This is a genomic window from Streptomyces sp. NPDC006134 (assembly GCF_040628835.1).
Lineage (GTDB): Bacteria > Actinomycetota > Actinomycetes > Streptomycetales > Streptomycetaceae > Streptomyces.
In genome coordinates this window covers 1-56620 of record NZ_JBEXTV010000044.1, presented here as the reverse complement: position 1 = coordinate 56620, position 56620 = coordinate 1, and the positions used below count along the sequence as shown (strand labels likewise).

General features: G+C 73.8%; 52 protein-coding genes and 1 riboswitch (1 of these 53 cut by a window edge). Of the genes, 39 read left to right on the top strand and 13 right to left on the bottom strand.

From position 1 onward, the window contains the following. From ABZ340_RS26015 to ABZ340_RS25990, 6 genes are all read left to right on the top strand, one after another. Positions 1 to 121 carry the end of an integration host factor gene (locus tag ABZ340_RS26015; RefSeq protein WP_190206445.1) on the top strand. It extends 203 nt beyond the left edge of the window, so the window shows 121 of its 324 coding nt (coding positions 204–324); the start codon falls outside the window, past its left edge; its stop codon occupies positions 119 to 121. Between the two features lie 37 nt (positions 122 to 158). Then, positions 159 to 716, top strand: a complete 558-nt coding sequence (gene gmk, locus ABZ340_RS26010; protein ID WP_358784240.1) for a guanylate kinase — start codon at positions 159 to 161, stop codon at positions 714 to 716. Between the two features lie 51 nt (positions 717 to 767). Beyond that, positions 768 to 1040, top strand: coding sequence for a DNA-directed RNA polymerase subunit omega (gene rpoZ, locus ABZ340_RS26005; protein ID WP_004933985.1), 273 nt, complete (start codon positions 768 to 770; stop codon positions 1038 to 1040). A gap of 129 nt (positions 1041 to 1169) precedes the next feature. Then, positions 1170 to 2372 (top strand): bifunctional phosphopantothenoylcysteine decarboxylase/phosphopantothenate--cysteine ligase CoaBC, encoded by a 1203-nt coding sequence (gene coaBC, locus ABZ340_RS26000; protein ID WP_358784239.1) that lies wholly within the window; start codon positions 1170 to 1172, stop codon positions 2370 to 2372. A gap of 236 nt (positions 2373 to 2608) precedes the next feature. Continuing rightward, a complete protein-coding gene (gene metK / locus ABZ340_RS25995) occupies positions 2609 to 3817 on the top strand; it encodes a methionine adenosyltransferase (protein ID WP_358784238.1) in 1209 nt (402 codons plus the stop codon). 115 nt (positions 3818 to 3932) lie between these two features. Continuing rightward, positions 3933 to 6092 carry a primosomal protein N' gene (locus tag ABZ340_RS25990; protein WP_358784237.1) on the top strand — a complete coding sequence of 720 codons (2160 nt, stop codon included), beginning with the start codon at positions 3933 to 3935 and terminating at the stop codon, positions 6090 to 6092. A gap of 231 nt (positions 6093 to 6323) precedes the next feature. On the opposite strand, the gene ABZ340_RS25985 is transcribed toward ABZ340_RS25990, so the two are convergent. Beyond that, positions 6324 to 6869, bottom strand: coding sequence for a hypothetical protein (locus tag ABZ340_RS25985; RefSeq protein ID WP_358784236.1), 546 nt, complete (start codon positions 6867 to 6869; stop codon positions 6324 to 6326). A 362-nt stretch (positions 6870 to 7231) separates the two neighbouring features. On the opposite strand from ABZ340_RS25985, the gene fmt reads away from it, so the two are divergent. From fmt to ABZ340_RS25920, 13 genes are all read left to right on the top strand, one after another. Then, on the top strand, positions 7232 to 8164 hold the full coding sequence (gene fmt, locus ABZ340_RS25980) for a methionyl-tRNA formyltransferase (RefSeq protein WP_358784235.1): 933 nt from the start codon (positions 7232 to 7234) through the stop codon (positions 8162 to 8164). A gap of 184 nt (positions 8165 to 8348) precedes the next feature. Continuing rightward, positions 8349 to 9767: a transcription antitermination factor NusB gene (locus tag ABZ340_RS25975; protein WP_358784234.1), complete on the top strand. Its 1419-nt coding sequence runs from the start codon at positions 8349 to 8351 to the stop codon at positions 9765 to 9767. Between the two features lie 147 nt (positions 9768 to 9914). Then, the gene (gene rpe, locus ABZ340_RS25970) at positions 9915 to 10601 is read left to right on the top strand and encodes a ribulose-phosphate 3-epimerase (protein WP_358784233.1); all 687 of its coding nucleotides are present in this window, start codon (positions 9915 to 9917) and stop codon (positions 10599 to 10601) included. A gap of 78 nt (positions 10602 to 10679) precedes the next feature. Beyond that, positions 10680 to 11723: a sugar-binding domain-containing protein gene (locus ABZ340_RS25965; protein ID WP_358784232.1), complete on the top strand. Its 1044-nt coding sequence runs from the start codon at positions 10680 to 10682 to the stop codon at positions 11721 to 11723. 219 nt (positions 11724 to 11942) lie between these two features. Further along, positions 11943 to 12263 carry a barstar family protein gene (locus tag ABZ340_RS25960; RefSeq protein WP_358784231.1) on the top strand — a complete coding sequence of 107 codons (321 nt, stop codon included), beginning with the start codon at positions 11943 to 11945 and terminating at the stop codon, positions 12261 to 12263. A gap of 158 nt (positions 12264 to 12421) precedes the next feature. Continuing rightward, positions 12422 to 13864 (top strand): GuaB1 family IMP dehydrogenase-related protein, encoded by a 1443-nt coding sequence (locus tag ABZ340_RS25955; protein WP_358784230.1) that lies wholly within the window; start codon positions 12422 to 12424, stop codon positions 13862 to 13864. A gap of 122 nt (positions 13865 to 13986) precedes the next feature. After that, on the top strand, positions 13987 to 14499 hold the full coding sequence (locus ABZ340_RS25950; RefSeq protein WP_358784250.1) for a GNAT family N-acetyltransferase: 513 nt from the start codon (positions 13987 to 13989) through the stop codon (positions 14497 to 14499). Then, positions 14496 to 14636, top strand: a complete 141-nt coding sequence (locus tag ABZ340_RS25945; protein WP_358784229.1) for a hypothetical protein — start codon at positions 14496 to 14498, stop codon at positions 14634 to 14636. Before ABZ340_RS25950 ends, ABZ340_RS25945 begins: the two co-directional genes overlap by 4 nt. A 266-nt stretch (positions 14637 to 14902) precedes the next feature. Further along, on the top strand, positions 14903 to 16372 hold the full coding sequence (locus tag ABZ340_RS25940) for an amino acid permease (protein ID WP_358784228.1): 1470 nt from the start codon (positions 14903 to 14905) through the stop codon (positions 16370 to 16372). Positions 16373 to 16382: 10 nt separating this feature from the next. Then, the gene (locus ABZ340_RS25935) at positions 16383 to 16835 is read left to right on the top strand and encodes an Lrp/AsnC family transcriptional regulator (RefSeq protein WP_358784227.1); all 453 of its coding nucleotides are present in this window, start codon (positions 16383 to 16385) and stop codon (positions 16833 to 16835) included. A 203-nt stretch (positions 16836 to 17038) separates the two neighbouring features. Next, complete coding sequence (locus ABZ340_RS25930; protein ID WP_358784226.1) at positions 17039 to 18271, top strand: MFS transporter; 1233 nt, start codon at positions 17039 to 17041, stop codon at positions 18269 to 18271. A 751-nt stretch (positions 18272 to 19022) separates the two neighbouring features. Next, positions 19023 to 19811: a carbon-nitrogen hydrolase family protein gene (locus ABZ340_RS25925; protein ID WP_358784225.1), complete on the top strand. Its 789-nt coding sequence runs from the start codon at positions 19023 to 19025 to the stop codon at positions 19809 to 19811. Between the two features lie 61 nt (positions 19812 to 19872). After that, complete coding sequence (locus tag ABZ340_RS25920) at positions 19873 to 21585, top strand: NAD(P)/FAD-dependent oxidoreductase (RefSeq protein ID WP_358784224.1); 1713 nt, start codon at positions 19873 to 19875, stop codon at positions 21583 to 21585. 44 nt (positions 21586 to 21629) lie between these two features. On the opposite strand, the gene ABZ340_RS25915 is transcribed toward ABZ340_RS25920, so the two are convergent. Together ABZ340_RS25915 and ABZ340_RS25910 are read right to left on the bottom strand one after the other, a co-directional pair. After that, complete coding sequence (locus ABZ340_RS25915) at positions 21630 to 22559, bottom strand: LLM class F420-dependent oxidoreductase (protein ID WP_358784223.1); 930 nt, start codon at positions 22557 to 22559, stop codon at positions 21630 to 21632. Between the two features lie 91 nt (positions 22560 to 22650). After that, positions 22651 to 23346, bottom strand: a complete 696-nt coding sequence (locus ABZ340_RS25910) for a DUF5995 family protein (RefSeq protein ID WP_358784222.1) — start codon at positions 23344 to 23346, stop codon at positions 22651 to 22653. Between the two features lie 176 nt (positions 23347 to 23522). On the opposite strand from ABZ340_RS25910, the gene ABZ340_RS25905 reads away from it, so the two are divergent. Next, complete coding sequence (locus ABZ340_RS25905) at positions 23523 to 24671, top strand: glycoside hydrolase family 6 protein (protein WP_358784249.1); 1149 nt, start codon at positions 23523 to 23525, stop codon at positions 24669 to 24671. On the opposite strand, the gene ABZ340_RS25900 is transcribed toward ABZ340_RS25905, so the two are convergent. Next, a complete protein-coding gene (locus ABZ340_RS25900; protein WP_358784221.1) occupies positions 24653 to 26128 on the bottom strand; it encodes a solute carrier family 23 protein in 1476 nt (491 codons plus the stop codon). The genes ABZ340_RS25905 and ABZ340_RS25900 overlap by 19 nt on opposite strands. Before the next feature lie 149 nt (positions 26129 to 26277). Between ABZ340_RS25900 and ABZ340_RS25895 the strand changes: the two genes are divergently transcribed. Further along, positions 26278 to 26739, top strand: a complete 462-nt coding sequence (locus ABZ340_RS25895; RefSeq protein ID WP_358784220.1) for a thioesterase family protein — start codon at positions 26278 to 26280, stop codon at positions 26737 to 26739. On the opposite strand, the gene ABZ340_RS25890 is transcribed toward ABZ340_RS25895, so the two are convergent. Next, positions 26699 to 27910 (bottom strand): MFS transporter, encoded by a 1212-nt coding sequence (locus ABZ340_RS25890; RefSeq protein WP_358784219.1) that lies wholly within the window; start codon positions 27908 to 27910, stop codon positions 26699 to 26701. The two genes, ABZ340_RS25895 and ABZ340_RS25890, sit on opposite strands and share 41 nt — an antisense overlap. A 122-nt stretch (positions 27911 to 28032) precedes the next feature. On the opposite strand from ABZ340_RS25890, the gene ABZ340_RS25885 reads away from it, so the two are divergent. Continuing rightward, on the top strand, positions 28033 to 29226 hold the full coding sequence (locus ABZ340_RS25885; RefSeq protein WP_358784218.1) for an ROK family transcriptional regulator: 1194 nt from the start codon (positions 28033 to 28035) through the stop codon (positions 29224 to 29226). A 234-nt stretch (positions 29227 to 29460) separates the two neighbouring features. On the opposite strand, the gene ABZ340_RS25880 is transcribed toward ABZ340_RS25885, so the two are convergent. Then, positions 29461 to 31794: a chitinase C-terminal domain-containing protein gene (locus ABZ340_RS25880; protein ID WP_358784217.1), complete on the bottom strand. Its 2334-nt coding sequence runs from the start codon at positions 31792 to 31794 to the stop codon at positions 29461 to 29463. A 214-nt stretch (positions 31795 to 32008) separates the two neighbouring features. Continuing rightward, positions 32009 to 32139, top strand: a riboswitch (FMN riboswitch). 151 nt (positions 32140 to 32290) lie between these two features. Here ABZ340_RS25880 and ABZ340_RS25875 point away from each other — a divergent pair. The 9 genes from ABZ340_RS25875 (at position 32291) to ABZ340_RS25835 (ending at position 39753) form a co-directional block, all read left to right on the top strand. Then, positions 32291 to 32893, top strand: coding sequence for a riboflavin synthase (locus ABZ340_RS25875; RefSeq protein ID WP_358784216.1), 603 nt, complete (start codon positions 32291 to 32293; stop codon positions 32891 to 32893). Next, positions 32890 to 33534 carry a nicotinamide mononucleotide transporter family protein gene (locus tag ABZ340_RS25870; RefSeq protein WP_358784215.1) on the top strand — a complete coding sequence of 215 codons (645 nt, stop codon included), beginning with the start codon at positions 32890 to 32892 and terminating at the stop codon, positions 33532 to 33534. The genes ABZ340_RS25875 and ABZ340_RS25870 overlap by 4 nt, the downstream gene beginning before the upstream one ends. Continuing rightward, positions 33531 to 34820, top strand: coding sequence for a bifunctional 3,4-dihydroxy-2-butanone-4-phosphate synthase/GTP cyclohydrolase II (locus tag ABZ340_RS25865; RefSeq protein WP_358784214.1), 1290 nt, complete (start codon positions 33531 to 33533; stop codon positions 34818 to 34820). Before ABZ340_RS25870 ends, ABZ340_RS25865 begins: the two co-directional genes overlap by 4 nt. A gap of 25 nt (positions 34821 to 34845) precedes the next feature. Continuing rightward, complete coding sequence (gene ribH, locus ABZ340_RS25860) at positions 34846 to 35331, top strand: 6,7-dimethyl-8-ribityllumazine synthase (protein WP_358784213.1); 486 nt, start codon at positions 34846 to 34848, stop codon at positions 35329 to 35331. Positions 35332 to 35366: 35 nt separating this feature from the next. Then, positions 35367 to 35639, top strand: a complete 273-nt coding sequence (locus ABZ340_RS25855; protein WP_029383007.1) for a phosphoribosyl-ATP diphosphatase — start codon at positions 35367 to 35369, stop codon at positions 35637 to 35639. 50 nt (positions 35640 to 35689) lie between these two features. Beyond that, positions 35690 to 36547 (top strand): ATP phosphoribosyltransferase, encoded by an 858-nt coding sequence (hisG, locus tag ABZ340_RS25850; RefSeq protein WP_358784212.1) that lies wholly within the window; start codon positions 35690 to 35692, stop codon positions 36545 to 36547. Between the two features lie 19 nt (positions 36548 to 36566). After that, complete coding sequence (locus ABZ340_RS25845) at positions 36567 to 37025, top strand: PH domain-containing protein (RefSeq protein ID WP_358784211.1); 459 nt, start codon at positions 36567 to 36569, stop codon at positions 37023 to 37025. Between the two features lie 278 nt (positions 37026 to 37303). Continuing rightward, the gene (locus ABZ340_RS25840) at positions 37304 to 38647 is read left to right on the top strand and encodes a hemolysin family protein (protein WP_358784210.1); all 1344 of its coding nucleotides are present in this window, start codon (positions 37304 to 37306) and stop codon (positions 38645 to 38647) included. Continuing rightward, positions 38644 to 39753: a hemolysin family protein gene (locus ABZ340_RS25835; RefSeq protein WP_358784209.1), complete on the top strand. Its 1110-nt coding sequence runs from the start codon at positions 38644 to 38646 to the stop codon at positions 39751 to 39753. The genes ABZ340_RS25840 and ABZ340_RS25835 overlap by 4 nt, the downstream gene beginning before the upstream one ends. 30 nt (positions 39754 to 39783) lie before the next feature. Here the strand turns inward: ABZ340_RS25835 and ABZ340_RS25830 are convergent, their stop codons facing one another. Together ABZ340_RS25830 and ABZ340_RS25825 are read right to left on the bottom strand one after the other, a co-directional pair. Further along, entirely contained in the window at positions 39784 to 41655 is a 1872-nt protein-coding gene (locus tag ABZ340_RS25830; RefSeq protein WP_358784208.1) for an AAA family ATPase, read from the bottom strand. A gap of 488 nt (positions 41656 to 42143) precedes the next feature. After that, on the bottom strand, positions 42144 to 42740 hold the full coding sequence (locus tag ABZ340_RS25825) for a hypothetical protein (RefSeq protein WP_358784207.1): 597 nt from the start codon (positions 42738 to 42740) through the stop codon (positions 42144 to 42146). A gap of 136 nt (positions 42741 to 42876) precedes the next feature. Between ABZ340_RS25825 and ABZ340_RS25820 the strand changes: the two genes are divergently transcribed. From ABZ340_RS25820 to ABZ340_RS25810, 3 genes are all read left to right on the top strand, one after another. Next, complete coding sequence (locus ABZ340_RS25820; RefSeq protein ID WP_358784206.1) at positions 42877 to 44238, top strand: peptidase C39 family protein; 1362 nt, start codon at positions 42877 to 42879, stop codon at positions 44236 to 44238. 152 nt (positions 44239 to 44390) lie between these two features. Then, complete coding sequence (locus ABZ340_RS25815) at positions 44391 to 44531, top strand: SCO1431 family membrane protein (protein ID WP_358784205.1); 141 nt, start codon at positions 44391 to 44393, stop codon at positions 44529 to 44531. Positions 44532 to 44809: 278 nt separating this feature from the next. Further along, positions 44810 to 45982 (top strand): acyl-CoA dehydrogenase family protein, encoded by a 1173-nt coding sequence (locus tag ABZ340_RS25810; protein ID WP_358784204.1) that lies wholly within the window; start codon positions 44810 to 44812, stop codon positions 45980 to 45982. Positions 45983 to 46386: 404 nt separating this feature from the next. Here ABZ340_RS25810 and ABZ340_RS25805 read toward each other — a convergent pair whose 3' ends face one another. Then, positions 46387 to 46824, bottom strand: a complete 438-nt coding sequence (locus tag ABZ340_RS25805) for a hypothetical protein (protein ID WP_358784203.1) — start codon at positions 46822 to 46824, stop codon at positions 46387 to 46389. Between the two features lie 271 nt (positions 46825 to 47095). On the opposite strand from ABZ340_RS25805, the gene ABZ340_RS25800 reads away from it, so the two are divergent. From ABZ340_RS25800 to fxsA, 4 genes are all read left to right on the top strand, one after another. Next, positions 47096 to 47536, top strand: a complete 441-nt coding sequence (locus ABZ340_RS25800) for an Lrp/AsnC family transcriptional regulator (protein ID WP_358784202.1) — start codon at positions 47096 to 47098, stop codon at positions 47534 to 47536. 139 nt (positions 47537 to 47675) lie between these two features. Next, the gene (locus ABZ340_RS25795) at positions 47676 to 49280 is read left to right on the top strand and encodes an amidohydrolase (RefSeq protein WP_358784201.1); all 1605 of its coding nucleotides are present in this window, start codon (positions 47676 to 47678) and stop codon (positions 49278 to 49280) included. A gap of 544 nt (positions 49281 to 49824) precedes the next feature. Next, positions 49825 to 50625, top strand: coding sequence for a polyprenol monophosphomannose synthase (locus tag ABZ340_RS25790; protein WP_358784200.1), 801 nt, complete (start codon positions 49825 to 49827; stop codon positions 50623 to 50625). A 77-nt stretch (positions 50626 to 50702) separates the two neighbouring features. Then, entirely contained in the window at positions 50703 to 51278 is a 576-nt protein-coding gene (gene fxsA / locus ABZ340_RS25785) for an FxsA family membrane protein (protein WP_358784199.1), read from the top strand. 150 nt (positions 51279 to 51428) lie between these two features. Here fxsA and ABZ340_RS25780 read toward each other — a convergent pair whose 3' ends face one another. The 4 genes from ABZ340_RS25780 to ABZ340_RS25765 form a co-directional block, all read right to left on the bottom strand. Continuing rightward, positions 51429 to 51803, bottom strand: coding sequence for an RNA polymerase-binding protein RbpA (locus tag ABZ340_RS25780; RefSeq protein WP_003977404.1), 375 nt, complete (start codon positions 51801 to 51803; stop codon positions 51429 to 51431). A 277-nt stretch (positions 51804 to 52080) separates the two neighbouring features. Then, the gene (locus ABZ340_RS25775) at positions 52081 to 53427 is read right to left on the bottom strand and encodes an MFS transporter (protein WP_358784198.1); all 1347 of its coding nucleotides are present in this window, start codon (positions 53425 to 53427) and stop codon (positions 52081 to 52083) included. Between the two features lie 53 nt (positions 53428 to 53480). Beyond that, positions 53481 to 54266 (bottom strand): glycerophosphodiester phosphodiesterase, encoded by a 786-nt coding sequence (locus ABZ340_RS25770; RefSeq protein WP_358784197.1) that lies wholly within the window; start codon positions 54264 to 54266, stop codon positions 53481 to 53483. Continuing rightward, a complete protein-coding gene (locus ABZ340_RS25765) occupies positions 54263 to 54952 on the bottom strand; it encodes a hypothetical protein (protein WP_358784196.1) in 690 nt (229 codons plus the stop codon). Before ABZ340_RS25765 ends, ABZ340_RS25770 begins: the two co-directional genes overlap by 4 nt. Positions 54953 to 55016: 64 nt before the next feature. On the opposite strand from ABZ340_RS25765, the gene ABZ340_RS25760 reads away from it, so the two are divergent. After that, a complete protein-coding gene (locus ABZ340_RS25760) occupies positions 55017 to 56516 on the top strand; it encodes a PLP-dependent aminotransferase family protein (RefSeq protein WP_358784195.1) in 1500 nt (499 codons plus the stop codon). Positions 56517 to 56620 lie beyond the last annotated feature (104 nt).

Sequence of the window (56620 nt, the reverse complement as noted above, 5' to 3'; positions counted from 1 at the left end):
CAAGGTCCGCGCCAAGCAGATCATGGAGCGACTCGGCATCTCCGAGAGCCGCCGCGTGCGGGGTCTCGGCTCCAACCAGATCGCCTCCCTGGAGCGCGAATTCGGCAGCACCGGCAACTGAGTCCGGACCACTCCGGGACAGCTGGAATAATCGCTGCATGAGTGAACGTCCGCGGCTGACCGTGCTCTCCGGCCCCTCGGGGGTCGGCAAGAGCACGGTCGTCGCCCATATGCGCAAGGAACATCCCGAGGTCTGGCTGTCGGTGTCGGCGACGACCCGCAAGCCCCGCCCGGGCGAGCAGCACGGGGTCCACTACTTCTTCGTCACCGACGAGGAGATGGACAAGCTGATCGCCAACGGCGAACTGCTGGAGTGGGCCGAGTTCGCCGGCAACCGCTACGGCACGCCGCGCGCGGCCGTCCAGGAGCACCTGGAAGCGGGGGTCCCGGTCCTCCTGGAGATCGACCTGCAGGGCGCCCGGCAGGTCCGTGAGTCCATGGCCGAGGCCCATCTGGTGTTCCTGGCTCCCCCGTCCTGGGAGGAGCTGGTGCGCAGGCTCACCGGCCGGGGCACCGAGTCGCCCGAGGTGATCGAGCGCCGCCTCCAGGCGGCCAGGGTCGAGCTGGCGGCCGAGCCGGAGTTCGACGTGACCCTGGTCAACACCTCCGTCGAGGACGTGGCGGGCGAGCTGCTAGCCTTGATGGACGTTGTGTGATCGTGACGGATCACGCTGACTGATTCTTTCCCATCCATCGGAAGGTAGAGCGTGTCCTCTTCCATCTCCGCGCCCGAGGGCATCATCAACCCGCCGATCGACGAGCTCCTCGAGGCCACGGACTCGAAGTACAGCCTCGTGATCTACGCGGCCAAGCGTGCCCGCCAGATCAACGCGTACTACTCGCAGCTCGGCGAGGGTCTCCTCGAGTACGTCGGTCCCCTCGTCGACACCCACGTCCACGAGAAGCCGCTCTCGATCGCCCTGCGCGAGATCAACGCGGGACTGCTGACCTCCGAGGCCGTCGAGGGCCCCGGTCAGTAGTATTTTCAGCCTGCAGCTGACTTTTCCACAGGCCCGGCAGCACGACTGCCGGGCCTGTGGTGTGTCATGGGGGTGAGCGGTTCCGAGATCCGGAGCCGGAGCCGGATCCGGGGAGAGCGGGGAGAGACGGTGGACAAGCCGAAGGTCGTCCTGGGGGTCAGCGGCGGCATCGCCGCCTACAAGGCGTGCGAGCTGCTGCGCAGACTGACGGAGTCGGGACACGACGTCCGGGTCGTCCCCACCGCCTCCGCGCTGCACTTCGTCGGCGCGGCCACCTGGTCCGCCCTGTCCGGCCACCCCGTCTCCACCGAGGTGTGGGACGACGTCCACCAGGTGCCGCACGTGCGGATCGGGCAGCACGCCGATCTGGTCGTCGTCGCCCCGGCCACCGCGGACCTGCTCGCCAAGGCCGCCCACGGCCTCGCCGACGACCTCCTCACCAACACCCTCCTCACCGCCCGCTGCCCGGTCGTCTTCGCGCCCGCCATGCACACGGAGATGTGGGAGCACCCGGCCACCCAGGAGAACGTGGCGACGCTGCGCCGCCGCGGCGCCGTCGTCGTCGAGCCCGCCGTCGGCCGCCTCACCGGCGCCGACACCGGCAAGGGGCGGTTCCCCGACCCGGCCGAGATCTTCGAGCTCTGCCGCCGGGTGCTGGCCCGGGGCGCGACCGGCCCGGACCTCGCCGGCCGGCACGTCGTCGTCAGCGCCGGCGGCACCCGCGAGCCCCTCGACCCGGTCCGCTTCCTCGGCAACCGCTCCTCGGGCAAGCAGGGCTACGCCCTCGCCCGCACGGCCGCCGCGCGCGGCGCCCGCGTCACGCTGATCGCGGCCAACACCGCGCTGCCCGACCCGGCGGGCGTGGACGTCGTCCGGGTGGGCACGGCCGTGGAGCTGCGGGAGGCCGTGCTGCGCGCGGCGGCCGACGCCGACGCGGTGGTCATGGCCGCGGCGGTCGCGGACTTCCGCCCGGCGGCCTACGCGGCCGGGAAGATCAAGAAGAAGGACGACCGGGACCCCGAGCCCATCGCCCTGGTGCGCAACCCGGACATCCTCGCGGAGATCTCCGCCGGCCGGGCCCGCCCCGGCCAGGTGGTCGTCGGTTTCGCCGCCGAGACGGACGACGTCCTGGCCAACGGCCGGGCCAAGCTGAAGCGCAAGGGCTGCGACCTCCTCGTGGTCAACGAGGTGGGGGAGAGCAAGACCTTCGGCGCCGAGGAGAACGAGGCCGTCGTGCTCGGCGCCGACGGCAGCGAGACCCCCGTCCCGCACGGCCCGAAGGAGGCCCTGGCCGACACCGTCTGGGACCTTGTGGCCGACCGGCTCGCCTGACCGCCCGGCCCCTCACGGCCAGCCGGATCTCGCCCTTCCGAGCGTGGCGCCCCTGGCCAGGGCGCACGGCATTGGGCAGAATGCCCGTGCCGCAGGTCACAGCGCTCCCGAGAGGCGAGACAGGTGGGCCCGCGGCCGAGCGCGACCGATAAACTGTTCAAGGACGTCGCCGGGTGCAGCTCCCCGCGTCGTCCGACCATGATCAGCCAGCAGCCGCTGCAACCCCAGGGAGCGTTGTGTCCCGTCGCCTGTTCACCTCGGAGTCCGTGACCGAGGGTCACCCCGACAAGATCGCTGACCAGATCAGCGACACCATTCTCGACGCGCTTCTGCGCGAGGACCCGGCCTCCCGGGTCGCCGTCGAAACCCTGATCACCACCGGCTTGGTGCACGTGGCCGGCGAGGTCACGACCAAGGCCTACGCGGACATCCCGACGCTGGTCCGCGGCAAGATCCTGGAGATCGGCTACGACTCCTCCAAGAAGGGCTTCGACGGCGCCTCCTGCGGTGTCTCGGTCTCCATCGGCGCGCAGTCGCCGGACATCGCGCAGGGCGTCGACGCGGCCTACGAGGCCCGCGTCGAGGGCGACGACGACGAGCTGGACAAGCAGGGCGCCGGCGACCAGGGCCTGATGTTCGGCTACGCCACGGACGAGACGCCGACGCTGATGCCGCTGCCGGTCTTCCTCGCCCACCGCCTGTCCAAGCGCCTGTCGGACGTCCGCAAGAACGGCACGATCCCCTACCTGCGCCCCGACGGCAAGACCCAGGTCACCATCGAGTACGACGGCGACAAGGCCGTCCGCCTCGACACGGTCGTCGTCTCCTCCCAGCACGCGAGCGACATCGACCTGGACTCCCTCCTCGCTCCCGACATCCGCGAGTTCGTCGTGGAGCCGGAGCTGAAGGCGCTCCTGGACGACGGCATCAAGCTGGACACCGAGGACTACCGCCTCCTGGTCAACCCCACCGGCCGCTTCGAGATCGGCGGCCCGATGGGCGACGCCGGCCTGACCGGCCGCAAGATCATCATCGACACCTACGGCGGCATGGCCCGCCACGGCGGCGGCGCCTTCTCCGGCAAGGACCCGTCCAAGGTGGACCGCTCCGCCGCCTACGCCATGCGCTGGGTCGCCAAGAACGTCGTGGCGGCCGGCCTGGCCTCCCGCTGCGAGGTCCAGGTGGCGTACGCCATCGGCAAGGCCGAGCCGGTCGGCCTGTTCGTGGAGACCTTCGGCACCGCCAAGATCGAGCCGGAGAAGATCGAGCAGGCGATCGACGAGGTCTTCGACCTCCGCCCGGCCGCCATCATCCGCGACCTCGACCTGCTCCGCCCGATCTACGCCCAGACCGCCGCCTACGGCCACTTCGGCCGCGAGCTGCCCGACTTCACCTGGGAGCGCACCGACCGCGTCGACGCGCTGCGCAAGGCCGCGGGGCTGTAAGACGTACCGCAGGACCATGTGAGGCCCGGTGCCCCCTCGGGGCGCCGGGCCTCACGCGTGCCCGGCGTCCGGCACCCGGCTCCGGCTGTCGGTGGGCTTTGGTAAGAATGCAAGCGTGAGCAGCGAGAACGGACAGGCGGGCGGTGGCGCGGAGGGCGCGCCGCCCGAGCAGCTCGCGCTCATCCGGGAGAGCGTCCGCCGGGCGAAGACACCGCGCGCCAAACCGCGCACCTGGCGGGGGGCGGCGCTCGCCAAGGAGCTGCCCGTCGCACGCGTGCTGGTCGACAAGGGCGTACTCCATCTCGACCGGTACTTCGACTACGCGGTGCCCGAGGAACTGGACGCGGACGCGCAGCCGGGCGTGCGGGTGCGGGTGCGGTTCGGGGCCGGACGGCACCGGGTCCGGGAGGGGCGCCGCGAGGGCGGCGGGCTGATCGACGGGTTCCTCGTCGAGCGGCGCGCCGAGTCCGACTACTCCGGCCCGCTGGCCGCGCTCGCCCAGGTCGTGTCGCCGGAGCCGGTGCTCGGCGAGGAACTGCTGGGACTCGCCAGGGCCGTCGCCGACCGGTACGCGGGCAGCCTCGCCGACGTGCTGCAGCTCGCCGTGCCGCCGCGCAACGCGCGGGCCGAGCGGCGGCCCTCGCCCGCGCCGCTCCCGCCGCCCGCCCCGCCCGGGGCGGGGACCTGGACCCGCTACGAGCGGGGAGCCGCCTTCCTGGAGTCCCTGGCCGCGGGCGGCGCACCCCGCGCCGTGTGGAACGCGCTGCCCGGACCGTGGTGGAGCGAGGAGCTGGCGCGGGCCATGGCGGCCACGCTCGCCTCCGGGCGCGGCGCGCTGGCCGTGCTGCCGGACGGGCGGGCGGTCGCCCGGGTCGACGCCGCGCTGACCTCGCTGCTGGGCCGGGGACACCACGCGGTGCTGACCGCCGACGCCGGGCCCGAGAAGCGGTACGCGCAGTGGCTCGCCGTGCGGCGGGGCTCCGTACGGGCCGTCGTCGGGACCCGCGCGGCCATGTTCGCCCCGGTGCGGGACCTGGGGCTGGTCGCCCTCTGGGACGACGGCGACGACAGCCACAGCGAACCGCACGCCCCGCAGCCCCACGCGCGCGAGGTGCTGCTGCTGCGGGCCGCCCACGACAAGTGCGGCTTCCTGCTGGGCGGCGTCGCCTGCACCGTCGAGGCCGCCCAGCTCGTGGAGACCGGGTGGGCCCGGCCGCTGGTCGCCGCCCGGGAGCGGGTGCGGGCCGCCGCCCCGCTCGTACGGACCGTGGGGGACGGAGACCTGGCCCGCGACGAGGCGGCCCGGGCCGCCCGGCTGCCGACCCTGGCCTGGCAGGCCGCCCGGGAGGGGCTGCGGCACGGGCCGGTGCTGGTGCAGGTGCCCCGGCGCGGATACGTGCCGCGGATGGCGTGCGCGGCCTGCCGGGAGCCGGCGCGGTGCCGGCACTGCTCCGGACCGCTGGAGGCGCGGGAGTCGCACAGCGAGCTGCGGTGCGGCTGGTGCGGGCGCGAGGAGGGCGGCTGGCACTGCCCGGAGTGCGGCGCGTTCCGGCTGCGGGCCCAGGTCGTGGGGGCGCGGCGGACCGCCGAGGAACTGGGGCGCGCCTTCCCCGCCGTACCGGTGCGGACCTCGGGGCGCGAGCACGTGCTCGACACGGTGCCGGGGACGCCCGCGCTGGTCGTGAGCACGCCGGGCGCCGAGCCCGTCGCCGAGGGCGGGTACGCGGCGGCGCTGCTGCTGGACGGCTGGGCCATGCTCGGACGGCCCGACCTGCGGGCAGGGGAGGACGCGCTGCGCAGATGGCTCGCCGCCGCGGCGCTGGTCCGGCCGCAGCCGGACGGCGGCACGGTCGTCGTGGTCGCCGAGCCGACCCTGCGGCCGGTTCAGGCACTGGTGCGGTGGGACCCCGTCGGCCACGCCGTGCGGGAGCTGGCCGAACGTGCCGAGCTGGGCTTTCCGCCGGTGTCGCGGATGGCGGCCGTGTCGGGGACGGGGGAGGCGGTGGCCGAGTTCCTCCGGGCGGTGGAGCTGCCGCGCGAGGCCGAGGTGCTGGGGCCGGTCCCGCTGCCCGTCACGGCCGCGGGGCGTCCGCGGCGGCCCGGGGCGCCGCCTCCCGGCGAACAGTGGGAGCGGGCGCTGATCCGGGTGCCGCCGGGCAGCGGCGCGGCGCTGGCCGGCGCGCTGAAGTCCGCCCAGGCGGCGCGGATGGCGCGGGCGGCGCGGGGGAACGGCGAAGCGGTGCGGGTGCGGATCGATCCGCCCGACATCGGGTGAGATCCGCCCGGCATCGGGTGGGATTCGCCCGGCATCGGGTGGGATTCGCCCGGCATCGGGTGGGATCTGCCCGGCATCGGGTGGGATCTGCCCGGCATCGGGTGGGATCTGCCCGGCATCGGGTGGGATCCGCCTGGCATCGGGTGGGATTCGCCCGGCATCGGGTGACAGGGGCCCGGGCGCAGAAGAATGCCCTCCCGGTGTGCGCCGGAAGGGCGGGTGAGCGGTGCGTCAGCCGTTGCGGGGGCCCGGGAAGGCCGTCGGCCGGGCCTCGTCGCGCAGGGCGGGGCTGCCGGCCGTCGGCTGGGCCGGCATGGAGCGGGCCGCGGGGACCGTCGGGACCGTGGGCAGGCCGGCGCCCACGGTGACCGTGCGGGCGCCCGACGGGTCGGACGTCCGCTCGGCCTCGGCGCCGGCCGCCTGGGCCGCGGCGCGGCGCGAGCCGTAGCGGCGGTGCACCGCCTGCTTGGTGACCCCCAGGGCGGAACCCACCGCGTCCCACGAGAAGCCGAGCGAGCGGTCGAAGTCCACGGCCGCCGTGACCAGGGTCTCGACACTGTCCCGCAGCTCCTGCGCGAGACGGACCGTCGGGGCGGGGGCGCGTCCGTAGACGACGAAGCCCGTGGAGGGGCCGGAGCGGCGCGGGCGGTAGACGTTGCCGAGCTGGGCGGTGAGCGTGCGCAGCGCGTCCACCTGCCGGCGGACCCGCTCGATGTCGCGCACCAGCAAGTGCAGGCTGGCCCGAGCCTGGGCGTCGTGGGATGCGTGGTCGGCCATGAACAAGCCTCTCGAACCGGCGTTGAAAGGAATGCGGGCCGAAGGCGGCCCGCGTGGGTCAACTGTTACTTGACCAACGCGGAGGCGCTGCGCGGGTCACGGTGTGGGGGCGCGGAAGCATATGCGTACGCCCCCCCCGGGGGCGGGAGGGTCCGCGCCTCGGTCCTCGGCCCCGGATTCGCCCTCCGCCTGCGCACCGCCCGTTTCCGGCCGGGCGGGAAGCGGGCCTCTCCCGCGGAGGCCGTCCGCCATCGGCGGCCGTCCGGCCGTCCGGCCGTGGGTGACAGGGGATGCGAGGGACGCGCCCCATAGACTGGTGCGCTGCCCGCAACCGCCCCCGTCCGAGAGGCCCGTGCCCACCCATGAAGCTCGTCTTCGCCGGTACCCCCGAGGTCGCCGTTCCCGCCCTGGACGCCCTGCTCTCCTCCGGGCGGCACGAGGTGGCCGCCGTCGTCACGCGGCCCGACGCGCCGGCCGGGCGCGGGCGCAGGCTGGTCGCGTCCCCCGTGGCCGAGCGGGCCGAGGAGGCCGGGATCGAGGTGCTGAAGCCCGTCAAGCCGCGGGACCCCGAATTCCTGGAGCGGCTGCGCGAGATCGCGCCCGACTGCTGTCCCGTCGTCGCCTACGGCGCCCTGCTGCCGAAGGCCGCCCTCGACATCCCCGCCCACGGCTGGGTCAACCTGCACTTCTCGCTGCTGCCCGCCTGGCGGGGGGCCGCGCCCGTGCAGCACGCCATCATGGCGGGGGACGAGATCACCGGCGCGTCCACCTTCCTCATCGAGGAAGGGCTCGACTCCGGGCCGGTCTACGGCACCCTCACCGAGACCGTCCGGCCCACCGACACCAGCGGCGACCTGCTCACCCGCCTCGCCTTCGCCGGTGCCGGGCTGCTGGCGGCGACCATGGACGGCATCGAGGACGGCACCCTGAAGGCCGTACCACAGCCGGCCGAGGGCGTCAGCCTCGCCCCCAAGGTCACCGTCGAGGACGCCCGCGTCGACTGGAACGCCCCCGCCCTGCGCGTCGACCGGGTCGTGCGCGGCTGCACCCCCGCGCCGGGCGCCTGGACCACCTTCCGCGGCGAGCGGCTCAAGCTCGTCCAGCTCGCCCTCGCCCCGGACCGCACGGACCTCGCCCCGGGGCAGCTGTCCGCCGGCAAGAACAATGTGTACGCCGGCACCGGCTCCCACGCCGTGGAGCTGCTGTGGGTGCAGGCCCAGGGCAAGAAGCCGATGAGGGCGGCGGACTGGGCGCGCGGGGTGCGGATCGCCGAGGGGGAGGGCCTCGGGGGCTGACCGGGGCCGCGGGCGGCGGTGGCCGTCACCGGCCGGCACCCGGCGATGTGCGCTGTCGCCGTCCGGCACCGGGCACCGTGCGCTGTCGCCGTCCGGCACCGGGCACCGTGCGCCGTCATGGGCCGGTCTCCGGCGACGTAGGCTGAAAAGCACCACGTCACCCCATCACCGGAGCACCTTTTTCGTGAGCGACACCTCCCGTCGGCCCCGCAAGCCGGGCAAGCCCTACCGCCGGCCCCAGAAGGACCCCGTCCGCATCCTCGCCTTCGAGGCGCTGCGGGCCGTGGACGAGCGGGACGCCTACGCCAACCTCGTCCTGCCGCCGCTGCTGCGCAAGGCGCGGGAGAAAGGCGACTTCGACGCCCGGGACGCGGCCCTGGCGACCGAGCTGGTGTACGGAACGCTGCGGCGGCAGGGGACGTACGACGCCGTCGTCGCCGCCTGCGTCGACCGGCCGCTGCGGGAGGTCGACCCGCCCGTCCTCGACGTGCTGAGCCTCGGCGCGCACCAGCTCCTGGGGACGCGGATCCCGACCCACGCCGCCGTGTCCGCCACCGTGGAGCTCGCCCGGGTGGTGCTCGGCGACGGGCGGGCCAAGTTCGTCAACGCCGTGCTGCGCAAGATCGCCCAGGACGACCTCGACGGGTGGCTGGCGCGCGTCGCGCCGCCCTACGACGAGGATCCCGAGGACCATCTCGCCGTCGTCCACTCGCACCCGCGCTGGGTCGTTTCCGCCCTGTGGGACTCCCTCGGTGGCGGGCGCGCCGGCATCGAGGAGCTGCTGGCCGCCGACAACGAGCGGCCCGAGGTGACGCTGGTCGCCCGTCCCGGGCGGGCCACGGCCGACGAGCTGCTCGGCGAGGAGGCCGCCGTACCGGGGCGCTGGTCGCCGTACGCGGTGCGGCTGACCGAGGGCGGCGAGCCCGGAGCCGTGCCGGCCGTGCGGGACGGCCGCGCCGGTGTGCAGGACGAGGGCAGCCAGCTCGTCGCGCTGGCCCTGGCGAACGCGCCCGTGGAGGGCTCCGACCGGTTCTGGCTGGACGGGTGCGCGGGGCCCGGCGGCAAGGCCGCGCTGCTGGGCGCGCTCGCCGCCGAGCGGGGCGCCGTGCTGCTCGCCTCCGAGAAGCAGCCGCACCGGGCGGGGCTCGTGGCGAAGGCCCTGGACGGCAACCCCGGCCCGTACCAGGTGATCGCCGCCGACGGCACCCGGCCGGCGTGGCGGCCCGGCACCTTCGACCGGGTCCTGGTGGACGTGCCGTGCACCGGACTGGGCGCCCTGCGCCGCAGGCCCGAGGCGCGGTGGCGGCGCCGCCCCGAGGACCTGGACTCCTTCGCCCCGCTCCAGCGGGGACTGCTGCGCACGGCCCTGGAGTCGGTGCGGGTCGGCGGCGTCGTCGGCTACGCGACCTGCTCGCCGCACCTGGCCGAGACCCGGGCCGTCGTCGCCGACGTGCTCAAACAGCACCCCGGGGCCGAACTCCTCGACGCCCGGCCGCTGCTGCCCGGCGTACCGGACCTGGGCGAGGGGCCCGACGTGCAGTTGTGGCCGCACCTGCATGGGACGGACGCGATGTACCTGGCGCTGGTGCGGCGGACCGGCTGACACCGGACGGCCGGGGTGCACCGGTCCCGGCCCGGAGCCCCGCACGCGGCGGACCCGGACGGCGCGTGCGGGCCGCGGCGGGGCGCCCCGGCCCCGGGCCGCGGGACCGGCGCCACCCTTCCCGGCCGGGCATGGCAGGCTTGGGGCATGGCCGTGCAGATCAACCCCAGCATCCTGTCCGCCGACTTCGCCCGCCTCGCGGACGAGGCGAAGGCGGTCGAGGGAGCCGACTGGCTCCACGTCGACGTCATGGACAACCACTTCGTCCCCAACCTCACGCTCGGCGTGCCGGTCGTGGAGTCCCTGGCCCGCGCGACGGACACCCCGCTGGACTGCCACCTGATGATCGAGGCCCCGGACCGGTGGGCGCCCCAGTACGTGGAGGCGGGCGCCGGTTCCGTCACCTTCCACGCCGAGGCCGCCGCCGCCCCGGTGCGGCTCGCCCGGGAGATCCGCGCCAAGGGCGCCCGCGCCTCCATGGCGCTCAAGCCCGCCACGCCGATCGAGCCGTACGAGGACCTGCTCCCCGAGCTCGACATGCTGCTGATCATGACGGTCGAGCCCGGCTTCGGCGGGCAGGCGTTCCTCGACATCATGCTGCCGAAGATCCGGCGCACCCGGCAGCTCATCGACAAGCACGGCCTCCAGCTGTGGCTCCAGGTCGACGGGGGAGTCTCGGCCGCCACCATCGAGCAGTGCGCCGACGCGGGCGCCGACGTCTTCGTCGCGGGGTCGGCCGTGTACGGGGCCGACGACCCGGCCGAGGCGGTCCGCGCCCTGCGCGCGCAGGCCGAGGCGGCGACCGTCAGGGCGTCCTGGGCGTGCGACCACTGAGCGTCCAGAACGTGAACGGCTTCCAGCAGGGCTGATCAACCGCGCCGGATCTGCGAGGATGAACGGCGAATCCAGAGTGTGAACAGCAGTGAGGAGATCGCCGTGTCGGGTATGTCGGCGGGCCGGTCAGCCATGCGGATGGGACCCGCTGAGCTGGTGCAGGCGGCGGCCATGGCCCGCCGCTTCTACCTCGAGGGCAAATCCAAGATCCAGATCGCCGAGGAGTTCGGCGTCAGCCGCTTCAAGGTGGCCCGGGTCCTGGAGACCGCCCTCGAACGGGACCTCGTACGCATCGAGATCCGCGTGCCGGCCGAGCTGGACGCGGAGCGCTCCGACGCGCTCCGCGCCCGCTACGGCCTCAGGCACGCCGTCGTGGTCGAGTCCCCGGCCGACGCCGAGGAGACGCCCGACCCCGAGAACCTCGGCGAAGTCGCCGCCGACCTGCTCGGCGAACTCGTCGACGAGGGGGACGTGCTGGGCCTGGCCTGGGGCCGGTCCACCATCCACATGGCGGCGGCGCTGGACCGGCTGCCGCCGTGCACGGTGGTGCAGCTGACGGGCGTGTACGACGCCGGGACCGCCGAGCGCGGCTCGGTGGAGGCCGTGCGCCGCGCCGCCCAGGTGTCCGGCGGCGACGCCCACCCCATCTACGCGCCGATGCTGCTGCCGGACGTGGCCACCGCGCAGGCGCTGCGCCACCAGACCGGGATCGCCCGGGCCTTCGAGTACTTCGACAAGGTCACGGTCGCCTGCGTCTCCATCGGCTCCTGGGAGCCGGGCATCTCGACGGTGCACGACATGCTCAGCGACGAGGAGCGCGCGCACTACGCCTCGCTCGGTGTCGCCGCCGAGATGTCCGCGCACCTCTTCGACGCCGAGGGGCGCCGGGTCGGACGGGACCTGGGGGAGCGGTGCATCACGGTCAAGGCCGACCAGCTGCGCCGCATCCCGGAGGTCGTCGCGATCGCGGGCGGGCAGCGCAAGGCGGCGGCCATCGACGCGGTGCTGCGCTCCGGGCTGGTCACCAGCCTGGTGACGGACACCTCGGCCGCGGACTACCTGCTGACGGCCGGGCCGACGCCGCGGCCGGCGCTGAACCGGGCCGACCCGGACGGGGCGTGACGGAAGGCCGTGCGGGGCGGCCGCGGCGGCGCCGGCGGCATGCCGCCGCGGTGCGTCCCGCACGGCCTCCCGGCGCTCCTGGTCCTCAGGGCCAGGGACCCGCTGTACCGCCTGCCGCACCCGCTCTGCACCCGCTCCGCACCTGCTCCGGCCGCCCGCCGGGGCCCGCGCGGCGCGCCCCACCGACGATCCCCACGACTCCTTCAAGGCGGTACCGAGATGACGCAGGCGCAGGACCCGGCGGGCCGGATCGTGGTCACGATCGACCTCGACGGGGTCACGGACAAGGCCGGCCTGATGGACCGCTGCGCCCGCGCCCTGGACCTGCCCGAGTGGTTCGGCCGCAACTGGGACGCCCTCGCCGACGTCCTGGCCGACCACTCCCTGTGGCCCGAGCAGGCCGTGGAGCGGGGACTGCTGGTCGTCGTGCGGGGCTGGGGGGAGTACGCGCGGGAGCGGCCGGAGGAGTGGGAGGTCGCCGAGGAGGTCTTCGCGGAGGCGACGGACCGTGCCGCGGGGCTCTTCGTGTCGCTCGGGTGACGCCGGTTCTCGGAGGTTCCTCCAAGAGGTGTGCCGGCCGGTCTGGATGTTCCGCCGGGGCCTGTCGGGTCGCCCCGCATGGGAGAATGAAGTACGTGCTCTTTCCCCCTGGCTGACCTGTCCGGGGGCCACCTCTGAACCACCGGGATGTGCAGCACGTGCGTTTCCTCAATGACATCCAGCCCTCGTACGACCTGACGTACGACGACGTCTTCATGGTGCCGAGCCGCTCCGCCGTCGGCTCGCGGCAGGGTGTTGACCTCAGCTCTCCGGACGGCACGGGCACCACCATCCCGCTCGTCGTCGCCAACATGACCGCCATCGCGGGGCGCCGCATGGCCGAGACCGTGGCCCGGCGCGGCGGCCTGGTCGTCATCCCGCAGGACATCCCGATCGACGTCGTCACCGACGTCGTCTCCTGGGTGAAGAGCCGCCACCTCGTCCTCGACACGCCGATCGTGCTGGCCCCGCACCAGACGGTCGCCGACGCCCTCTCGCTGCTGCCCAAGCGGGCGCACAACGCCGGTGTCGTCGTCGACGAGAACCACAAGCCGATCGGCGTGGTCACCGACACCGACCTGTCCGGCGTCGACCGCTTCACCCAGCTCGAAGTGGTCATGTCCCGCGACCTGCTGCTGATCGACGCGGACATGGACCCGCGCGAGGCGTTCAACACCCTCGACGCCGCCAACCGCCGCTACGCGCCCGCCGTGGACTCCGAGGGCAGGCTCGCCGGCATCCTGACCCGCAAGGGCGCCCTGCGCGCCACGCTGTACACGCCGGCCACCGACGCCCGGGGCCGCCTGCGCATCGCCGCGGCCGTCGGCATCAACGGCGACGTGGCGGGCAAGGCCCAGCAGCTGCTGGACGCGGGCGTGGACACCCTCGTCATCGACACCGCGCACGGCCACCAGGAGTCGATGATCAGCGCCCTGAAGCTGGTGCGCGACCTCGACCCGCAGGTCCCGATCGTCGCGGGCAACGTCGTCGCCGCCGCGGGCGTGCGCGACCTGATCGAGGCGGGCGCCGACATCGTCAAGGTCGGCGTGGGCCCCGGCGCCATGTGCACCACCCGGATGATGACCGGCGTCGGCCGGCCGCAGTTCTCCGCCGTCCTGGAGTGCGCCGCCGAGGCGAGGAAGTACGGCAAGCACGTGTGGGCCGACGGCGGCGTCCGCCACCCGCGCGACGTGGCCATGGCCCTCGCGGCCGGCGCGTCCAACGTGATGATCGGCTCCTGGTTCGCGGGCACCTACGAGTCGCCGGGCGACCTGCACGAGGACGCGAACGGCCGGCTGTACAAGGAGTCGTTCGGCATGGCCTCCGCGCGCGCGGTGCGCAACCGCACCTCGGAGGAGTCGGCGTACGACCGCGCCCGCAAGGCGCTGTTCGAGGAGGGCATCTCCACCTCCCGCATGTTCCTCGACCCGGCCCGCCCGGGCGTCGAGGACCTGATCGACTCGATCATCGCGGGCGTCCGCTCCTCCTGCACCTACGCCGGTGCCGCCTCCCTGGAGGAGTTCGCCGAGAAGGCCATCGTCGGCGTCCAGAGCGCCGCCGGCTACGCCGAGGGCAAGCCGCTGCACGCCAGCTGGAACTGATCCGCCCCGCCCGCCGCGGTCGCGGTACCGTACGGCCCCCGGTGAAAACCGGGGGCCGTCGGCGTGCCCGGGCCTCTACCGTCGACGGCATGGATCCCACCGACCGCCGGGCCGTCGACCGCATGGACATCTCCGTCTGCCGGACCACCGACGTGGCCCTGCCCGACCGGCACATCGGCTCCCCGGGGGCCGTCTCCTGCCACGCTCGGCGCTTCGCGCGCCAGGAGGCGGGTGAGAGCACCTGCCTCGTCGCCTGGCTGGACGGCCGGCCCGTCGGCCACGCCGAGGTGCGCCGGGGCGGCTGCGACGATCCGGACGTACGGGCCGCCCGCCCCGGCTGCCCGGAGATCAACGCGCTCGCCGTCCACCCCGCCCGCCTGCGCTCCCGGGGCATCGGAAGCGCGCTGGTCCGCGCCGCCGAGGAACGCGCCGCGCGGCGGGGCCGCACCGCCGTCGGCCTCGGCGTCGCGGCCGGCAACCCACGCGCGGCCGCCCTGTACGCCCGGCTCGGATACCGGCCGCTGCTCGATTACCTGGACCGCTGGTCGTACGAGGACACCGACGGGACGGTCCGCCACGTCACCGACCCGTGCACCTTCCCGGTGAGGGAACTCGACCGGACCGGGCCGCCGTGACTCCTCGCCCCGGTGAGGCCGACGGTGAGGCCGACTGCGGCCGTCGGCTCACCGTCCGCGAGGCCCGCGCGACCGGGTTCGACGCGTCGGGCGCCGCCGGGACGCGGGTGCTCGCGGGCGAGCCGGAGCGGTGCTGACCAGCGGCGTCGCGCAACGGTCGGCAGCCTCCGCGCAACGAACGCACGCCCCGGCCCGGTGAACGCAACGATCGTGCGGAGACGCGCAAGGTTGCTGCATTACAGGGGCAACTCCGCCCTCGTAGTGTTCTGCGCTGTACGTGGCGTGGCGGGGACCCCGCTCGATGGGTCCCGGCCTTCGCCGGGGCTCCATCGGTCCCCGCTGCCTCAGCACCCACCCGCCGCTCGAAACCGGCAGTGACCGGCAGCGACAAAGGAGTCAGCGCGTGCTCGACCATGGCGCATCCCCGCCCCCTCGCTCTCAGACCACCCCCTCCTCACCGGGGGTAGCAGCGCGCCTGATGCGTCGCAAGCCCGTGGAACGCCTGGTCGCGGAGGGCGGCCAGGGCGAGGGAGGCACCCTGCGCCGTTCCCTCGGCCTGTGGCAGCTGACCATGATCAGCATTGGTGCCACCCTCGGCACCGGCATCTTCGTCGTCCTCGGCGAGGCCGTCCCCAAGGCCGGGCCGGCGGTCACCCTCTCCTTCGTCATCGCCGGCTTCACGGCGCTCTTCTCCGCCCTGTCCTACGCCGAGCTGGCGGGCAGCATCCCGGTCGCCGGCTCCTCGTACTCGTACGCGTACGCAACGATGGGCGAACTGGTCGCCTGGGTCTGCGGCTGGTGCCTGGTCCTGGAGTACGGCGTCTCGGTCGCGGCGGTCGCCGTCGGCTGGGGCGAGTACCTCAACGAACTGCTCGACGGGACGATCGGCGTGACCATCCCGGCCGCGCTGTCCGCGCCGCCCGGCGACGGCGGCATCTTCAACCTGCCGGCGCTGATCGTCGTCCTGCTCGCGATGGTGTTCCTGCTGGGCGGCGCCCGCGAGTCCGCCCGCGCCAACACCGTCATGGTCGTCGTCAAGATCGCCGCGCTGGTGCTGTTCTGCGCCGTCGGCCTGATGGGCTTCCGCTCCGGCAACTACGAGAACTTCATGCCGCTCGGCATGGCCGGCGTCAGCGCGGCCGGGGCGACGCTCTTCTTCTCGTACATCGGCTTCGACGCCGCCTCCACCGCCGGTGAGGAGGCCAGGAACGCCCAGCGCGACCTGCCCCGCGCCATCATGCTGTCGCTGGTCATCGTCACGGCGCTGTACGTCCTCGTCGCCGCCGTCGCCATCGGCGCCAAGCCCTGGAAGGCGTTCGACGGCACCGAGGCCGCGCTCGCCCAGATCATGAACGAGGTGACCGGGCAGACCTTCTGGGGCACCCTGCTCGCCTTCGGTGCCGTCATCGCCATCGCCAGCGTCGTCCTGACCGTGCTGTACGGCCAGACCCGCGTGCTGTTCGCCATGTCCCGCGACGGGCTCGTGCCCAAGGTGTTCTCCAAGGTCCACCCGAAGACCGGCGCGCCCCGGGCCAACACCCTGATCGTCTCCCTCTTCTGCGGCGTCCTGGCCGCCGCGATCCCGCTCGGCCAGCTCGCCGACGCCACCAGCATCGGCACCCTGTTCGCGTTCGCCCTGGTCAACGTGGCCGTCGTGGTGCTGCGCCGGACCCGCCCGGACATGCCCCGCACCTTCCGCGTCCCGCTCTCCCCGGTGCTGCCGGTGCTGGGCTTCGCCTTCTGCGTGTGGATGATGGGCAGCCTGTCCACCATCACCTGGGTGGTCTTCGGTGTCTGGATGGCCGTCGGGCTCGTGTTCTACTTCGTATACGGCTACCGCCGCTCCCGACTGGCACCATCAGAAGCGAAGTGAACCACCCGCAGTGCTGAACGATCTCGACGAACGCATCGTGCACGCCCTCGCCGAGGACGCCCGCCGCTCCTACGCGGACATCGGGCAGCTGGTCGGCCTGTCCGCGCCCGCCGTGAAACGGCGCGTGGACCGGCTGCGCGCCACCGGCGCCATCACCGGCTTCACCGTCCGGGTCGACCCCTGTGCCCTCGGCTGGGAGACCGAGGGGTTCGTCGAGATCTACTGCCGCCGCAACACCTCGCCGGAGACCATCCAGCGGGGTCTGGAGCGCTACCAGGAGGTCGTGGCCGCGTCCACCGTCACCGGGGACGCGGACGCGATCGCCCAGGTCTTCGCCTCCGACATGCGGCACTTCGAACGGGTCCTGGAGCGGATCGCCGGGGAGCCGTTCGTGGAGCGGACCAAGTCCGTCCTGGTGCTGTCGCCGCTGCTGCGCCGCTACTCGTCGGGGTCGCCCGCGTAGCGCGCGGGACCGGCGGCCGGTTCCGTCCGTCCCGCCGCCGCCGTGGCGGCCGGCCGGGCTCGTCCGTTCCGCTGCGGCGATTCGCCCGGCCGCTCTAGCATCGATGTCATGACCTGGCGACATTGATCCCACCGGCACGCCTCCCGAGGGCCGCCTCGGACACCGCGACCACAGGTGTCCGTACCGCCTCTCGGGAAGGCCCCATGACTCACTCATCCTCACCCGCGCGCGTGCCCGCCGCCGGCGTCCGCCGGCTGACGACCACGCTGTACGGCTACGCGTTCCTGGACGAACTGGTCCTGCTCTACCCGGTGTACGCGCTGCTGTTCGCCGACACCGGCCTGTCGGTCTGGCAGATCTCCTCCCTCTTCGCCCTCTGGTCCGCCACCAACGTCCTGCTGGAGGTCCCCTCTGGTGCCTGGGCCGACGCCGTCTCCCGGCGCCGGCTGCTGTGGCTCGACCCGCTGCTCACCGCCGCCGGCTTCGCCCTGTGGGTGCTCGTGCCGTCGTACGGCGCGTTCGCGCTCGGCTTCGTCCTGTGGGGCGCGGGCGGAGCACTCGGTTCCGGCGCGCTGCAGGCGCTGGTGTACGACGAACTGGACCGGCTCGGCGCCGCCGGGCGGTACGCCCGGGTCATGGGCCGCGCCCGTACGGCCGGGCTGGTGGCCGTGGTGGCGGCGATGGGCCTCGCCGGTCCGGTCCTGGCCTGGGGCGGCTACGCGGCCGTCGGCGCGGCGAGCGTGCTGGTCTGCCTGCTGACGGCGGCCACGGCGACCCGGTTCCCGGAACACCGCCGGCCGGTCGCCGGCAGCGGCGGCTGGACGGGCACCCTGCGCGCCGGACTCGCCGAGGCCCGCGCCGACCGGTCGGTGCGCGGCGCGCTGCTGCTGGTCCCGGCCGTGTCCGCGGTATGGGGCGCGCTGGACGAGTACACCCCGCTGCTGGTCCGCGAGACCGGCGTGGCGCCGGACACCGTCCCCTGGCTGCTCCTGGTGGTCTGGGCCGGTGCCATGGCCGGCGGCCTGCTGGCGGGCGCCGCCGAGCGCCTGGGCACGGGCGGGTTCGCCGTCCTGCTGGCGGTCGCCGGGCCGGCCCTGGCCGCGGGCGGCGCGGCGGGCACACCGGCGGGTCTCCTGCTCGTCGCGCTCGCCTTCGGCGGGTTCCAGCTGGCGACCGTGGTGGCGGACGCCCGCCTCCAGCGGCGTATCGACGCCACCGGCCGCGCGACCCTGACCTCGGTCGCGGGCCTGGGCACCGAACTGGCCACGGTCACCGCCTTCGGCGCGTACGCGGCGACCGGCACGGCGGCCGGGCACGGCACCGCGTTCGCGTGGGCGGCGGTGCCCTACCTGGTGACGGCCGCGGTGCTGGCGGCGGGCGCGGCCAGGGCCCGTTCGCAGGCCGCCGCCCGGCCCCGGGACTCGGCGCCTTCGTGACGCCCGGGGTGACATCCGGAGCGACGCCCGGAGCGGGGTGGCCGCCGGTCCCGGCCCGGCTGCGGTGGTGGTGCCCGGCACCGCGCGTCTCGCGCCCGCTCTCGGTGTCCGTGTGCTTGCTCTCGGCGCCTGCGTGCCTGCCCGCGGTGTCCGCGTGCCCGCTCTCGGCGCCGGCGCCTCCGTTCTCGGTGTCCGCGTGCCTGTCCTCGGTGTCCGAGCCTCGCTCTCGGCGTCCACGTTCCGTCCTCGACGCCCGCGTGCCTGTCCTCGGTGTCCGAGCCTCGCTCTCGGCGTCCACGTTCCGTCCTCGACGCCCGCGTGCCCGTTCTCGGCGCCCGCGCCCCGTCCTCGATGCCCGCGTGCCCGTTCTCGGCGCCCGCGCCCCGTCCTCGATGCCCGTGTGCCCGACCTCGGTGCCCCCGCCCCCGCCCTCGGCGCCGGGCGGGGCGGCCGTCGCGCGGTGGGGCACGGCAGCCCTTTCCGCAGGTGGGACGGATGGTCACGGCCGGCCCGCCGCATGCGTACCAGGGACGGGCCCTCGCCTTCACCACCCGGCGGGAGAGCCGGCGGGACACCCGCACCCCGGGGCGGACCGGCCTTCGGCCCCGGCGCAACGAATCGCCGCCAAGGCGGCGGCGGACGCAACGATCCGCTCACCGGAGCGCAACGGCTCCTCCTTGTCCGGCCGAACCCGCCGACCGTACCGTCTATCTGGCCCCCCGACCCCCCGCCCACCCGGTGAGGAACACGCATGCGCACCGCCCTGCTCCAGAGCTCCGGCCGACCCGGCTCCACCGTCGAGAACCTCAAGGTCCTCGACGAGGCCGCGGGCCGCGCCGCCGCCGCGGGCGCCGGGCTGCTCGCCGCTCCGGAGATGTTCCTGACCGGGTACGCGATCGGCGACGGCATCGCCCGGCTCGCCGAGCCCGCCGACGGCGACGCCGCCGACGCGGTCGCGGAGATCGCCACGCGCCACGGCCTCGCGATCGCCTACGGCTACCCCGAGCGGGACGGCGGGACCGTCTACAACTCCGCCCAGCTGATCTCCGCCGACGGCACCCGCCTGGCCAACTACCGCAAGACCCACCTCTTCGGCTGCTTCGAGCGCGACCACTTCACGCCGGGCGACCGGCCGGTCGTCCAGGCCGAGCTGGGCGGTCTGACCGTCGGCCTGATGATCTGCTACGACGTGGAGTTCCCGGAGAACGTCCGCGCCCACGCCCTGGCCGGGACCGACCTGCTGCTGGTGCCGACCGCGCAGATGCACCCGTTCCAGTTCGTCGCCGAGTCGCTGGTGCCGGTGCGGGCCTTCGAGAACCAGATGTACGTGGCGTACGTCAACCGGGTCGGCCCCGAGGAGGAGTTCGAGTTCGTCGGGCTGTCCGTCCTCGCCGGGCCCGACGGCATCGCCCGCACCCGGGCCGGCCGCGCCGAGGAACTGGTCGTCGCCGACGCCGACCCCGCCTTCCTCGCCGCCTCCCGCGAGGCCAACCCGTACCTGCGGGACCGCCGCCCGGGCCTCTACGGCTCCCTCACCTGAGCCGCCCCTCCCCAGTCTTCCCTCCTCCCCCTCAGCTTTTCGCGCAAGGAGTCCGTACCCCATGACGTCCACGGTGCCCAACGCCGTCGAGCACACCGACGAGCAGCAGCCGCCGATCACCATGTTCGGCCCGGACTTCCCCTACGCCTACGACGACTTCCTCGCCCACCCGGCGGGCCTGGGCCAGATCCCGGCCACCGAGCACGGCACCGAGGTCGCCGTCATCGGCGGTGGCCTGTCCGGCATTGTCGCCGCCTACGAGCTGATGAAGATGGGCCTCAAGCCCGTCGTCTACGAGGCCGACCAGATCGGCGGCCGGCTGCGCACCGTCGGCTTCGAGGGCTGCGACCCGTCGCTGACCGCCGAGATGGGCGCGATGCGCTTCCCGCCGTCCTCCACCGCCCTCCAGCACTACATCGACCTGGTGGGCCTGGAAACCCGGCCGTTCCCCAACCCGCTGGCCGAGGCGACCCCGTCGACCGTCGTCGACCTCAAGGGCGAGACCCACTACGCCGAGACCCTCGACGACCTGCCGCAGGTCTACCGGGACGTCGCCGACGCCTGGAACAGGTGCCTGGAGGAGGGCGCCGACTTCTCCGACATGAACCGCGCCCTGCGCGAGCGGGACGTGCCGCGCATCCGCGAGATCTGGTCCCGGCTGGTGGAGAAGCTGGACAACCAGACCTTCTACGGCTTTCTCTGCGAGTCGGAGGCGTTCAAGTCCTTCCGGCACCGCGAGATCTTCGGCCAGGTCGGCTTCGGCACCGGCGGCTGGGACACCGACTTCCCCAACTCCATCCTGGAGATCCTGCGGGTCGTCTACACCGAGGCCGACGACCACCACCGCGGCATCGTCGGCGGCTCCCAGCAGCTGCCGCTGCGCCTGTGGGAGCGCGAGCCGGAGAAGATCGTCCACTGGCCGTACGGCACCTCGCTGAAGTCCCTGCACGTGAACGGCGAGCCCCGCCCGGCCGTCACCCGCCTCCACCGCACCGCCGGCAACCACATCACGGTGACCGACGCGAACGGCGACATCCGCACCTACCGGGCGGCGATCTTCACCGCCCAGTCCTGGATGCTGCTGTCGAAGATCGCCTGCGACGACGCGCTCTTCCCGATCGACCACTGGACCGCCATCGAGCGCACCCACTACATGGAGAGCTCCAAGCTCTTCGTGCCCGTGGACCGCCCCTTCTGGCTGGACAAGGCCGTCGACGACAGGGGAAACCCGACCGGCCGGGACGTCATGTCGATGACGCTCACCGACCGCATGACCCGCGGCACCTACCTGCTCGACAACGGCCCCGACAAGCCGGCCGTCATCTGCCTGTCCTACACCTGGTGCGACGACAGCCTGAAGTGGCTGCCGCTGTCCGCGAACGAGCGGATGGAGGTCATGCTGAAGTCGCTCGGCGAGATCTACCCGAAGGTCGACATCAGGAAGCACATCATCGGCAACCCGGTGACCGTCTCCTGGGAGAACGAGCCCTACTTCATGGGCGCGTTCAAGGCCAACCTGCCCGGCCACTACCGCTACCAGCGGCGCCTGTTCACCCACTTCATGCAGGACCGGCTGCCCGAGGACAAGCGGGGCATCTTCCTCGCCGGCGACGACATCTCCTGGACGGCCGGCTGGGCCGAGGGCGCGATCCAGACCGCGCTGAACGCGGTCTGGGGCGTCATGCACCACTTCGGCGGGGAGACGGACCCGGCCAACCCCGGCCCCGGCGACGTGTACGACGAGATCGCGCCCGTCGAGCTCCCGGAGGACTGAGAGCCCCGGCGGCGCCACGGGGCCGTCATCCCGTGGCGCCCGGCTCAGATCCCGGCCGCCCGCGCCTTCTCGTACACCTCGGCGGCGACGTCCTTCAGCTCCTCGGCGTCCCGCAGCGGGCTCTGGAGGTCGAGGAGGATCTCGTCGAACCCGATCTCGGCGTGGGCGGCCAGATCCTCCACGATCTGGCCGGCGCTGCCCTGGAACGGCCGGCGCCCCTGGCCGTCGTACGCCTTCGCCTGATACTGCGCGTTGATCCGCAGCACCGTCCGGATCGGCTCCGTCCGGCCGCGCTCGGCCGCCAGCTCCCGCAGTGCGCGCCACTGCGCGGCCAGCGCCTCGACGCCCATGCCCACCGGCAGCCAGCCGTCGGCGTGGTCGACGAGCCGGCGGCGGGCCCGGGGGCTGCTCGCGGCCAGCATGACCGGAATGGGCCGGGCGGGCTTCGGGCCGACCACGGCGGAGGCGATCTTCGTCAGCCGCCCGTCGTACACCACCGGGTCCGGGCCCCACACCGCCCGGCACACCTCGATCAGCTCGTCCAGCACCCGGCCGCGCTCCTCGAACGGCCGCACCGACGACGCCGCGTACTCGTCGAGGGACCAGCCGGTGCCGAAGCCCGCGATCACCCGGCCGCCGCTCGCCGCGTCCAGCGAGGCCAGCGCCTTGGCGAGCTGGAACGGCACGTGCAGCGGGGCGACCAGCACGCTGGTGCCCAGCCGGGCCCGCTCGGTGGCCGCGGCGGCCAGCGTCAGCGTGACCAGCGGGTCGGCCACGTTCCGGTACGTGTCGGGCCAGGGCAGGCCCTCGATGCCGTACAGCCCCTGGGTGGCGGGCTCGGGGAACAGGGCCCGCTCGAGGACCCACAGGCTCTCGTAGCCGGTGCGCTCGGCGGCGCGGGCCACGTCGGGGACGTCCTTGCCGAGGTCGTACTGGCGCATCTGCGGAAGACCGAGTCCGAGCCGGGTGGCCATACCTGTGTGCTCCTTCGCCGTCGGGTGCCCGAGGCGTCAACGTACCGCGCTGGTACGGGAGTTCCCCGGGCGGCGGCGGAGACGGCCGGGATCAGCCGGGCAGCGGCGTGAGCAGCATGCGTCCCGCGAAGCCCACCGCGGTGTCCAGCCGCTCGGCGAACTCCCCGGCCACGTCCGGCAGCCGGCGCAGCGCCCACAGCGCCCGGGCCGCCGTCCAGGCGGCGTCGCGGGCCCGCTCCAGGCTCCACGCGCCGAGCAGATGCGTGAGCGGGTCGGCGATCTGGAGGAGGTCGGGGCCCGGCATCAGATCTTCGCGGATGCGCTCCTCCAGCGACACGAGGAGGTCGCCCACGCGGTCGAACTCGTCCTCCAGGTCGACGGGTTCGCAGTCGAGCGTACGGCAGGTGTCCACCACGGCGAGCGCCAGATCGTGCCCGATGTGCGCGTTGATGCCCGCCAGCGCGAACTGCAGCGGACGTACGCCGGGATGGCGGCGGAACTGGAACAGGGGCCGCCAGCAGGCCGGCGGGCGGCGCTCGGCCGCGGCCGTCTCCACGGCGGCCAGATACCGCTCGGCGAACCGCACATCCAGCGCGATCGCGGCGCGGGCGTCGGGGAAACCCCCGGCGTCGATGTGCCGGTCGACCGCCTCGGTGACGGCGAGGTAGACGCGGTTGAAGACCGCGACCCCGTCCCGCGCGGGCAGGGCCGCGCCGAGGGAGCGCATTCGGGAGATGACGGTGTCCACCGTGCCGGCGGCGGAGATGACTTGCTCGCAGTGCGCCATGGGGGCAGCGTGGCAGCTTTAGTCTGGCCGGAGTGCCGGCGGCCCGGGAGCTTCCCCGGAACGGGGGAACACGGCCGCCGCGCAGGGGGAGGGGGGACTTCGCCGTGTCCGGGCTCCGTACCCGGCGGCTCGCCGCGCGCCGGGCCGCGCGCAGGCGGGCCGCCCGCCGCAGCGCGATGGTCGCGGCGGCCTCGGTCGTCGTCGCGGTCGGCACCGTGGCCGGGACGATGTCCGCGCTCGGCGGGGACCGCGGCGCGGACGAGGCCCGGCCCCGGGTGACGCAGGCTCCGCGCCCGGAGCCGCCGCCCGTCGAGCCGCCCGCGCCGTCCCCGACGGACACGCCGTCCCCGGCGGTCACGACGGGGCCCGCCTCGCCGTCCCCCACGGCGCGGCAGCGGACGGAGACGGCCCCGGCCCCCTCGCCGGCGCGGACGGCGGGCGGACAGCGGACCACCGCGGCCGGCCCCCGGCTCTACCGCCACCCCGACTCCCAGGTGCTCGACTGGGTACGGGCCCACCCCGACGACCCGCGCCGGCCGGTCATCGCGTCCCGCATCGCCGGCCACCCGGCGGCCGTGTGGTTCGCCGACTTCACCCCGGACACCCTCACCGCCCGGGTCCGCGAGGTCACCTCGGGCGGGGCCGCGCAGGGCCGGGTCCCGGTCCTCGTGCCGTACGCGATACCCGGCCGCGACTGCGGCGGGCACTCCCAGGGCGGGGCCCCGGACCTCGCCGCCTACGACGACTGGATCGACCGCTTCGCCGCCGGGCTCGGCTCCGGCGAGGTCATCGTGATCCTGGAGCCCGACTCGGTCGCGCAGGCCGACTGCCTCTCCGGCGCCGAGCGCGCCGACCGCTTCGCCTCCCTGGCCCGCGCCGGCCGCGTCCTGAAGGAGGCCAACCCGCGTGCGCGGGTCTACTACGACGCCGGGCACTCCGGCTGGCACGCGCCAGCCCGGCAGGCCGGGTGGCTCCGGCAGGCCGGGGCCGCCTCGCCCGCCTCCTCCGACGGGATCTTCAGCAACGTCTCCAACTTCCACACCACGGCCGACGAGATCGCCTACGACCGGGCGGTCCTCGACGCCCTCGGCGGACCGGAGAGCCTGGGCGCCGTCGTCGACACCAGCCGCAACGGCAACGGCGCCCCGGCCGACGGCCGGTGGTGCGACCCGGACGGCCGCCGGCTGGGCCGCACCCCGACCCTGAGCACCGGGGAGGACCGGATCGACGCCTACCTGTGGGTGAAGCTGCCGGGGGAGTCCGACGGGTGCCGGGGCAGGCCGGGGACGTTCACGGCGTCGTACGCCTACGACCTGGCGCGCTGAGAGCCGCCGTCGGCCTCCGGGCCGGTCCGCGGGCCGGCCTGTGCGCCGGTTTCCGCGTCTGCCTGCGCGTCTGCCTGCGCGCCGGCCTCCGCGTCGTACGAGGACGTCCCCTCGTCCAGCAGCGGCTCCTGCGTCTTGAGGTGCGCGGGGGCGAAGGCGCGCAGCGCGTGGTAGCCGGTGATGACGACGAGGGTGCCCAGCGCGATGCCGCTGAGGGAGAAGTTGTCGGTGAACTTCAGGCTGACGTTGCCGACGCCGATGATGATGCCCGCGGCGGCCGGGACCAGGTTCAGCGGGTTGCGCAGGTCCACCTTGGCGTTGATCCAGATCTGCGCGCCGAGCAGGCCGATCATGCCGTACAGGATGACGGTGATGCCGCCGAGGACGGCGCCCGGGATCGCGGCGACGACCGCGCCGAACTTCGGGCACAGGCCGAACAGCAGGGCGAAGCCGGCAGCGGCCCAGTACGCGGCGGTCGAGTAGACGCGGGTCGCGGCCATCACGCCGATGTTCTCGGAGTAGGTGGTGGTGGGCGGACCGCCGACCGCGGTGGACAGCATCGAGCCGACGCCGTCGGCGGAGATCGCCGTGCCGAGCTTGTCGTCGAGCGGGTCGCCGGTCATCTCGCCGACCGCCTTGACGTGCCCGGCGTTCTCGGCGACCAGCGCGATCACCACGGGCAGGGCGACGAGGATCGCCGACCACTGGAAGGACGGTCCGTGGAAGGAGGGCAGGCCGATCCAGTCGGCCTGGCCGACGGCGGAGAAGTCCAGCCGCCAGTGGTCGGTGACCTTGCCGCTGCCGTCGACCGAGTGGATGCGGCCGAAGATCCGGTCGAAGACCCAGGAGATGCCGTACCCGAACACCAGGCCGAGGAAGATCGCGATGCGGGACCAGAAACCCCGCAGGCAGACCACGGCCAGACCGGTGAACAGCATCACCAGCAGGGCGGTCCACTGGTCCTGCGGCCAGTAGGTGGAGGCGGTGACCGGCGCGAGGTTGAAGCCGATCAGCATGACGACCGCGCCGGTGACGATCGGCGGCATCGCGGCGTGGATGATCCGCGCCCCGAACCGCTGCACGGCCAGCCCCACCAGGAACAGCGCCGCGGCGACGGCGAGGACCGCGCCGGTGACCGTGGCGCTGCTGCCGCCCTGCGCGCGGATCACCGCGGCGACCCCCACGAAGGAGAGCGAACAGCCCAGGTAGCTGGGGACCCGGCCGCGCGTGGCGAGCAGGAAGACGACGGTCGCGACACCCGACATCATGATCGCCAGGTTGGGGTCCAGGCCCATCAGGACCGGGGCGACGAAGGACGCCCCGAACATGGCCACCACGTGCTGGGCGCCCAGCCCGGCCGTGCGCGGCCAGGAGAGCCGTTCGTCGGGGCGGACCACCGCTCCGGGCGCGGGCGTGCGTCCGTCGCCGTGCAGTTTCCAGCGGACGCCGAGATCCATGGGGGTGTCGCTTTCGTCGTTTGTGCAGATCCGGTCCCATTGTCAGGGCTCGCGGGGGATGCTTCGCACATCTGAGCGGCTGCTTAGGATGAGGACGCCTCCCACGGATGTACACAGCACTCATCTCATACGCGCCAGGAGCACCACCCGTGACCGCCGAAGCCCTCGCCGCGCCCGCCCTCTCCTACGGCCGGCTCGTCCCCGTCACCGTCCACTTCGACGACCTGGACGCCCTCGGACTGCTGCACAACGCCCGCTACCCGGTGCTGGTCGAGCGGGCGTGGGCAAAGCTGTGGCGGGACCTGCTCGGCCTGCGCTTCGAGGGCGACTGGGCGGCGGCCGGGGACGCGTGCAACGCGGTCAAGGAGCTGCGGATCACCTACGACGCGCCGGTCACCCGGCCGGGTGACCACGCCGTCCACCTGTGGCTGGAGCGGCTCGGCACCACCGGCCTGACGTACGGCTTCCGCTTCTGCTCGGCGGACGGCGCGCTCACCCACGCCCACGGCACCCGGGTGCTGGTCCGGCTGGACGCCGGGACGCTGCGCCCGGCACCGTGGAGCGAGGAGTTCAGGGCCGCGGGCCGGGAACTGCTGCGTCCGGCCGGGTGACCTTCCGGCGGTCGCGGTCGCCCGCCCGCAGCACCCCCGCGAACGCCGCGAGGCCGCAGGACAACACGGTCACCAGGACGAACGACACCACCAGGCTGGTCGCCTGGGCCAGCGTGCCGATCGCGCTCGGCGCGACCAGCCCCGAGGTGTACGTGATGGTCGCCACGCCCGCGATGGCCTGGCTGGGGTTGGGCCCGCTGCGGCCCGCCGCAGCGAAGCACAGCGGTACGACGACCGCGATGCCGAGGCCCATCAGGGCGAATCCGCCCATCGCCACCGCCGGATGGCCCGCGAGGACGATGAGCAGCCCGCCGCAGACGGCGAGCGCGCCCCCGGCCCGGACCGTGCGCACGGCCCCGAACCGGTCGACCACCTTGTCGCCGGCGATCCGGGCCACGGCCATGGTGAGCGTGAAGCCCGTGGTGCACGCGGCGGCGAGCCCGGCCGACGTCTTCAGCTGGTCCTCCAGGTAGACCGCCGACCAGTCCAGGCTCGCACCCTCGGCGAACACGGCGCAGAAGCCGACGGCGCCGATCAGCAGCGCCGAGCGCGGCGGCAGCGCGAACCTGGGCGGCGGGTCCTCGTCTTCGGCGGGCTGGAGGTCCAGCACCCAGGCGCAGGCGGTCACGCCCAGCACGGTCAGGACGGCGGCGGCCAGGAGGTGGTGCAGGCGGGCGTCCGCGCCCAGGTGGGCGGCGAGGGTGCCGGCCGCCGAGCCGGTCAGGGCGCCCGCGCTCCACATGCCGTGCAGCCCGGACATGATCGACTTGCCGAGACGGTTCTCCACCTCGACGCCGAGCGCGTTCATCGCCACGTCCGCCATGCCCGCCGTGGCGCCGTACGTGAACAGGGCCAGGCAGAGGGTGAGGAGGTTGGGGGCGAGGGAGGGCAGGACCAGCGACAGCGTCCACAGCGCCATCAGGCCGCGCAGGGCGCTCCGGGCGCCGAAGCGGTGGGTGATGCCGCCGGCCAGCGGCATCGCGACGGAGGCGCCGAGCGCCGGGAACGCCAGCGCGAGCCCGAGCTGTCCGGCGCCGACCCCGGCGTGGTCCTGGATCCACGGCACGCGCGTCGCGAACGAGCCGGTGACCGCGCCGTGCACCGCGAACACGGCCGCCACCGCGTACCGGGCGCGCCGCACGTCCCGTAGCTGGTAGATCACTGCACTCATTCTGGGGCCCCTCCGGTGCGTCTGCTCCCCGCTGCGCCGCGTAAACTATCAGGAACCCTGCCTGATAGATAGAGGGGCGGGGGCGCGCGGCACGCGCCCCGCCGATCTGGGAGGATCCCGGCATGCCCGCATCCCCGAGCACCGCCCGGGCCATCAACGACCGGCTCGCCCTGCGCCTGCTCCAGCAGGAGGGCCCGTTGACGGCGGGGCAGCTGAAGCAGCTGACCGGCCTGTCCCGGCCCACCGTCGCCGACCTCGTCGAACGCCTCACCGCCTCCGGCCTGATCGCGGTGGTCGGGGAGTCCGGCGAGCAGCGCCGGGGACCGAACGCGAAGCTGTACGGCATCGTCGCCGGCCGGGCGCACCTGGCCGCGCTCGACGTGCGCACCGAGGGCGTCTCCGTGCTCGTCTCCGACCTGCTCGGCCGGGTGCTCGCCGAGGCGTCCGCGCCGATCGGCGACGGCACGGGGACCGGTCCCGCCGTCGAGCAGGCGGTCGGTCTGGTCGAGCGCGTGGCCAAGGAGGCGGAGGCCGGCCGCCTGCACACCGTCGGCATCGGGGCGCCCGGGCTCATCGACCCCGCCAGCGGCGAACTCCGCGACTCCACCGGCCTGCCCGCCTGGCACCGCCGCCTGGTGGCCGCCCTCCAGGAGCGGTTCCCCGAGGCGCGCGTCAGCGTCGAGAACGAGACCAACCTCGCCGCCGTCGCCGAACAGCGCGAGGGGGCCGCCCGGGACCGGGACACGTTCGTGCTGCTCTGGCTCGGCCTGGGCGTCGGCGCCGCCGTCGTCCTCGACGGCACCCTGCGCCGGGGCGCCTCCGGCGGCGCGGGCGAGATCGGGTTCCTGCCGGTGCCGGGCACGGCGGGCCTGCCGTCGGCCACCGACTGCGACGGCGGCTTCCACTCCCTCGCCGCCGCGTCCGCGATCGTCGCCCTGGCGGCGGAGCACGGGCTGGCGGCGCCGCCGGCCGCGCACGAGCCGCGGGCGGCGGCGTTGGTCCGGCGGGCGGCGGACGCGAAGGACCCGGAACCGGCCGCCGCGCGCTTCCTCGACGCCCTCGCCGACCGGATCGCCCTCGGCGCCGCCGCCGCCGTCTCCGTCCTGGACCCCGGCTGCGTGGTGCTGGCCGGCGAGATCGGCCGGGCGGGCGGCGACGCGCTCGCCGCCCGCGTCCAGGACCGCCTCGCCCGCATGTCACCGCTGCCCACCCATGTACGGCCGGGCACCCTGGGCGGCGGCGCCGTCCTGCGCGGGGCGCTGCTCACCGCCCGGGACCGGGCCCAGGACGACCTCTTCGCCCCGCCGCGGAAGTAGGCAGGGCGCGGGACGATCCCGGGGGCACGCGTCACGCGCCGGGCGGCCCGGAGCCCGGCGCCGCGCGGAACGCCGTCCCGGCGGCTCCGTGAACCCCGCCGCGCCCGCCGCCGCTCCCATGCGAAAGCGACGGCGGGCGCGGCGGGCGCGCGCACGGCCGGGGCCGCCCCGCTGGAAGGCCCGGCGGCGGGCAAAGGCCGTCGTCACCGCCGCCGGGCCGGTCCGGTCACGGGGTCAGCAGGCGCCGAGGTCCTGCCAGACCCCCCATTCACCGGTGGTCCCGGGCTCCTCGCCCTTCGTCCACCACTTGGCCTTCCACGAGTGCCCCTTGTGGGACACGGTCGCACCCCCGCCGTACTCCGACGACGCGCTCCACGCGGGCGGGGCGCACGTGCCCGGCGCCGGGGACGGACCGGTCGGGTCCGGCGTGGGCGTGGAACCGGAGCCCGGCTCGACGACCGTCGTGCCGCGCGCCAGGTCCCCGGCGAGCGCGTACGTCGTACCGGCGATGGTCACCGTCCAGTTCCACGGCGTGGACACCGGCAGGTAGTAGTTGAAGGACAGCTCCACCGACGCGCCCGGCGCGAGCGTCTGCCAGGCGGGCAGCTTCAGCGAGACGCGGTGGAAGTCGCCCTTCAGACCGCCCACGTTGGAGCCCGTGTGGTCGCTGCTGATCACCTTCGTGCCGAAGCCCGACTGGTCGGAGGCGTTGCCCGGTGCCGCGGTGGAGTAGTCGAACTGGAACTCCGTGCCGCCCGGCAGCGTCGTCCTCGTGTTGTTGGTGATCTTCACCTTGGGCGTGATCGGGTAGTTGGAGTCGCCGAGCTTGAACTCCCCGAACTCCACGCCGATGTCCACCGCCTTGTCCGGCAGCGGCTTGTTCGAGACCTTCGCCCCGTACGGGGAGGCGGACTTGAACTTCTCGTACATCAGCGAGGTCAGCGTGTCGCCCGTCTCGTACTGTCCCTTGGCCGCGTTCCAGCCGTAGTCGCCCGCCAGCTCCCACACCATCGTGCCGCCGATGCCCCGGTCCACGACGTAGTCGGCCTTGGCGGCCACCGACTGCTCGTCCTCGGTGGACAGGAAGACCTTCTTCTCGGCGTTCCACAGCCACGGCGCGACCAGCGTGGAGTCGTACTTGCGGGCGTAGGTGCCGGTGAGCCTGGTGTCGGCGGGGAAGCCGTACTTGGTCACGTAGTCCCCGACGATGCCCTTCTCCAGGTTCTTGGCGTGCCACATCGGGTTGGAGCCGGCCGGGGACTCCTTGCCGTTGTCGTCCTTGTCGTGCCACAGGTTGTCGATGCCGACGGCCCCGTCGCCGCACTTGGTCAGGCCGGAGCCGGCCGGGCAGGCGGTCGCCGCCGCCTTGCCCCACAGGCCGTCGGTGCCGCCCTGGACGTTCTTGTGGCCGCGCGTGTAGTACGGCAGGCCGATGTTGATGCGCCCGGCCGGCATCGAGCCGCGGAAGTAGTGGTAGGCCCAGTCGGTGTTGAGGTAGCCGATGCCGCCGTACTGCCGGCTGCCGTAGACGTTCGCCGCCGCCAGCTCCGCGTCCTTGCCGTCGTCGAAGAGGGAGGCGTTCGGGCCGACGTACTCGTTCCAGGCGCCGTGCAGGTCGTACGACATGATGTTGACGTAGTCCAGGTACTTCTGGACCTGGAAGGTCTCCATGCCGCGCAGCAGGTAGCCGGAGGAGGGGGCCGCGACCGACAGCAGGTAGTGCCTGCCGTCCGCCGCGCCCGCGCGGTCCAGCTTCTCCCGCAGGGTCTTCATCAGGGCCGCGTAGCCCTTGACCAGACCGGCCCGGCGGGCGTTGGCGAAGGACCAGTCCAGCGGGTTGCCCGCGTCCTTCATCGTCGTCGGGTACTCGTAGTCGATGTCGACGCCGTTGAAGCCGTACTTCCGGATGAAGGCGACCGCCGAGTCCGCGAAGGTGTCGATGCCGGCCTGGTTGACCGAGCCGTCGGCGTTGGTGGCCATCGCGTAGAAGCCGCCGGAGTTCACGCGCTTGCCGCTGTCGTCGAAGTAGCCGCCGGTCTCCGCCCAGCCGCCCACCGAGATCAGCGTCTTGACGTCCGGGTGCTGCTTCTTGAACTTGTTCAGCAGGTTGAAGTGGCCCTTGTAGGGCAGCGCCGGGTCCATCTCCGCGCCGGCGACGCCCGGCCAGGTCATGCCGGTGGCGGGGTTGGCGGGACCGTCCGAGCCGACGGAGATCTTGTTGCCCGCGCCGACGTGCGCGAAGGCGTAGTTGAGGTGGGTGACCTTGTCCCACGGGATGTCGGAGGCGAGGTAGGCGGGCGTGCCGTCCTTGCCGGTGCGCCAGCCGGTGAAGTAGCCGATCACCCGGCGCTGGTGGTCGGCGCCCATCTTCTCCCGGCCCGCGGTGTCGTAGACCGAGCAGTACGGGACGTCGGCGCCGGGGGTCTTGTAGAGGCCGTCGGGGCGACAGGACTCCTGGTCGGCGGCGTGCGAGACGGTCGCCGGGAGGCCGGCGAGGACGAGACCGGCGGCCGCGGCGGCGGCCGCGTACAGGGCGGGTCTCGCCCGGCGGCGTGAGGGGGAAGGCACAGTCGGTTCCTCTCCACGGAAGTTGCGCAGACCCTAGAGAGGACTAGACCAGAGCGTCAATAGGTATGGACCAATGTCAAGAGGGAGGGGGCGCGGGCGAGTTGGAACCGGGCGGACGCCTGGCGGCGTTCCCGTCGGGCCCCTGTGAGCCACTGCACACCCGTTCCCCGCATGGACGCCGACCGGGCGTGGCACACTGGCCCTGTACCAGAAGCAGCGCACTCCGGGGTCGGTGAAAGTCCGAACCGGCGGTTACAGTCCGCGACCCGGTCGCCTCCAGTGACCGGTTGACCAGGTGAAATTCCTGGACCGACGGTTAAAGTCCGGATGGGAGGCAGTGCGCGGCGAGCGGGCACGTGTGTGCGCGCCGCCCTCTGGGCTCGTTTCCGTCGGGGGACGAGTCCGTCCGGCGTCGCTCCCGGTGTCCTCGCTCGTACATCCTGTCGTCCTCGACAGCCCCGGAGTCCGTGCCCGAAGAGGCAGGAGGACCCGGGAAGTGTTCACCGGAATCGTCGAAGAGCTGGGCGAGGTCACCGCCGTCGAGACCCTCGGCGACGCCTGTCGCTTCCGGCTGCGCGGCCCCGTCGTCACCGACGGCGCGAAGCACGGCGACTCCATCGCCGTCAACGGCGTCTGCCTCACGGTCGTCGACCACGAGGGCGACGAGTTCACCGCCGACGTGATGGCCGAGACCCTCAAGCGCTCCAGCCTGGGCGCCCTCACCGTCGGCTCCCGGGTCAACCTGGAGCGCCCCACCGCCGTGGGCGCGCGCCTGGGCGGGCACATCGTGCAGGGCCACGTCGACGGCACCGGCACGATCCTGGAGCGCACCCCGTCCGAGCACTGGGAGATCGTCAAGATCTCCCTCCCCGCGGACCTCGCCCGGTACGTCGTCGAGAAGGGCTCCGTCACCGTCGACGGCATCAGCCTCACCGTCGTCGAGGCCGGCCCCGACTTCTTCACCGTCAGCCTCATCCCCACCACGCTCGCCCTGACCACGCTCGGCCGCAAGCAGCCCGGCGACCCGGTGAACCTGGAGGCCGACGTCATCGCCAAGTACGTCGAGCGGCTGCTGGCCGACCGGGAGGGGACCAAGTGAACTGGCTCAACTCGGAGGCGTTCGTCCTCCTCGGCCAGCACATCAAGTGGTCGGACATGATCGGCAACGTCATCGGCCTGCTCGGCCTCGCCCTCGGCTGGCGCCGCTCGATATGGAGCTGGCCCGTCCAGTTCGTCTCCGGCCTCGTCCTCTTCGCGGCCTTCGCCACCGCCCACCTCTCCGGCAGCGCGGGCAAGCAGATCGTCGTCATGGCCGTCGCCGCCTACGGCTTCTGGCAGTGGAACCGCGGCCGGCAGCAGACCCAGGACGGCTCCGTCGCCGTACGCTTCGCCACCTGGCGCGAGCGCGGGGCGCTGCTCGGCACCGCCGCCCTCGGCACCCTCGCCGTCGGCGCGCTGTTCACCGCCTTCCCCACGCTGTCCTGGGACCCCTGGCCGGACGCCTACATCTTCGTCGGCACCGTCGTCGCCATGTACGCCCAGGCCAAGGGCATGGTCGAGTTCTGGTTCGCCTGGCTGCTGGTCGACCTGGTCGGCGTCCCGCTGAACTTCGCCAACGGCTTCGCCTTCTCCGGCTTCGTCTACGTCCTCTACGGCGCGCTCGTCCTGTGGGGCCTGCGCGACTGGTGGCTGCGCTCCCGCAGGGCCGCGCAGCCCGTCCTGGAAGGAGCGCCCGCATGAGCGCGGCACCCGTCCTGTACGGCACCGACGGCATCGACGACTTCGTGCTCGACCCCGTCGAACAGGCCATCGCCGACATCGCCGCCGGCCGCCCCGTCGTGGTCGTCGACGACGCCGGCCGCGAGAACGAGGGCGACCTCGTCATCGCCGCCGAGAAGGCGACCGAGGAGATCGTCGCCTTCATGATGAGCGAGTGCCGCGGCCTGATCTGCGCCCCCATGGAGGGCGACGAACTGGACCGGCTCGACCTCCCCCAGATGGTGCGGGACAACACCGAGTCGATGAAGACCGCCTTCACCGTCTCCGTGGACGCCCGCGCCGAGTACGGGGTCACCACCGGCATCTCCGCCGCCGACCGCGCCACCACGCTCCGCCTGCTGGCGTCCGGCACCGCCGAGCCGTCCGACCTGGTCCGCCCCGGCCACGTCTTCCCGCTGCGCGCCCGCCCCGGCGGCGTCCTCGTCCGCGACGGGCACACCGAGGCCGCCGTCGACCTCGCCCGCCTCGCGGGCCTGCGCCCGGCCGGCGCCATCGTGGAGATCGCCGGCGAGGACGGCCGCATGCTGCGCCTGCCCGAGCTGATCCCGTTCGCCCGCAAGCACGGCCTGACGATCATCTCCATCGAGGACCTGATCGCCTACCGCCGCGGCAGCGAACCCACCGTCCGCCGCGAGGCCGAGGTCAACCTCCCCACCGCCCACGGCACCTTCACCGCGTACGGCTACCGCTCCACCGTCGACGGCGTCGAGCACGTCGCCCTCGTCCACGGCGAGATCGGCGACGGCACCGACGTCCTCGTCCGCGTCCACTCCGAATGCCTCACCGGCGACGTCTTCGGCTCCCAGCGCTGCGACTGCGGCCCCCAGCTCGACGCCTCCCTCGCCCGCATCCAGGCCGAGGGCAGGGGAGTGGTGGTCTACCTGCGCGGCCACGAGGGACGCGGCATCGGCCTGATGTCCAAGCTGCGCGCCTACGAACTCCAGGAGCGCGGCCGGGACACCCTCGACGCCAACCTGGAGCTCGGCCTGCCCGCCGACGCCCGCGACTACGGCGCCGGCGCCCGGATGCTCCGCGACCTCGGCGTGCGCAGCGTGCGCCTGCTGACCAACAACCCCGACAAGAGCGACGCGCTCGCCCGGCACGGCATCGAGGTCGTCCGCCGCGAGCCCATGCCCGTCCAGGCGGGCGAACACAACCTCCGCTACCTGCGCACCAAGCGGGACCGGATGGGCCACGACCTGCCCTGGCTGGACACGGCCCCCGTGTCCACCTGCGGCAACCAGTGAGACGACAGCGAGGAGAGACGAGAACGTGAGCGGCAAGGGCGCACCGGAACTGTCCGTACGCAACGTGGGCGACCTCAGGGTCGCCGTCATCGCGGCCCAGTGGCACGAGAAGGTGATGGACGGCCTGGTGGACGGCGCCCTGCGCGCCCTGCACGACCTGGGCATCGACGAGCCGACCCTGCTGCGGGTCCCCGGCAGCTGGGAACTCCCGGTGGTCGCCAAGGCGTGCGCGGCGCGGGGCTACGACGCGGTCGTCGCCCTCGGCGTCGTCATCCGCGGCGGCACCCCCCACTTCGACTACGTGTGCCAGGGCGTCACCCAGGGCCTCACCCAGGTCTCGGTCGACACCGGCGTCCCCGTCGGCTTCGGCGTGCTCACCTGCGACACCGAGGAGCAGGCCCTGGACCGGGCCGGCCTGGAGGGCTCCGGCGAGGACAAGGGCCACGAGGCCGTCACCGCGGCGGTGGCGACCGCGGCCACGCTGCGTTCCGTGTCCGAGCCCTGGCGCTAGGTCGACCGGCACAACCGCGTAGAGTGGGCGCCACCATGTCCAAGAAGACGTTCGAGGAGCTCTTCACCGAGCTCCAGCAGAAGGCCGCCCACGGCGACCCCGCCACCTCCCGCACCGCCGAGCTGGTCGACAAGGGCGTCCACGCCATCGGCAAGAAGGTCGTCGAGGAGGCCGCCGAGGTCTGGATGGCCGCCGAGTACGAGGGCAAGGAGGCGGCCGCCGAGGAGATCTCGCAGCTGCTGTACCACGTCCAGGTGATGATGGTCGCCCGCGGGATCTCCCTGGACGACGTCTACGCCCACCTGTGATCCCCCTCAGTCCAGAGAAACAACCCCTTCACACAAAGGAAGCCGACCTCATGCTGCGCATCGCCGTCCCCAACAAGGGTTCACTGTCCGGCCCTGCGGCGGAGATGCTGCATGAGGCCGGCTACCAGCAGCGCCGCGAGTCCAAGGAACTGCGGATCGTCGACCCGGAGAACGAGGTGGAGTTCTTCTACCTCCGCCCCCGCGACATCGCGATCTACGTCTCCTCCGGCCGCCTCGACATCGGCATCACCGGCCGCGACCTGCTGATCGACTCCGGCGCCGACGCCGAGGAGATCCTCCCCCTCGGCTTCGCTCGCTCCACCTTCCGCTACGCCACCAAGCCGGGCACGGCGAGCGGCGTCGAGGACCTGAGCGGCATGACGGTCGCCACCTCCTACGAGGGCATCGTCGCCAAGCACCTCGCCGACCACGGCATCGACGCCTCCGTCGTCCACCTCGACGGCGCCGTCGAGACCGCGATCGAGCTCGGCGTCGCCGAGGTCATCGCCGACGTCGTCGAGACCGGCACCTCCCTGCGCAACGCCGGCCTGGAGGTCATCGGCGAGCCGATCATGAAGTCCGAGGCGGTCGTGATCCGCGGCACCCGCGCGGAGACCGACGACACCGTCGAGGCGAAGGTGCAGCAGTTCCTGCGCCGCCTCCAGGGCGTCCTGGTGGCCCGGACGTACGTGATGATGGACTACGACTGCCGCGTGGAGCAGCTGGAGAAGGCCGTCGCCCTCACCCCGGGCCTGGAGTCCCCGACCGTCTCCCCGCTGCACAACGAGGGCTGGGTCGCCGTCCGCGCGATGGTCCCCTCCAAGGAGGCCCAGCGGATCATGGACGACCTGTACGAGATCGGTGCCCGGGCCATCCTCACCACCGCCATCCACGCCTGCCGCCTCTGACGCGATCCGGAGCACCACCATGTCGGATGCCACGGCGGACCTGCCCGCCCTGCCCGTCACCTTCCGGCCGGGCCGCACCCGGGCCGTCCTGCTCACCGCGGCCGTCGTCCTGTTCGTGACCATCACGGCGGTCGCGCTGCTGCTGGAGCGGCTCAGCCCCGCCGAACGCCTCAGCTTCGTCGTCACGGCGGCCCTGCTGGACAGCGTGCTGCTCCTGCTGGCCCGGCCCAGGATCGTCGCCGACGAGTCCGGCGTCACCGTGGTCAACCTCACCCGCACGCGCCGGCTGGAGTGGGCGGAGATCCTCCGGGTGAACCTCCGCACGGGTGACCCCTGGGTCTTCCTCGACCTGAGCGACGGTACCAGCCTGCCCGCCCTCGGCATCCAGCCGGGCATCGCCAAGCAGCGCGCCATCGCCGACGCCAAGGCCCTGCGGGCCCTGGCCGAGGCCCGCTCCACCGCCGAGCCCGGGACGTAGGCCCGCGCCGGTCCGGAGCCCCGACGGGGAGACCCCGGAGGCGGACCGGGGCCGTCCGCCCTGCCACATTCCGCCCCGTCTTGATTAATCTGGGTGCGGAGCCGCGACCGCCGCGGCTCCGCCCCTGTCGCACCTCCCGGTGCACGGGGGTTCCTGCTACCCGAGGAGTGACCCCCTCCGGCGATGGACGGATCGTCCTGCAGTACCTGCGCCGCCCCCTGCCGACATAGCGAGGCCCGGACCCGCGCGGTCCGCGCCCACGCGGAGGCGGCGGCCTCATGACCACCCCCCTGCTGCTCCTGGCAGCCGCGTTCCTGCTGATTCTCGCCAACGGATTCTTCGTGGCCGCCGAATTCGGCCTGGTGACCGTCGAGCGCGCCGAGGCCGAGAAGGCCGCGGCCGAGGGCGACCGGCGGGCCGGCCGGGTCGTCGAGTCCCTCAAGGAGCTGTCGTTCCAGCTCTCCGGGACCCAGCTCGGCATCACCCTCACCTCCCTCGTCGTCGGCATGCTCGCCGAACCGGCGCTGGCCGAGGTGCTGCGCGGCCCGTTCACCGCGATCGGCCTTCCCGGCGGCGCCGTGCCCGGCGTGTCGGTGGCCGTCGGCATGCTGCTGGCCTCGGCCGTGCAGATGGTGATCGGCGAACTGGTGCCCAAGAACTGGGCCGTCTCCCGGCCGCTGCAGGTCGCGCGCTTCGTCGCCGGCCCGCAGCACGGCTTCGCCCGTCTGTTCCGCCCGGTGATCGCCGCTCTGAACGCCGTCGCCAACCGGCTCGTGCGCGCGCTCGGCATCGAGCCCGCCGAGGAACTGGCCTCCGCCCGCACCCCGGGCGAGCTGGTCTCCCTGGCCCGGCACTCCGCCCGGGCCGGCGCCCTGGAACAGGACACCGCCGACCTCTTCGTCCGCACCCTGTCGCTGGGCGACCTGACCGCGCAGCACGTCATGACCCCGCGCGTGAAGGTCAGCTCCCTCCAGGCGTCGGCGACCGCCGAGGACGTGGTCAACCTGACCCGCGCCACCGGCCTGTCCCGCTTCCCCGTCCACCGGGAGAAGATCGACGAGATCGTCGGCATGGTCCACCTCAAGGACGCCCTGGCGGTCCCGGTCCACGAACGGCTGCGCACCCCCGTCGGCCGCATCGCCCGCCCGGCGCTGCTGGTCCCCGAGACCCTGCCGGTACGGCCGCTGCTGGCCCGGCTGCGCAGCGAACAGCCCATCGCGGTCGTCGTCGACGAGTACGGCGGCACGGCCGGTGTCGTCACCCTGGAGGACATCGTCGAGGAGATCGTCGGCGAGGTCCGCGACGAGCACGACGACGTCCTCTCCGAGGTGCCCGAGCTGGCCCCCGCGCCGCCGGAGGACGGCCGTCCGGCCTGGGACGTGGACGGCGGCTGCCGCGTCGACGCCCTCGCCCGCATCGGACTCCGGGCCCCCGAGGGGCCGTACGAGACCGTCGCCGGGCTCGTCGCGGACCTGCTCGGCCGCATCCCGGCCGTCGGCGACCGCGCGGAGCTCGACGGCTGGCGGCTGTCGGTCCGCCAGGTCGGCCACTACCGCGCCGAGCGGGTCCGGCTGGTGCGTACGGCACCCGCGCCCGCCCCCACCCCGGAGGCCGCCCGATGAGCGTCCTGCAACTCCTCTTCGCCGCGCTGCTCGTGCTCGTCAACGGATTCTTCGTCGGCGCCGAGTTCGCGCTCGTCTCCGTCCGCCGCAGCCAGATCGAACCGCTCGGCACCGCCCGTGCCCGGCAGGTCCTGTACGGGCTGGAGCGGCTGCCGCAGATGATGGCCGCCGCCCAGTTCGGCATCACCGTCTGCTCGCTGACCCTCGGCGCGGTCGCCGAGCCGACCGTCGCCCGCCTGCTGGAGCCGGTCTTCGCCTGGATCCACCTGCCGCACGGCATGATCCACCCGCTGGGCTACGTCATCGCCCTCGCCGTGGTGGTCTTCTGCCACCTCGTCATCGGCGAGATGGTCCCGAAGAACCTGGCGATGGCCGCCCCGGAGAAGGCAGCGCTGTGGCTCAGCCCCGGCCTGGTCGCCTTCGCCCGGCTGTGCCGGCCGGTCACGGCCGCCCTCGGCGCCTGCGCCCGGGGCATCCTGCGGCTCTTCCGCGTCGAGCCCAAGGACGAGGTCGAGGCGGTGTTCACCAGTGAGCAGCTCAACCGGCTGGTGGAGGACGCCGGCCAGGCCGGGCTCCTCGACCCGGAGGAGGCCGAACGCCTGGAGGACGCCCTGGAGCTGGGCTCCCGCCCGGTGACGGACGTCCTGCTGGGGCGCGAGTCGCTGATCACGGTCAGCCCGTCGGTCACCCCCGGGCAGATCGTCGAGCTGACCGCCCGCACCGGCTACTCCCGCTTCCCGGTCGCCGCGGGCGACGGCGCCTTCATGGGATACCTGCACGTGAAGGACGTCCTGGACCTGGAGGAGTCCGAGCGGGCCGTGCCGCAGCGGCTGTGGCGGCCCATGACGACCCTGCGGCCCGAGCTGCCGCTCGACGACGCGCTGACCGTCATGCGCCGGGCCGCGACGCACCTGGCCCAGGTGGCCGACGCGTCCGGCAAGGTGCTCGGCCTGGTCGCGCTGGAGGACGTCCTGGAGATGCTCGTGGGCGAGGTACGGGACCCGGCGCACCGCGAGGTGCCCGAGACGTCCGAGACATCCGAGGGGCCGGGGGCGACGGTGACCGAGCCCCGGACCGGCGCCCCGGAAGAGGCGCTGGCCCGCTGACCCCGGCGGGCGGTACGGCCGCGGGGTCCGTCACACCGACGGCGGATCCTGCGGCCCCCGTCCCGACAGCACCTCTCCGTAGGCCTGCATCAGGTCCGGCAGCCGCAGGGTCGCCAGGTCCTCCCGCGTCAGCGTGCCGGGACAGGACGACAGCCGCAGGTCCCGGTACGCGCAGCTCTTCTCGTACAGCGTGCGCAGGAACCGCCCGTTGCCCAGCTCGTCGATCCACCCCTGCTCCACGACGTGCCCGGCGATCGAGCTCAGCTCGTCGAGGGCCTCGTCGTCCCACAGGTCGCCGTTCTCGGCGGCGAGCACCTTGCCGATCTCGGTCAGTTCCGCCGGCCGGTACGAGGGGAAGTCGACGCGGGTGGTGAAGCGGGAGGACAGCCCGGGGTTGGCGGCCAGCAGGCGGTCCATGCCCTCCGGGTAGCCGGCCAGGATCACCACCAGGTGGTCCCGGTTGTCCTCCGCCCGCTTCAGCAGCACCTGCAGCGCCTCGTCGCCGTACGCGTCGCCCTTGCCGTACCCGGAGTTGGACAGCGCGTACGCCTCGTCGACGAACAGCACTCCGCCGAGGGCGGAGTCGATCAGCTCGTTGGCCTTCACGGCCGTCTGCCCCAGGTACTCGCCGACCAGGTCGGCCCGCTGTGCCTCCACCAGGTGGTCGCCGCCGAGCAGGCCGAGGGCGTAGAAGACGCGGCCCAGGATGCGGGCGACCGTGGTCTTGCCGGTGCCGGAGGGGCCGGAGAAGACGAAGTGCCGTTTGGGCGGCTGGACCGGCAGGCCCTGACCGGCCCGCAGCCGTGCCATGTTCAGCTGCGCCGACAACGCCTTGACCTGCCGTTTCACCGGCTCCAGGCCCACCATGCGCTCCAGCTCGGCGAGCGCCTCCTCCAGCAGCGCCGGATCGGTCGGCCCGGCCGGCAGGGAAGGCTCCGGGGCGGTCCGGAGGCGGACCGGCGGGCCGGTCACCGACGGCAGGGGAGCGACCGGCGGCGGCCCGGGGTCGGACAGCTTCAGGTCGCGTTCCTCGGTGCCGAAGAGCGTGTCCAGGCCGTCGGGGCCGTCGGCGCCGTCCTGCCCGGCGCCGGTGAGCGTGACCGCCGCGAGACCGGCGGCCTCGGCCGCCTCGTCGTACCCGTCGCCCTCCGCGATGGCGGCGAGCCGGGCGGAGGTGTCCATGAACGCCGGGTCGACGCTGTGCACGGCCCGGTACAGCGGGAGCGCCGCGGCGCTGCGGCCGGTGCCCTCGTGGGCGCGCGCCAGCCAGTAGCGCAGCTCCTTGCGCTGCGGCTGCTCGCTGCGGCACCGCATCAGGGCCGCCGACAGCAGCGGCTCGGCCTGCCCGTACATCTCCAGGCGGACCCGGGCCATGCCGCCGAACAGGCCGGCCTCGATGCCGAGCAGGGGATCGTCGAGCAGCGGGTCGGTGTGCCGGACGAGCTGCTCCCAGTCCTTGACGAGATAGGCACGGCAGGCGTGCAGGAAGCGGACCTGGCGGTCGGTGTCCACCGGCGGCAGCCCCGCCAGCGCCCGGTCCAGCTCCGGCACGTGGCGGCCGTCCAGCCAGTGGGAGGCGTGGGCGAGCAGCAGGTCGCGCGGGCTCTCCAGCACCGGCTGCACCCACCAGCCCAGCCAGTACCAGGAGTTGAGGGTGCGGCGGTGCCGGGTGCGCTGCTCGCCGAAACGGTCGCGGTGGCGGAACATGCGCAGCAGCGCGGTCGTGGTGTCCACGCGGAGCGCGTGCAGGCCCAGCCAGGCGTCGGCCATCCCGGGATCCATCCGGACGGCGGCCCGGAACTCCTCCTCCGCCTGCGGATAGGCGCCCATGGTGTAGGCGTCCACGCCTCGCAGCCAGGCGAGGTCGGCCGGGGCCTTGGGGCCCTGGGTGCCGAAGTCCATCACGTCCCCCACAAACCGTGCCCCCCGTCGGTATGCCGCCGGGCTGTCGCCCGCCGGCCGCCTTGGTCGAACCGCTCGGTCGCGTACCGGAGTTGCAGGTGCGCGAAGCAGCCGTCCGCGGGTCGCACCGAGGGCATCGTACCCGCGGCCGGGTCGGCTCCGAAGGGTGCGGCGGGCGGCTGATCGGCGCGGCGGAGCACAGGGGGCGCACACGCCGTGGTGACGGAGGGTGAGCGTCTGATGCCGTGCGACGCCCGCGAGAGGGGGAGAGGGCAGAACGAAGCCCCCGGTCACGGGGGAACAACCGGGGGCTTCGCGTCTTCCGGCGGCTTTCGAATCGCCGCACATTGAGAACGTAAGTCCTGTACGGCCCCGTGGTCAAGCGGAGTTGAGTCACTCCGGGAAGTTGGCCGAGATCGATCTTCACAGGTTCAGCACACTGCGGACGGACCGTCACCGTGCGTGAAAGTCTGGTCCGGTCCAATGGTTCACGCAGGCCCCTGAAGCACCTCATATCCCTCCTGGCGCTGTCGTACCAGGAGATCGGCGAACGGCCGAGAAGGGTCCCCGGCGAAGTGGCGGCGCTCCGCGCGGACCCATCCCTCCCAGAACTCCCGCTGCTCCTCCCCGTCCCGGCCCCGTCCCCGCGCCCACGCCTGTGCGCACGGCAGGTCCATCCACAGCAGCAGGGCCAGGTGCGGGCGCAGCGCCCGGCGGCCCGCGCCGACGCCCTCGACCAGCACCACCGGGGCGGGCGGCAGCACGCGGGGCGGCCCGAAGCGGCGGGTCCGCCAGTCGTAGGGGGCGTAGTGCGCCGCCTCGCCGCGCGCGAAGGGCGCGATCACCTGCTCCAGCAGCCGTCCGGTCCAGTCGAACAGCTCGTCGTGGCTGGCGATGTCGTCCAGGTGGAGCACCGGCGCCCCGCCGAGCGCCCGCGCCAGCCGCCCGGCGAACGTGGACTTTCCGGAGCCGGCGTGCCCGTCGACGCCGATCAGGCGGACCGGGCCGCAGGAGGCGGGCAGGCGGCGGATCCGGGAGGCGAGGTCGTGAATGGCTGGTCCTGAGCGGTGCGGGGGAGCGGACAACGGTCGCCGTGCACTCTAACGGCGCCCGCGCGGCCTGCGCGCGGGTGCTGGCAGGAGCGACCGCCTGCGGCCATAGTGGGCGCACAGCCCGTGCAACGGACCTGCCCCGACTCGGACACCTGGGGGTCTACCGCCCATGAGCAGAGCCGAACAGCCGTCCCGCAGAACCGTCCTGGCCGCCACGGTCGCCGCCGCCGTGGCCGGCACCGCCGCCCCGGCCGCCGCGTACCCCGTCACCGCCGCCGCGGGCCCCGGTCACACCCCGGCCCGCCCCGTCGACCACCGGAGCTGGGTCACGTACCGCGACTGGCGCGGCGGCACCGCCCGCGGCGCCCGCGCCGTCGCGGGCGCCCGGCCCGGCATCGTGCTGGGCGCGCCGGCGGGCACCACCGACTACACCGACCCGCACACCGGCCGCACGGCCGTCTGGGAGTACGCCACCTGGACCTCGCCCGTCCACCGGCTCGCCGTCCCCGCGACGGAGGCGATCGTCTCCTGGAACGCCCACACCCCCGGCGGCACCTGGATCCAGGCCGAGCTCAAGGGGACGTACTCCGACGGCACGGACACGCCCTGGTACGTGATGGGCCGCTGGGCCGCCGGCGACCAGGACATCCGGCGGACCTCGGTCGACGGCCAGGGCGACGGCAGGAGCAGCGTCTGGACGGACACGCTCGCCCTCGACGATCCCGCCACGGGCCTGCGCCTGGTCTCCTGCCGGCTGCGGCTGACCCTGTACCGCCGCCCCGGCGCGAGGACCACCCCCACGGTGTGGCGCGCCGGCGTGACGGGCTCCGACGTCCCGGACCGCTTCACCGTTCCGGCCTCCACGCCCGGCCTCGCCCGGGAGCTGGCCGTCCCGCGCTACTCGCAGGAGATCCACAAGGGCCGGTACCCCGAGTACGACAACGGCGGCGAGGCCTGGTGCAGCCCCACCTCCTCGCAAATGATCATCGAGTACTGGGGCGGCCGGCTCACCGAGGAGCAGCTGGCCTGGGTCGACCCCTCCTACACCGACCCGCAGGTGTGCCACGCGGCCCGGTACACGTACGACCACCAGTACGGCGGCTGCGGCAACTGGCCGTTCAACGCCGCCTACGCGGCCACCTTCGACGGTCTCCAGGGCGTGGTCACCCGCCTCGGCTCCCTCACCGACCTGGAGACGCTGATCGCGGCCGGCATCCCGGCGATCACCTCGCAGTCCTTCCTGAAGGAGGAGCTGACGGGTGCCGGGTACGGCACGGCCGGCCATCTGATGACCGTGATCGGCTTCACCGCCGACGGGGACGTGATCGCCAACGACCCGGCCTCGCCGAGCAACGAGGAGGTGCGGCGCGTCTACAAACGGCGCGAATGGGAGAACATCTGGCTGCGGACCAAGCGGTACAACGCCAGTGGCAAGGTCGTCTCCGGCACGGGCGGCGTCTGCTACCTCTTCTTCCCGGCGCACCCGAGCCCGCGCCAGCGCGGGGCGCTCGCGGCGGTGGGCGTGCGCTGAACCGGCCACGGACGGCCCCCGGCGCCCGCCGGGGGCCGTCCCCTGTGACGGACATCTCGGCCGCAGCGGCCGTTTTCGGTGGCAAGGTGGACAAGCCGGTGGGGGATGGCCGGCGGGGGGTTCCGCAGTACGCACGAGATCAGCGAGAAGCCATGACCGCACACACCGCCACCGCCGCCCGCGTCCGCACCGGCGGCCCCCAGGACGACGGCCCCAAGATCTTCGAGCACCTCATGGGGTGGGTCCTCGTCGTCGTCACCGCGATGCTGGTGACCCAGCTCGGCCTCCTGTGACGCCCCGCCGGTGATCCGGCCCCCCGCCCGTGCGGGGCGGCCGTCGGCGGCGCCGGCTCCTCCGGGCGTGAGACCGTTCGCGGCTTTCTTGAAGTAAGCGGTCGTTAACCGGTGACTCGGTGCCCCGGATCGGGCATACTCACAGCGCACAGCCGCTGGTCAGCAGCTTCCGCGACCCGGAAACGAGCGTCGGCCAGGCCCTCAGTACGACCCGGCGGAGCCGCCTCCACCCAAGGCGCACGCCCGCCGTTGTGCCCGACAGGGAGGAGAGCGTCGCCATGCCCGACCGCGCCCCGCAGCCGGTGGACCGGCAACTGCCCACGGACGAGGCACGGGAGCTGATCTCACTCGTCCGCGACATCGCGCGGCGAGAGATCGCCCCGAAGGCGGCCGAGGAGGAGGACGCCGGCCGCTTCCCGCGCGAGCTCTTCGCCCTGCTCTCCGACTCCGGCCTGCTCGGGCTGCCCTACGACGCCGAGTACGGCGGCGGCGACCAGCCCTACGAGGTCTACCTCCAGGTCCTCGAAGAGCTCGCCGCGGCCCGCCTCACCGTCGGCCTCGGCGTCAGCGTGCACTCCCTGGCCTGCTACGCGCTCGCCGCCCACGGCACCAAGGAGCAGCGGGCCGAGCACCTGCCCGCGATGCTCGGCGGCGGTCTGCTCGGCGGCTACTGCCTCTCCGAGCCGTCCTCCGGCTCCGACGCCGCCTCCCTGCGCACCAGGGCGGTGCGGGACGGCGACGACTGGGTGATCACCGGGACCAAGGCGTGGATCACCCACGGCGGCGTCGCCGACTTCTACACCGTCATGGCGCGCACGGGGGAGGAGGGCCCGCGCGGCATCACCGCCTTCCTGGTCCCCGGCGACGCCGCGGGGGTGAGCGCCGCGGCCCCCGAGAAGAAGATGGGCCTGAAGGGTTCGCCCACCGCGCAGATCCACTTCGACGGGGTGCGGGTGCCCGACGCGCGGCGTATCGGCGACGAGGGGCAGGGCTTCGCGATCGCCCTGTCCTCGCTCGACTCCGGGCGCCTCGGCATCGCGGCCTGCGCGATCGGGGTGGCCCAGGCGGCCCTGGACGAGGCGGTGGCGTACGCGAGGCAGCGGCGCCAGTTCGGCAGGCCGATCGCCGACTTCCAGGGCCTGCGCTTCATGCTCGCCGACATGGCGACCCAGATCGAGGCCGGCCGCGCTCTGTACCTGGCGGCGGCGCGGCTGCGCGACGCCGGCCGGCCGTTCGCCAAGCAGGCGGCCATGGCGAAGCTGCACTGCACCGACGCGGCGATGCGGGTCACCACCGACGCCGTCCAGATCCTCGGCGGCTACGGCTACACCGCCGACTTCCCGGCCGAGCGCTACATGCGCGAGGCCAAGGTGCTGCAGATCGTCGAGGGCACCAACCAGATCCAGCGCATGGTCATCGCCCGTCACCTCGCGGGTCCCGAGACACGCTGAAGTCGCCGAGCCCGCGCGGGGGCGCCGCGAGCCGGACCCACTCCGGATCGTGGCGCCCCGGCAGGGTGCGGCCGCGATCGGCCCAGGTCCGCAACAGCTCGCGGTAGATCGGCGGGTCCGGGACCGGCGGCGCCGGCGGAACCGATTCTGTGGGCGCCGGGACGAAGAGGCGGCGCTGACGCCCGGTCACCGAGTACGTGGGGGTCATACCCGGGCAACGCGGAGAAGCGGGGACAGGTCACCGGTCCGCGCAATCGGGCGTGCGTTCGCAGGAGTGCGTCGACCCAAGGGGGCTGCGCAACAAGGAAAGTGACGTCACGTCAGGTGAGAGTGACATCGGCCCGTGCCGCGGCACGGGCCGGTCGTGCGGAGGGGGCGGGCGGTACCGCCCGCCCGGCGGACGCTCAGGCGGCGTGGCGCCGCATCGCCGGCGCGCGCATCGGGCGCGAGCCCGGGCCGCCGACGTGCGAGAAGGGCTGCGTCCGCCAGTCGAGCCCCTGGGGGAGCGTCAACAGCAGCGAGGTGTCCTGCTCCTGGGGCCGGAAGGACTCGTCCGCGGGGCGGGCCTCGTCGGCCCGGCGGCCGGTCCCGGCGCAGACCGTGAGCCCGAACGGGTTCCACGGCGAGGCGCACAGCGCGTGCTCCGGCAGCACGTCCTCGTCCGCCAGCAGGGCGATGGGCTGCGCGCACTCCGGGCAGATCACCCGGTACATCTCGAAGGTGTCGTAGGCGTCGAGTTCCTCGTCGTCGAGGGCGTCGGGTTCGACGCCCTCCGGCTCGGGATCGACGACCGGCTGGTGCCGCTTGGGCGCGGTGCGACCAGGGCGCTTCAGGTTCTGCATGGGATTCTCCCCCTCGGGCTGGGCCGTGACGGCACTGCGGCCTCGACCACACCAAGCACTTCCCGTCCCCTCTCCGGAGTAATCACGAGAACATCACGGAGCCCGTTCGAGGGATGTGGTGTTGGTCACATGCCGCTCGCAGGTGCCTCCTTGGGACCGGTTCGTCCCCCCGCCCGGTCCGTGATCACGCCCCGGTCCGCCTCACGGACCGGGGATGACCTGCGCCGCTCGGCTATCCGAGGAGTTCGGGCGCCCTGTAGGTTCTTGCGCCATGGAGGAGCTGGACCGACAGATCGTGCAGCTGCTCGTCAAGGACGGGCGGATGAGCTACACCGACCTGGGCAAGGCCACGGGCCTGTCCACGTCCGCCGTGCACCAGAGGGTGCGCCGGCTGGAGCAGCGTGGCGTCATCCGCGGGTACGCCGCGGTCGTCGACCCCGAGGCCGTCGGGCTGCCGCTGACCGCCTTCATCTCGGTGAAACCGTTCGACCCCAGCGCTCCCGACGACATCGCGGACCGCCTGGCCGGCGTCCCCGAGATCGAGGCCTGCCACAGCGTGGCCGGCGACGAGAACTACATCCTCAAGGTGCGCGTGGCCACCCCGCACGAACTGGAGGAGCTGCTGGCCCGGGTGCGCTCGCTGGCCGGGGTGTCCACACGGACCACGGTGGTGCTGTCCACGCCGTACGAGGCGCGCCCGCCGCGGGTCTGACGGCGCGCGGGCCGTGCGCGCCCGGAGCGCGCCGGACCGGAGCGCGCGTGCACTTCCCGAGCGCGCCGGGCCGGGCCGCGCGGCCTCCCGCGCCGACCTGCGTGCCGGCCGGGACGGGTGAGGCGCGAGACTGGTGTCCATGAGTGAGTCCACCGCCCCGTCCCAGACCGTCCTGCTGCGCCGCGGCGAGGTGCACAGCCCAGCCGATCCCTTCGCGACCGCGATGGTCGTCGAGCGCGGGCAGATCGCCTGGGTCGGTTCCGAGGGCGCCGCGGACGCCTTCGCGGACGGTGTCGACGAGGTCGTCGACCTGGACGGTGCCCTGGTCACCCCCGCGTTCACCGACGCGCACGTGCACACGACGTCCACGGGCCTCGCCCTCACCGGCCTCGACCTGACCGGCGCCCCCTCCCTCCGGGCGGCCCTCGGCCTCGTACGCGACTTCGCCGCCGCCCGCCCGGACGACCGCGTCCTGCTCGGCCACGGCTGGGACGCCTCCCGCTGGCCCGAAGGCCGCCCCCCGGCGCGCGCCGAGCTCGACGCGGCCACCGGCGGCCGTCCCCTCTATCTCAGCCGTATCGACGTGCACTCGGCGGTCGTCACGACCGCCCTGCTCGACCTGGTCCCGGGCGTCGACGGCCGCGTGGACGCCCCGCTCACCGGCGACGCCCACCACGCCGTACGCGCCGCCGCGTACGGCGCGATCACCCCCGCCCAGCGCGCCGAGGCGCAGCGCGCGGCCCTCGCGCACGCCGCCTCGCTCGGCATCGGCACCGTCCACGAGTGCGCCGGCCCGGAGATCTCCTCCGAGGACGACCTCACCGGCCTGCTCCGCCTCGCGGCCGGTCAGGCGGGCCCGCGCGTGGTCGGCTACTGGGCGGAGCAGGACGTGGACAAGGCGCGGGAGCTGGGCGCGATCGGCGCGGCCGGCGACCTCTTCGTCGACGGCGCCCTCGGCTCCCACACCGCCTGCCTGCACCAGCCGTACGCCGACGCCGGCCACGCCGGGACCGCCTATCTGGACGCCGACGCGGTCGCCGCCCACGTGGTCGCCTGCACCGAGGCGGGCCTCCAGGCGGGCTTCCACGCCATCGGCGACGCCGCCGTGACCACCGTCGTCGAGGGTCTGCGCGCCGCCGCGGAGAAGCTGGGCCTCGCGCGCGTCCGCGCCGCCCGCCACCGGGTCGAGCACGCCGAGATGCTCACCCCCGAGACCGTCGCGGCCTTCGCCGAGCTCGGCCTGACCGCCTCCGTCCAGCCCGCCTTCGACGCGCTGTGGGGCGGCGAGGACGGCATGTACGCCCGCCGCCTGGGCACCGAGCGGGCCCGCACGCTCAACCCCTTCGCGGCCCTGCTGCGCGCCGGGGTCCCGCTCGCCTTCGGCTCCGACAGCCCCGTCACGCCCCTCGACCCGTGGGGCACCGTCCGGGCCGCCGCCTTCCACCGCACGCCGGAGCACCGCGTCTCCGTGCGCGCCGCGTTCACCGCGCACACGCGCGGCGGCTGGCGGGCGATCGGCCGCGACGACGCGGGCGTCCTGGTGCCCGGCGCTCCCGCGGACTACGCCGTGTGGCGCACCGGCGAACTGGTGGTGCAGGCCCCCGACGACCGCGTCGCGCGCTGGTCCACCGACCCGCGCTCCGGCACCCCCGGCCTGCCCGACCTGTCCCCGGGCCGTGACCTGCCCGTCTGCCTGCGGACCGTGGTGGGCGGACGGACGGTCTTCGTGCGGCCGGGCGAGTGATCTCCACGGCCGACGGGGCGACGATCCTTTGCCGCCGCTGTGTCGTACGGCCGGTGCGGCCACCGCGCTGACCTGCGCGTTGCCGGACAACGCGCAGGTCGAACGGGTGTTGACAGGCGGCGGCGGGGGGCCGGTAGGTTCGGCCGAGTCCACCACCGGACGCCCGACCGGGGAGCTCCCCGCGCAAGCGTCGCGGCGCCGCTGGGTCAAGGACGGTGCCGCACCGGGGCACCGCCACCGGGAGCCAGGCCCAGCGCCCGTGCCGCGCCCAGGGAACGTTCCGGCGGTCGGGAGGTGTGACCCGGGTGGGGCCCGGGCGCTCAGTAGACAACGGCTCTCGGTCGATCCGCAGCCAGCGGGTCCCAGGTCGGCCCGAAGGGCGCCGGGCCCCCATCCGCCGCGGGGCACCCGCCGGACGCCCGCCGAAAAAGGCAGTCCTACCCAGCTTTTGCGGAAACGACACCACCATACGAACGTGCTGTCGCGTCATCGCAGGCCGGGCCCACTATGGTGGTCCTCTGCGTACGGACTCGAAGGGGCAGCAGTGAACGACGGCGACGAGACTCGCGCGGCAGAGGGCCAGGACAGACGGTTCGGCCCGCTCGGCACCGCCTTGGTGATCATTCCGACCTACAACGAGGCGGAGAACATCAAGACGATCGTCGGCCGGGTGCGCGAGGCCGTCCCGGAGGCGCACGTGCTCGTGGCCGACGACAACAGCCCCGACGGCACCGGAAAGCTGGCCGACGAACTCGCCGCCGGGGACGACCGCGTCCACGTCCTGCACCGCAAGGGCAAGGAGGGCCTGGGCGCCGCCTACCTGGCGGGCTTCCGCTGGGGGCTGGAGCACGGCTACGGCGTGCTCGTCGAGATGGACGCCGACGGCTCCCACCAGCCGGAGGAACTGCCCCGCCTGCTGACCGCCCTCAAGGGCGCCGACCTGGTGCTCGGCTCGCGCTGGGTGCCCGGCGGACGGGTGGTGAACTGGCCCAGGTCCCGCGAGATCATCTCCCGCGGCGGCAGCCTCTACTCCCGCCTGGCGCTCGACCTGCCGCTGCGCGACATCACCGGCGGCTACCGGGCCTTCCGCCGGGAGACCCTGGAGGGCCTCGGCCTCGACGACGTCGCCTCCCAGGGCTACTGCTTCCAGGTCGACCTGGCCCGCCGCGCCATCAAGGCCGGCTACCACGTCGTCGAGGTGCCCATCACCTTCGTCGAGCGCGAGCTGGGCGACTCCAAGATGAGCCGCGACATCCTCGTGGAGGCCCTGTGGCGGGTCACCGCGTGGGGCGTGGGGGAGAGGGTCGACAAGGTCGTCAAGCGCGGCAGGCCCGCACAGCGGTAGCGGGCCGGGCACCGTTCCCGTCCGCCGTGGGCGGTGCCCTTATCCCCCGCTGAGCCGGGTCCGGGCACACTGGAGACATGACGACTGGCGCTCAGACTCCCAGGTACCCCGCCCGGCCCCGGCGCTCCCGGCTGCGCACCTTCCTGCCGCTGGGCCTCGCGGCCTGGCTCGTGCTGGAGGTCTGGCTGCTGACGGTGGTCGCGGGTGCGTCGAGCGGCTTCGTGGTCCTCCTGCTGCTGGTGGCCGGTTTCGTCCTCGGCTCCGTGGTCGTCAAGCGGGCCGGGCGCCGCGCCTTCCGCAACCTCACCGAGACGCTGCAACAGCAGCAGCCCGGGGCGGCGCCCCCGGCCGCCCGCCCGGACAGCGAGGGCAACGGCCTGGTGATGCTGGGCGGCCTGCTCCTGATGATCCCCGGGCTGATCTCGGACGCGGCGGGTCTGCTCCTGCTGCTGCCCCCGGTCCAGAAGGCCGTGAGCCGCACCGCGCAGCGCACTTTCGAACGCAAGCTCCGCCAGGCCGCCCCCGGCACCCTGGGCGACGCCTTCCGGCGGGCCCGCATGCACCACCCGGACGGAAAGGTCGTCCCCGGGGAGGTCGTCCGGGACGAGCCGGGCACGGCGCCGCAAGAGCAGTACCCGCCGCTGAGCCGCTGACGCGAGCCCGCGTCGGCGGCTCGGCGGCGGGCCCGCCCGGCGCGGCCCGTGCGCGGGCACGGCAAGACCGCGGGCGCCGTACGTGGACTCTCACGTACGGCGCCCGCGGTCACTTGCGCGCGCCGGAAACCTCGCCCGGCCCCTCGGGGCCTACGCGGACTTGCGGCTGTCCCGCGGATGAACGGCGATGTTCATCGCGCCGGAGCGCAGAACGGCCAGCCGCTCCTCGAGGACCTCTTCGAGTTCCTCACGGGTCCGCCGCTCCATCAGCATGTCCCAGTGCGTACGCGCGGGCTTGGCCTTCTTCTCCTCCGGGCCGTCGCCGTCCACCAGGAGTGCCTGGGCCCCGCAGACCTTGCACTCCCACTCCGGCGGGATCTCCGCCTCGACCGAGAAGGGCATCTCGAACCGGTGCCCCTTCTCGCATGCGTACTCCACGGCCTGGCGCGGGGCCAGGTCGATGCCGCGGTCCGTCTCGTAGCTGGTCACCACGAGGCGCGTGCCGCGAAGAGCTCGCTCACTCATGAATCGTGCCTCCCGGGCTTGTCGCCCACAGGACAGGTGTCGCTGTCGTCGTCATCCGGTCAACGTCCGGTCGGCGGTAAAGATTCCCGTCCCGAGTCCGTTCCGGGCCATGCGTCGCCGTCGTAGCCGCAGCCTTGTCAACCAGTGCAGTACCCTCCGACGTCCGGTTTGTCACCTCTGTTCGGAGATGTCACCCTGCGTTTTGACACCTTTGACGCGCAGTAACGGTACGCCTGGCGGGCCAAACGCGTACACTACCGCCCTTTCGTGCCCAGTGCTAAATCCTTTCGGGTACGGGATTGCCCGCGTCGCGGATCGCCCGCCGGACCGGGACGCGGGCGAGCAGCAGGAAACCGAGGACGAAGAACGCCACCAGCGAGACGATCGCGTCCCGGTAGCTGCCGGTGAGCTGGTAGGTGAGCCCGAACAGCAGCGGGCCCAGCCAGCTCATGCCGCGGTCGCTCATCTCGTACGCCGCGAAGTACTCGGCCTCCTTGCCGGGCGGGACCAGGTGGGAGAACAGGGAGCGGGACAGCGCCTGGCTGCCGCCGAGGACCAGCCCGATCCCGGCGGCCAGGACGAAGAACCACACCGGCGCCCCGGCCGGGAGGAAGTACCCGGCCGCGAGCGTGACCGTCCAGGCGATCAGCGAGCCGAGGATCGTGCGCTTCGCGCCGTGGGTCCGGGCCAGCCGGCCCAGGACGAGGGCGCCCGCCACCGCGAGCACCTGCACCAGCAGCACCGCCACGATGAGGGTGGACTGGCCCAGCCCCAGTTCCTCGGAGCCGTAGACCGACGCCTGGGAGATCACCGTCTGGATGCCGTCGTTGTAGACGAGGTAGGCCAGCAGGAAGGCGAGCGTCAGCGGGTGGCGGCGCATGTCGCGCAGGGTGGCCGCGAGCTGCCGCCGGCCGGGCAGGGCCGCCTTCGCCGCGGCGGAGGGGCGGTCGCGCAGCCGCCGCAGCGGCACGAGGGCGAACGCGCCCCACCACAGACCGGCCGACGCCAGGCAGATGCGGACCGCCGCGCTCTCGCTCAGGCCGAAGGAGTCGTGGGCGGTGTAGAGGACCAGGTCGGCCACCAGGACCAGGGCACCGGCCGCGTACCCGAAGGCCCAGCCGCGGGAGGAGACGGCGTCGCGCTCCTCGGGCGCGGCGATCTGCGGCAGATAGGAGTTGTAGAGCATCATCGCCACGGACTGCGCCGCGTTGGCGACCACGAGCAGCGCCCCGCCGAGCAGGTACCGGTCGCCGTCGAGGAAGAACATGCCCGCCGTCGCCGCGGCCCCCGTGTAGGCGGCGGTGCCCAGCAGGGGCTTCTTCCGGCCGGCGCGGTCGGCCGCCGCACCCGCCCAGGGCATCACCAGCACGGCGACGATCACCGACAGGGAGACGGAGTAGGCGAAGAACGCCCCGGCGCGCACCGGAACGCCCAAGGGGTGCACGAACCCGTCCGCGTCCGCCGCCGCCTCGGCGACCGAGGTCAGATAGGGCCCCAGGAACACGGTGAGCACGCTCGTCGAGTAGACGGAGCACGCCCAGTCGTAGAAGTACCAGCCGCGCTGCTCGCGCCGCCGCCCCGCCGCCTCGCCGGCCGGCCCCGTCCGCACGGTGTCGGTCCCCACCCGCGCCCTCGCTTCCCCGTGAACGCGCACCGCCCCGGGACCCGGCCGGGGTCTCAGACCCAGACGCCGCGGTCCTCCATGACCTTGCGCAGTGTGTCGATGTGATCGGTCATGATGCCATCCACGCCCAGATCCAGAAGGCGGTGCATGCGGCCGGGGTCGTTCACCGTCCACACGTGGACGTGCAGCCCGCGCGCGTGGGCGGCGCGCAGGAAGCGGCGGTCCACGACCCGGACGCCCGCCTGCGACTCGGGCACCTGGGCGGCCACCGCCGAGCGGCGCGGTGAGGCCGGCACCCCCCAGCTGCGCAGCCGCAGGGCCAGGACGCCCCGGGTGCCGTACGACGTGGCCAGGCGGGGGCCCGCCAGCCGCTGGGCGCGGACCACGCGGGCCTCGGAGAACGAGCCGAGGCAGACCCGGTCCCAGGCGTTCGCGCGCCCGACCAGTTCCAGGAAGGGCAGCAGCGCCGGCTCCGCCTTGACGTCGACGTTCCAGCGCACCCCGGGGAAGGTCTCCAGCAGTTCCTCGAAGAGCGGCACCGGCTCCTCGCCCCTCACGCGCGCGTGCCGTACGTCCGCCCACGGCAGGTCGGCGATCCGGCCGGCGCCGTCCGTGACCCGGTCCAGGGTCGCGTCGTGGAAGGCGACGAGCCGGCCGTCCGCGGTGGCGTGGACGTCGGTCTCGATGTACCGGTACCCCGCCTCCACCGCGCGCCGGAACTGGCGCACCGTGTTCTCCAGGCCGTCCGCCGCCCCGCCCCGGTGGGCGAAGGCGATCGGGCCGGGATGGTCGAGGTAGGGGTGGCGGATCGGCCGGGTCGGCCGGGTCGGCGAGGTCACCGACGCAGTATTGCCCGGCGGGGGCGGTCCGTGGCAACCACCGTGCTGCCGCCCGGCGCCGGCGGGACGGCGAACAGGCGGAGGAACACCTGGGCGAGCGGGCCGATCGACACCGCGTACAGCAGGGTGCCGACGCCGGCCGAGCCGCCGAGGGCGAAGCCCGTCGCCACGACCGTGATCTCGATGGCCGTCCGCACCAGGCGCACCGACAGCCCGGTCCGCAGGTGCAGCCCCGTCATCAGCCCGTCGCGCGGGCCCGGACCGAACCGCGCCGCGATGTACAGGCCGGTCGCCGCGCCGTTGAGGACGATCCCCGCCGCCATGGCCGCGATCCGCGCCGCCGGCCCGTGGGCGTCGGGCACCACGGCCAGCGTGGCGTCCATCGCGGCACCGATCACCAGGACGTTGGAGACCGTCCCGAGCCCCGGCCGCTGGCGCAGCGGGATCCACAGCAGCAGCACCGCCGCGCCGACGACGGTCAGCACCAGCCCCATCGACAGGCCGGTCCGCTCCGCCAGGCCCTGGTGCAGCACGTTCCACGGCTCCAGTCCGAGCCCCGACCGGACCAGCAGCGCGGAACTCGCGCCGTACAGCGCGAGCCCGCCGTAGAGCTGGACCAGCCGCCGTGTGAGATGCGGTCGCCTGGACAAGAGGTGCCCCCTGGTGGTGGTAGTGGCCTGATACATGACACCCTGTGGCCCGGTGGGGAACGCCATCTATGGCCAATTCGCGGAAGGTGGACTGATTTCCATGGCGCAGTGGACTTCGGCAGTGGGGGCGGCGCAGCTCGCGCGGCTGCTCGGCTCCCAGCAGGACCGCCCGGCCGGCCCGGGCACCCGCCGCCCGCCCGCCTACCGCGCGCTCGCCGACGGCATCCGGCTGCTGGTGCTGGAGGGGCGGGTGCCGGTGGCCGCGCGCCTGCCCGCCGAACGGGAACTGGCCCTCGCCCTGTCCGTCAGCCGCACCACGGTCGCCGCCGCCTACGAGGCCCTGCGCACCGAGGGCTTCCTGGAGTCCCGGCGCGGCGCCGGCAGCTGGACCGCCGTACCGGCCGGCAACCCGCTGCCCGCGCGCGGCCTGGAGCCGCTGCCGCCCGAGGCGCTCGGCTCGATGATCGACCTCGGCTGCGCGGCGCTCCCCGCGCCCGAGCCGTGGCTCACCCGCGCCGTGCAGGGCGCCCTGGAGGAGCTGCCGCCGTACGCGCACACCCACGGCGACTACCCGGCCGGGCTGCCCGCGCTGCGCGCGATGATCGCCGAGCGCTACACCGCGCGCGGCATCCCGACCATGCCCGAGCAGATCATGGTCACCACCGGTGCCATGGGCGCGATCGACGCCATCTGCCACCTCTTCGCCGGCCGCGGCGAGCGCATCGCCGTGGAGTCGCCGTCGTACGCCAACATCCTCCAGCTCATGCGGGAGGCCGGGGCGCGGCTGGTGCCGGTCGCGATGGCCGAAGGGCTCGCCGGATGGGACATGGACCGCTGGCGTCAGGTGCTGCGCGAGGCCGCGCCCCGGCTCGCCTACGTCGTCGCCGACTTCCACAACCCGACCGGCGCGCTCGCCGACGACGACCAGCGGCGGCGGCTGGTGGACGCGGCCCGGTCGGCGGGGACCGTCCTCGTCGCCGACGAGACGATGAGCGAGCTGTGGCTGGACGAGGACGTCCGGATGCCGCGGCCCGTGTGCGCGTTCGACCCGGCCGGCTCGACCGTGATCACGGTGGGGTCGGCGAGCAAGGCGTTCTGGGCGGGCATGCGCATCGGATGGGTCCGCGCGGCCCCCGACGTGATCCGCAGCCTCGTCGCCGCGCGCGCCTACGCCGACCTGGGCACGCCCGTGCTGGAGCAGCTGGCGGTGAACTGGCTGTTCAGCACCGGCGGCTGGGAGGAGGCCGTCGCGGAGCGCCGCCGCCAGGCCCGGGACAACCGGGACGCGCTGGTGGCGGCGGTGCGGCGGGAGCTGCCCGGCTGGGAGTTCGAGGTGCCGCAGGGCGGGCTCACCCTGTGGGTGCGCACTGGTGGCCTGTCGGGTTCGCGGCTCGCCGAGGCGGGGGAGCGCGTGGGGGTCCGGGTGCCGTCGGGGCCGCGGTTCGGGGTCGACGGCGCCTTCGAGGGGTATGTGCGGCTGCCGTTCACCGTGGGCGGGGCGGTCGCGGAGGAGGCGGCGACGCGCCTGGCGGCGGCGGCGCGGGTGGTGGAGAGCGGGGGGACGGCGGGGGTGGAGGCGCCGCGCACCTTCGTGGCGTGACGACATGCGCCTCCGTGGTGGGGGGCTCCATGCCCGCCCGTCCGGACAGGAGCCGGATGGCGGTGCTGAAGCGTTCCGTCGGACGGGCTTCGTTCAGCTCGTCC

Coding starts and splice junctions, on each gene's coding strand:
- ABZ340_RS25930 (WP_358784226.1), top strand. CDS start 17,039: ATGACTCACTCATCCTCACCCGCGCGCGTGCCCGCCGCCGGCGTCCGC.
- rpe (WP_358784233.1), top strand. CDS start 9,915: ATGGCCGTGCAGATCAACCCCAGCATCCTGTCCGCCGACTTCGCCCGC.
- ABZ340_RS25835 (WP_358784209.1), top strand. CDS start 38,644: ATGAGCGTCCTGCAACTCCTCTTCGCCGCGCTGCTCGTGCTCGTCAAC.
- ABZ340_RS25765 (WP_358784196.1), bottom strand. CDS start 54,952: ATGTATCAGGCCACTACCACCACCAGGGGGCACCTCTTGTCCAGGCGA.
- ABZ340_RS25840 (WP_358784210.1), top strand. CDS start 37,304: ATGACCACCCCCCTGCTGCTCCTGGCAGCCGCGTTCCTGCTGATTCTC.
- ABZ340_RS25830 (WP_358784208.1), bottom strand. CDS start 41,655: ATGGACTTCGGCACCCAGGGCCCCAAGGCCCCGGCCGACCTCGCCTGG.
- ABZ340_RS25800 (WP_358784202.1), top strand. CDS start 47,096: ATGGAGGAGCTGGACCGACAGATCGTGCAGCTGCTCGTCAAGGACGGG.
- ABZ340_RS25910 (WP_358784222.1), bottom strand. CDS start 23,346: ATGGCGCACTGCGAGCAAGTCATCTCCGCCGCCGGCACGGTGGACACC.
- ABZ340_RS25985 (WP_358784236.1), bottom strand. CDS start 6,869: ATGGCCGACCACGCATCCCACGACGCCCAGGCTCGGGCCAGCCTGCAC.
- ABZ340_RS25925 (WP_358784225.1), top strand. CDS start 19,023: ATGCGCACCGCCCTGCTCCAGAGCTCCGGCCGACCCGGCTCCACCGTC.
- ABZ340_RS25855 (WP_029383007.1), top strand. CDS start 35,367: ATGTCCAAGAAGACGTTCGAGGAGCTCTTCACCGAGCTCCAGCAGAAG.
- hisG (WP_358784212.1), top strand. CDS start 35,690: ATGCTGCGCATCGCCGTCCCCAACAAGGGTTCACTGTCCGGCCCTGCG.
- ABZ340_RS25905 (WP_358784249.1), top strand. CDS start 23,523: ATGGTCGCGGCGGCCTCGGTCGTCGTCGCGGTCGGCACCGTGGCCGGG.
- fxsA (WP_358784199.1), top strand. CDS start 50,703: ATGACGACTGGCGCTCAGACTCCCAGGTACCCCGCCCGGCCCCGGCGC.
- fmt (WP_358784235.1), top strand. CDS start 7,232: ATGAAGCTCGTCTTCGCCGGTACCCCCGAGGTCGCCGTTCCCGCCCTG.
- ABZ340_RS25885 (WP_358784218.1), top strand. CDS start 28,033: ATGCCCGCATCCCCGAGCACCGCCCGGGCCATCAACGACCGGCTCGCC.
- ABZ340_RS25805 (WP_358784203.1), bottom strand. CDS start 46,824: ATGCAGAACCTGAAGCGCCCTGGTCGCACCGCGCCCAAGCGGCACCAG.
- ABZ340_RS25815 (WP_358784205.1), top strand. CDS start 44,391: ATGACCGCACACACCGCCACCGCCGCCCGCGTCCGCACCGGCGGCCCC.
- ABZ340_RS25780 (WP_003977404.1), bottom strand. CDS start 51,803: ATGAGTGAGCGAGCTCTTCGCGGCACGCGCCTCGTGGTGACCAGCTAC.
- gmk (WP_358784240.1), top strand. CDS start 159: ATGAGTGAACGTCCGCGGCTGACCGTGCTCTCCGGCCCCTCGGGGGTC.
- ABZ340_RS25950 (WP_358784250.1), top strand. CDS start 13,987: ATGGACATCTCCGTCTGCCGGACCACCGACGTGGCCCTGCCCGACCGG.
- ABZ340_RS25820 (WP_358784206.1), top strand. CDS start 42,877: ATGAGCAGAGCCGAACAGCCGTCCCGCAGAACCGTCCTGGCCGCCACG.
- ABZ340_RS25810 (WP_358784204.1), top strand. CDS start 44,810: ATGCCCGACCGCGCCCCGCAGCCGGTGGACCGGCAACTGCCCACGGAC.
- ABZ340_RS25795 (WP_358784201.1), top strand. CDS start 47,676: ATGAGTGAGTCCACCGCCCCGTCCCAGACCGTCCTGCTGCGCCGCGGC.
- ABZ340_RS25890 (WP_358784219.1), bottom strand. CDS start 27,910: ATGAGTGCAGTGATCTACCAGCTACGGGACGTGCGGCGCGCCCGGTAC.
- ABZ340_RS25865 (WP_358784214.1), top strand. CDS start 33,531: ATGAGCGCGGCACCCGTCCTGTACGGCACCGACGGCATCGACGACTTC.
- ABZ340_RS25900 (WP_358784221.1), bottom strand. CDS start 26,128: ATGGATCTCGGCGTCCGCTGGAAACTGCACGGCGACGGACGCACGCCC.
- ABZ340_RS25920 (WP_358784224.1), top strand. CDS start 19,873: ATGACGTCCACGGTGCCCAACGCCGTCGAGCACACCGACGAGCAGCAG.
- ABZ340_RS25915 (WP_358784223.1), bottom strand. CDS start 22,559: ATGGCCACCCGGCTCGGACTCGGTCTTCCGCAGATGCGCCAGTACGAC.
- ABZ340_RS25960 (WP_358784231.1), top strand. CDS start 11,943: ATGACGCAGGCGCAGGACCCGGCGGGCCGGATCGTGGTCACGATCGAC.
- ABZ340_RS25760 (WP_358784195.1), top strand. CDS start 55,017: ATGGCGCAGTGGACTTCGGCAGTGGGGGCGGCGCAGCTCGCGCGGCTG.
- ABZ340_RS25845 (WP_358784211.1), top strand. CDS start 36,567: ATGTCGGATGCCACGGCGGACCTGCCCGCCCTGCCCGTCACCTTCCGG.